The 56,064-nt window shown below is 62.7% G+C and carries 52 protein-coding genes, 1 tRNA gene and 1 pseudogene (1 of these 54 only partly in view); 21 read left to right on the top strand and 33 right to left on the bottom strand.

From position 1 onward, the window contains the following. The 4 genes from DBO85_RS06780 to DBO85_RS19410 all read right to left on the bottom strand — a co-directional run. A protein-coding gene (locus tag DBO85_RS06780) for a hypothetical protein (RefSeq protein WP_108106506.1) crosses the window boundary here: on the bottom strand, window positions 1-248 show its 5' portion. Its footprint begins 43 nt before the window's first position; 248 of the gene's 291 nt are visible here — the first part of the coding sequence; it begins with the start codon at window positions 246-248; the stop codon falls past the left edge of the window. Further along, window positions 233-496 (bottom strand): XRE family transcriptional regulator, encoded by a 264-nt coding sequence (locus tag DBO85_RS06775; protein WP_108106505.1) that lies wholly within the window; start codon window positions 494-496, stop codon window positions 233-235. The genes DBO85_RS06780 and DBO85_RS06775 overlap by 16 nt, the downstream gene beginning before the upstream one ends. 173 nt (window positions 497-669) lie before the next feature. Further along, the gene (gene trfA, locus DBO85_RS06770; protein WP_233356564.1) at window positions 670-1,578 is read right to left on the bottom strand and encodes a plasmid replication initiator TrfA; all 909 of its coding nucleotides are present in this window, start codon (window positions 1,576-1,578) and stop codon (window positions 670-672) included. A gap of 9 nt (window positions 1,579-1,587) precedes the next feature. Further along, a complete protein-coding gene (locus DBO85_RS19410) occupies window positions 1,588-1,806 on the bottom strand; it encodes a plasmid-related protein (RefSeq protein ID WP_108106503.1) in 219 nt (72 codons plus the stop codon). Between the two features lie 181 nt (window positions 1,807-1,987). Between DBO85_RS19410 and DBO85_RS06760 the strand changes: the two genes are divergently transcribed. Next, window positions 1,988-3,304, top strand: a complete 1,317-nt coding sequence (locus tag DBO85_RS06760) for an HTH domain-containing protein (protein WP_233356563.1) — start codon at window positions 1,988-1,990, stop codon at window positions 3,302-3,304. A 141-nt stretch (window positions 3,305-3,445) separates the two neighbouring features. Here the strand turns inward: DBO85_RS06760 and DBO85_RS19055 are convergent, their stop codons facing one another. From DBO85_RS19055 to rpsU, 6 genes are all read right to left on the bottom strand, one after another. Then, on the bottom strand, window positions 3,446-5,023 hold the full coding sequence (locus tag DBO85_RS19055; protein WP_146168175.1) for a hypothetical protein: 1,578 nt from the start codon (window positions 5,021-5,023) through the stop codon (window positions 3,446-3,448). Beyond that, window positions 4,965-6,050, bottom strand: coding sequence for a tyrosine-type recombinase/integrase (locus tag DBO85_RS06750; RefSeq protein WP_108106500.1), 1,086 nt, complete (start codon window positions 6,048-6,050; stop codon window positions 4,965-4,967). The genes DBO85_RS19055 and DBO85_RS06750 overlap by 59 nt, the downstream gene beginning before the upstream one ends. A 127-nt stretch (window positions 6,051-6,177) precedes the next feature. Next, a tRNA-Ile gene (locus tag DBO85_RS06745) sits at window positions 6,178-6,254 on the bottom strand. 93 nt (window positions 6,255-6,347) lie between these two features. Beyond that, window positions 6,348-8,192: an RNA polymerase sigma factor RpoD gene (rpoD, locus tag DBO85_RS06740; protein WP_108106499.1), complete on the bottom strand. Its 1,845-nt coding sequence runs from the start codon at window positions 8,190-8,192 to the stop codon at window positions 6,348-6,350. Window positions 8,193-8,259: 67 nt separating this feature from the next. Next, complete coding sequence (gene dnaG / locus DBO85_RS06735; protein ID WP_108106498.1) at window positions 8,260-10,218, bottom strand: DNA primase; 1,959 nt, start codon at window positions 10,216-10,218, stop codon at window positions 8,260-8,262. A gap of 183 nt (window positions 10,219-10,401) precedes the next feature. Then, the gene (gene rpsU / locus DBO85_RS06730) at window positions 10,402-10,617 is read right to left on the bottom strand and encodes a 30S ribosomal protein S21 (protein WP_002551877.1); all 216 of its coding nucleotides are present in this window, start codon (window positions 10,615-10,617) and stop codon (window positions 10,402-10,404) included. Window positions 10,618-10,817: 200 nt separating this feature from the next. On the opposite strand from rpsU, the gene tsaD reads away from it, so the two are divergent. Then, a complete protein-coding gene (gene tsaD, locus DBO85_RS06725) occupies window positions 10,818-11,855 on the top strand; it encodes a tRNA (adenosine(37)-N6)-threonylcarbamoyltransferase complex transferase subunit TsaD (protein ID WP_108106497.1) in 1,038 nt (345 codons plus the stop codon). A 30-nt stretch (window positions 11,856-11,885) separates the two neighbouring features. Here the strand turns inward: tsaD and plsY are convergent, their stop codons facing one another. After that, a complete protein-coding gene (gene plsY, locus DBO85_RS06720; protein ID WP_108106496.1) occupies window positions 11,886-12,455 on the bottom strand; it encodes a glycerol-3-phosphate 1-O-acyltransferase PlsY in 570 nt (189 codons plus the stop codon). A gap of 72 nt (window positions 12,456-12,527) precedes the next feature. On the opposite strand from plsY, the gene folB reads away from it, so the two are divergent. Both folB and folK read left to right on the top strand, forming a co-directional pair. After that, complete coding sequence (folB, locus tag DBO85_RS06715; protein WP_108106495.1) at window positions 12,528-12,875, top strand: dihydroneopterin aldolase; 348 nt, start codon at window positions 12,528-12,530, stop codon at window positions 12,873-12,875. Then, window positions 12,872-13,447: a 2-amino-4-hydroxy-6-hydroxymethyldihydropteridine diphosphokinase gene (gene folK / locus DBO85_RS06710; protein ID WP_108106494.1), complete on the top strand. Its 576-nt coding sequence runs from the start codon at window positions 12,872-12,874 to the stop codon at window positions 13,445-13,447. The genes folB and folK overlap by 4 nt, the downstream gene beginning before the upstream one ends. Here the strand turns inward: folK and DBO85_RS06705 are convergent. The 15 genes from DBO85_RS06705 to DBO85_RS06635 form a co-directional block, all read right to left on the bottom strand. After that, the gene (locus DBO85_RS06705; RefSeq protein ID WP_108106493.1) at window positions 13,383-14,684 is read right to left on the bottom strand and encodes a multifunctional CCA addition/repair protein; all 1,302 of its coding nucleotides are present in this window, start codon (window positions 14,682-14,684) and stop codon (window positions 13,383-13,385) included. The genes folK and DBO85_RS06705 overlap by 65 nt on opposite strands. A 41-nt stretch (window positions 14,685-14,725) precedes the next feature. After that, complete coding sequence (locus tag DBO85_RS06700; protein ID WP_108106492.1) at window positions 14,726-16,258, bottom strand: SpoVR family protein; 1,533 nt, start codon at window positions 16,256-16,258, stop codon at window positions 14,726-14,728. Continuing rightward, complete coding sequence (locus DBO85_RS06695; RefSeq protein ID WP_108106491.1) at window positions 16,255-17,526, bottom strand: YeaH/YhbH family protein; 1,272 nt, start codon at window positions 17,524-17,526, stop codon at window positions 16,255-16,257. The genes DBO85_RS06700 and DBO85_RS06695 overlap by 4 nt, the downstream gene beginning before the upstream one ends. Before the next feature lie 93 nt (window positions 17,527-17,619). After that, window positions 17,620-19,542 (bottom strand): PrkA family serine protein kinase, encoded by a 1,923-nt coding sequence (locus DBO85_RS06690; protein ID WP_108106490.1) that lies wholly within the window; start codon window positions 19,540-19,542, stop codon window positions 17,620-17,622. A 308-nt stretch (window positions 19,543-19,850) separates the two neighbouring features. Beyond that, entirely contained in the window at window positions 19,851-21,212 is a 1,362-nt protein-coding gene (locus tag DBO85_RS06685) for an ABC transporter permease (RefSeq protein WP_108106489.1), read from the bottom strand. Next, window positions 21,209-22,639 (bottom strand): ABC transporter permease, encoded by a 1,431-nt coding sequence (locus tag DBO85_RS06680; protein WP_108106488.1) that lies wholly within the window; start codon window positions 22,637-22,639, stop codon window positions 21,209-21,211. The genes DBO85_RS06685 and DBO85_RS06680 overlap by 4 nt, the downstream gene beginning before the upstream one ends. Next, complete coding sequence (locus tag DBO85_RS06675) at window positions 22,636-23,379, bottom strand: ABC transporter ATP-binding protein (protein WP_108106487.1); 744 nt, start codon at window positions 23,377-23,379, stop codon at window positions 22,636-22,638. Before DBO85_RS06675 ends, DBO85_RS06680 begins: the two co-directional genes overlap by 4 nt. Before the next feature lie 83 nt (window positions 23,380-23,462). Further along, the gene (locus DBO85_RS06670) at window positions 23,463-25,595 is read right to left on the bottom strand and encodes a TonB-dependent siderophore receptor (RefSeq protein ID WP_108106486.1); all 2,133 of its coding nucleotides are present in this window, start codon (window positions 25,593-25,595) and stop codon (window positions 23,463-23,465) included. A 334-nt stretch (window positions 25,596-25,929) separates the two neighbouring features. Beyond that, the gene (gene glpE, locus DBO85_RS06665) at window positions 25,930-26,250 is read right to left on the bottom strand and encodes a thiosulfate sulfurtransferase GlpE (protein ID WP_108106485.1); all 321 of its coding nucleotides are present in this window, start codon (window positions 26,248-26,250) and stop codon (window positions 25,930-25,932) included. A 16-nt stretch (window positions 26,251-26,266) separates the two neighbouring features. Then, complete coding sequence (locus tag DBO85_RS06660) at window positions 26,267-27,118, bottom strand: symmetrical bis(5'-nucleosyl)-tetraphosphatase (RefSeq protein ID WP_108106484.1); 852 nt, start codon at window positions 27,116-27,118, stop codon at window positions 26,267-26,269. Further along, window positions 27,118-27,498, bottom strand: a complete 381-nt coding sequence (apaG, locus tag DBO85_RS06655) for a Co2+/Mg2+ efflux protein ApaG (protein ID WP_108106629.1) — start codon at window positions 27,496-27,498, stop codon at window positions 27,118-27,120. Before apaG ends, DBO85_RS06660 begins: the two co-directional genes overlap by 1 nt. A gap of 31 nt (window positions 27,499-27,529) precedes the next feature. Beyond that, window positions 27,530-28,342: a 16S rRNA (adenine(1518)-N(6)/adenine(1519)-N(6))-dimethyltransferase RsmA gene (gene rsmA / locus DBO85_RS06650; protein ID WP_108106483.1), complete on the bottom strand. Its 813-nt coding sequence runs from the start codon at window positions 28,340-28,342 to the stop codon at window positions 27,530-27,532. A gap of 137 nt (window positions 28,343-28,479) precedes the next feature. Then, window positions 28,480-29,472 (bottom strand): 4-hydroxythreonine-4-phosphate dehydrogenase PdxA, encoded by a 993-nt coding sequence (gene pdxA / locus DBO85_RS06645; protein ID WP_108106482.1) that lies wholly within the window; start codon window positions 29,470-29,472, stop codon window positions 28,480-28,482. A gap of 97 nt (window positions 29,473-29,569) precedes the next feature. Continuing rightward, on the bottom strand, window positions 29,570-30,862 hold the full coding sequence (locus tag DBO85_RS06640) for a peptidylprolyl isomerase (protein WP_177429745.1): 1,293 nt from the start codon (window positions 30,860-30,862) through the stop codon (window positions 29,570-29,572). Next, the gene (locus DBO85_RS06635; protein WP_108106480.1) at window positions 30,843-33,557 is read right to left on the bottom strand and encodes an LPS-assembly protein LptD; all 2,715 of its coding nucleotides are present in this window, start codon (window positions 33,555-33,557) and stop codon (window positions 30,843-30,845) included. Before DBO85_RS06635 ends, DBO85_RS06640 begins: the two co-directional genes overlap by 20 nt. Before the next feature lie 129 nt (window positions 33,558-33,686). Between DBO85_RS06635 and DBO85_RS06630 the strand changes: the two genes are divergently transcribed. Genes DBO85_RS06630 through DBO85_RS06620 form a run of 3 tightly spaced genes read left to right on the top strand, consistent with a single transcriptional unit; the run spans window position 33,687 to window position 36,153 of the window. After that, complete coding sequence (locus DBO85_RS06630; protein WP_108106479.1) at window positions 33,687-34,712, top strand: aminoglycoside phosphotransferase family protein; 1,026 nt, start codon at window positions 33,687-33,689, stop codon at window positions 34,710-34,712. After that, window positions 34,709-35,380, top strand: coding sequence for an N-acetylmuramate alpha-1-phosphate uridylyltransferase MurU (gene murU, locus DBO85_RS06625; protein WP_108106478.1), 672 nt, complete (start codon window positions 34,709-34,711; stop codon window positions 35,378-35,380). The genes DBO85_RS06630 and murU overlap by 4 nt, the downstream gene beginning before the upstream one ends. Next, window positions 35,380-36,153, top strand: a complete 774-nt coding sequence (locus DBO85_RS06620; protein WP_108106477.1) for a TerB family tellurite resistance protein — start codon at window positions 35,380-35,382, stop codon at window positions 36,151-36,153. The genes murU and DBO85_RS06620 overlap by 1 nt, the downstream gene beginning before the upstream one ends. A gap of 7 nt (window positions 36,154-36,160) precedes the next feature. On the opposite strand, the gene DBO85_RS06615 is transcribed toward DBO85_RS06620, so the two are convergent. Continuing rightward, on the bottom strand, window positions 36,161-37,195 hold the full coding sequence (locus DBO85_RS06615) for an alpha/beta hydrolase family protein (RefSeq protein WP_108106476.1): 1,035 nt from the start codon (window positions 37,193-37,195) through the stop codon (window positions 36,161-36,163). A 131-nt stretch (window positions 37,196-37,326) separates the two neighbouring features. Here DBO85_RS06615 and rpe point away from each other — a divergent pair, with 131 nt between their 5' ends. The 6 genes and pseudogenes from rpe (at window position 37,327) to trpC (ending at window position 42,868) form a co-directional block, all read left to right on the top strand. Next, window positions 37,327-38,004 carry a ribulose-phosphate 3-epimerase gene (rpe, locus tag DBO85_RS06610; RefSeq protein ID WP_108106475.1) on the top strand — a complete coding sequence of 226 codons (678 nt, stop codon included), beginning with the start codon at window positions 37,327-37,329 and terminating at the stop codon, window positions 38,002-38,004. Further along, window positions 38,004-38,835: pseudogene (locus DBO85_RS06605) on the top strand (phosphoglycolate phosphatase). Before rpe ends, DBO85_RS06605 begins: the two are co-directional and overlap by 1 nt. A gap of 71 nt (window positions 38,836-38,906) precedes the next feature. Then, entirely contained in the window at window positions 38,907-40,394 is a 1,488-nt protein-coding gene (trpE, locus tag DBO85_RS06600) for an anthranilate synthase component I (RefSeq protein WP_108106473.1), read from the top strand. 1 nt (window position 40,395) lies between these two features. Beyond that, window positions 40,396-40,989, top strand: coding sequence for an aminodeoxychorismate/anthranilate synthase component II (locus DBO85_RS06595; RefSeq protein WP_108106472.1), 594 nt, complete (start codon window positions 40,396-40,398; stop codon window positions 40,987-40,989). Further along, window positions 40,989-42,035: an anthranilate phosphoribosyltransferase gene (gene trpD / locus DBO85_RS06590; RefSeq protein ID WP_108106471.1), complete on the top strand. Its 1,047-nt coding sequence runs from the start codon at window positions 40,989-40,991 to the stop codon at window positions 42,033-42,035. The genes DBO85_RS06595 and trpD overlap by 1 nt, the downstream gene beginning before the upstream one ends. Continuing rightward, window positions 42,032-42,868 (top strand): indole-3-glycerol phosphate synthase TrpC, encoded by an 837-nt coding sequence (trpC, locus tag DBO85_RS06585; protein ID WP_108106470.1) that lies wholly within the window; start codon window positions 42,032-42,034, stop codon window positions 42,866-42,868. The genes trpD and trpC overlap by 4 nt, the downstream gene beginning before the upstream one ends. A gap of 48 nt (window positions 42,869-42,916) precedes the next feature. Here the strand turns inward: trpC and crp are convergent, their stop codons facing one another. After that, window positions 42,917-43,561, bottom strand: a complete 645-nt coding sequence (gene crp, locus DBO85_RS06580) for a cAMP-activated global transcriptional regulator CRP (protein WP_108106469.1) — start codon at window positions 43,559-43,561, stop codon at window positions 42,917-42,919. Window positions 43,562-43,798: 237 nt separating this feature from the next. On the opposite strand from crp, the gene DBO85_RS06575 reads away from it, so the two are divergent. Further along, window positions 43,799-44,221, top strand: coding sequence for an OsmC family protein (locus DBO85_RS06575; protein WP_108106468.1), 423 nt, complete (start codon window positions 43,799-43,801; stop codon window positions 44,219-44,221). Between the two features lie 237 nt (window positions 44,222-44,458). Then, the gene (speD, locus tag DBO85_RS06570) at window positions 44,459-45,253 is read left to right on the top strand and encodes an adenosylmethionine decarboxylase (RefSeq protein WP_108106467.1); all 795 of its coding nucleotides are present in this window, start codon (window positions 44,459-44,461) and stop codon (window positions 45,251-45,253) included. A gap of 55 nt (window positions 45,254-45,308) precedes the next feature. Here the strand turns inward: speD and coq7 are convergent, their stop codons facing one another. After that, entirely contained in the window at window positions 45,309-45,956 is a 648-nt protein-coding gene (coq7, locus tag DBO85_RS06565; RefSeq protein WP_108106466.1) for a 2-polyprenyl-3-methyl-6-methoxy-1,4-benzoquinone monooxygenase, read from the bottom strand. A 290-nt stretch (window positions 45,957-46,246) separates the two neighbouring features. Here coq7 and DBO85_RS06560 point away from each other — a divergent pair, with 290 nt between their 5' ends. Beyond that, complete coding sequence (locus tag DBO85_RS06560) at window positions 46,247-47,725, top strand: AAA family ATPase (protein WP_108106465.1); 1,479 nt, start codon at window positions 46,247-46,249, stop codon at window positions 47,723-47,725. A gap of 63 nt (window positions 47,726-47,788) precedes the next feature. Here the strand turns inward: DBO85_RS06560 and DBO85_RS06555 are convergent, their stop codons facing one another. Next, window positions 47,789-48,712, bottom strand: coding sequence for a DUF805 domain-containing protein (locus tag DBO85_RS06555; protein ID WP_108106464.1), 924 nt, complete (start codon window positions 48,710-48,712; stop codon window positions 47,789-47,791). A 137-nt stretch (window positions 48,713-48,849) separates the two neighbouring features. Beyond that, window positions 48,850-49,275, bottom strand: a complete 426-nt coding sequence (gene hemJ / locus DBO85_RS06550; RefSeq protein WP_108106463.1) for a protoporphyrinogen oxidase HemJ — start codon at window positions 49,273-49,275, stop codon at window positions 48,850-48,852. A 140-nt stretch (window positions 49,276-49,415) separates the two neighbouring features. On the opposite strand from hemJ, the gene argC reads away from it, so the two are divergent. The 4 genes from argC to erpA all read left to right on the top strand — a co-directional run bounded on the left by argC (window position 49,416) and on the right by erpA (window position 51,982). Beyond that, window positions 49,416-50,450: an N-acetyl-gamma-glutamyl-phosphate reductase gene (gene argC, locus DBO85_RS06545; RefSeq protein WP_108106462.1), complete on the top strand. Its 1,035-nt coding sequence runs from the start codon at window positions 49,416-49,418 to the stop codon at window positions 50,448-50,450. Between the two features lie 56 nt (window positions 50,451-50,506). Continuing rightward, window positions 50,507-51,145 carry a DUF6776 family protein gene (locus DBO85_RS06540; RefSeq protein WP_108106461.1) on the top strand — a complete coding sequence of 213 codons (639 nt, stop codon included), beginning with the start codon at window positions 50,507-50,509 and terminating at the stop codon, window positions 51,143-51,145. Window positions 51,146-51,149: 4 nt separating this feature from the next. Beyond that, window positions 51,150-51,554 carry a bactofilin family protein gene (locus DBO85_RS06535; RefSeq protein ID WP_108106460.1) on the top strand — a complete coding sequence of 135 codons (405 nt, stop codon included), beginning with the start codon at window positions 51,150-51,152 and terminating at the stop codon, window positions 51,552-51,554. 77 nt (window positions 51,555-51,631) lie between these two features. Next, complete coding sequence (gene erpA / locus DBO85_RS06530) at window positions 51,632-51,982, top strand: iron-sulfur cluster insertion protein ErpA (RefSeq protein ID WP_108106459.1); 351 nt, start codon at window positions 51,632-51,634, stop codon at window positions 51,980-51,982. 50 nt (window positions 51,983-52,032) lie between these two features. Here erpA and DBO85_RS06525 read toward each other — a convergent pair whose 3' ends face one another. Beyond that, window positions 52,033-53,121, bottom strand: a complete 1,089-nt coding sequence (locus DBO85_RS06525) for an anhydro-N-acetylmuramic acid kinase (protein WP_108106457.1) — start codon at window positions 53,119-53,121, stop codon at window positions 52,033-52,035. A 1-nt stretch (window position 53,122) separates the two neighbouring features. Continuing rightward, the gene (locus tag DBO85_RS06520) at window positions 53,123-54,490 is read right to left on the bottom strand and encodes a peptidoglycan DD-metalloendopeptidase family protein (RefSeq protein ID WP_108106455.1); all 1,368 of its coding nucleotides are present in this window, start codon (window positions 54,488-54,490) and stop codon (window positions 53,123-53,125) included. Between the two features lie 187 nt (window positions 54,491-54,677). Here DBO85_RS06520 and tyrS point away from each other — a divergent pair, with 187 nt between their 5' ends. Further along, on the top strand, window positions 54,678-55,877 hold the full coding sequence (gene tyrS / locus DBO85_RS06515) for a tyrosine--tRNA ligase (protein ID WP_108106453.1): 1,200 nt from the start codon (window positions 54,678-54,680) through the stop codon (window positions 55,875-55,877). Window positions 55,878-56,064: the final 187 nt, after the last annotated feature.

Below are 56,064 nucleotides of genomic sequence, written 5' to 3'. Positions count from 1 at the left end.
AGCCACTCTTGCTCGGGCAGCTGTAGTTCTTCCAAGGCTGACAGCATGGCGTGCAGCTTACGCTGATGGCGCTGGTTGGCCTGATCAAGGCCCTCTCCTGGGAGCGTAATGAGTTCGCCTAGCTCCGAGTCATCGAAAAGGTTTCGCCACATCGCGAAGCCGAGGGAATTTGGATCGCCCCGGTTTATGAAATATTCCCGCCAGTAACCGGGCTGCTCAGCCTGGGGCACACTCACTTCTTCGTGCACTGATGAATCTCCATTTGCATGCGCCCTAGAGCGCTGAGCGTGTGATCCCGGAATTGACCGGACAGGATGGCCAGCAGTTCATCTCTGGATATGCCCGTCAGGCGGGCAGCGCTGTCGAGCGACAGCTGCTGGTCTTCTATGGCTTGGTGTATTGCGACCACTGTTTGGGCTTTTGCCTGCATGGTGTCCGCGTCAGTGTGCCCAAGGTCTGCGTAGAGATTACCGCTGCTCGCCTCGATCATGCCCATGCGGATCTCCTGCAGGATTAGAACGATTAGAAATGATTAGGGGTTCATGCGTCTGATGCAGAGGCCTTGTAATACGGGGTATGCAGCCGATTTTGCCTGTGGATAATTTAGCCGATAGTACGGCACTTCCTAGCCGGCAGTACGGCAGTTTTTAGTCGATGGTACGGCATGCCCTAGCCAACAGTACGGTATCCGGTTTTCGTTTTTTTCCGACCGTTTTTTCTCTCAAGATGGCGAGATTGACTGTTGCTCGGCGTTTTCCTGATGTGAACGATGCCGCTGAGAATCTCGTAGCTCAAAGGCTGCTTGTTCAGTTCGCAGGCATGCTGCAGGGCGTCTAGTGCTCTGCGAAGGTTTTGCTCTCGGCTGGATGCTGAGGCATCTAGACTGCCCGCCATCCGCATGATCGTGTCCACCGCCATGGGAATTGGTTCGGCATGGCTTGATAAGAAGCCGTGCAGCCACTGGGCAAGTGGTTTGGCATTTAGGCGGCGGCGAATTGGCCAATCTACATGCGTGAATTCATCGGGACCAAATAGCTTGCTGAGCTTTGGATCGAGGGTGAGGACAAGCTCATGCGTCAGCTCGTCACGCTCGAACGAAAAGATGAGTCCACCCGTGTAGGTAGACCGAGGTCTTTCGATCTCCAGTGTGGCGGCAGTTAGTCGGTGTAGACGCTTGTAGAGCGTTTTTCTGTTGTTACCGGCGTCAGTTTTTCCTTGCTGTTTCAATAGCTCGTAGGCACTGGTTTTGAAGGCGGTGCCCATCTTTCTTTGACGTGCGATGTGCAGCACCGTAATCCAGACATCCAGATCGCCCTGATCCAGTCGTGGCCCCGTGTACCTCATCCTCGTAGGCTTCTGACAGAAGATCTCGGCGCGCTGGAGATAGGTGTTGCTGGTGGAACGGCTCGAGCCGAATAGAGCCGAGCGGAGGGTGATGTTGGGTACGCCTCTGGCTTGATCAGGCCAGCTTTTCATTCGCAGGTCTGTGGACGGAATATCTTCGGATACTTCCGGCAGAGCCGATGACCGGCTGGATAACGACTCTCCAAGTCGCGCCAAGGCGGCCAGTGCCGACATGGGTTAGCCTCAGGCCTCGTCGATGAATTGTGCGACGCCGGCGACGCGAAAAAAGACGCGTCGGCCGATCTTGACCCTGCATGAGTTCAAGCTTCTTGCGATGTCATTATCTCTGGACAGAGTTATGCGCAGGCCCTCGGGACTACGGTGTAGGATCTCTGCTACCTGTGTCAGAGAGAGCAGGGGAGATCCACCAGTTCTGCTCAGGATCACTTCTTCAGTTGTCATGTGTTTCACCTGCATTGGGGAATGTAGGTGGAACACTACGGATAGCTACGCCTATTATAGAGCCTGTTTATTTGATTTTTAGGTTGACATGGCTCGCCTAGACTACGTCCTCTCTCGCCTCGGTGAATATGCCTGCGATCCCCGCTGCACGGGTCAGTTCGCGGCAGGCTATAGCGCTGTATTGTCAGGCCTGAACGAGTCATCGAGCCTGACATCTAGGCGCTATCCAATTTGGCCTCTGGTGCGGCTAAATCTCGACAGCGCGCTGACCAACTGTATTTCCGGCTACAGCGGAGCATGGGCCAAGGAGTTACTTAGCGGTTCCAGCCTCTCTGAGATGGCGCAGCATCCGCCTTCATTCTGCGCGATGCCCGTCGTCCAATCGTCCGGGTTGCTGACTTCCAAGGTCGTAACGAGTGAGTTCGTGACTGCCAAGCCAGAAGATATGCCCGAGATCGACTGGCAGCTGCTGAACATGGAGCGCTGGGATGCAAATCTGCGGTTCTCGATCCGTAGCCTCTTGGATTCAAAAGGGGAGCCACGCCAGGGTGCGGAAGCTCTATGTGGGGCGCTGGAGTCGGTACGTGAACTGTTTCGGTTGCTGCGCTGCTTCAGGCCCAAGCGCACTACTGCCTTGGTGAACTTCGACACGCTGCAGGATGAGCGGACGCGCCCTCAGGGAGACGCTTACTGTGAGCTCTGCTGGCGGCTGAGCATCAGATCCAGCAGATTGCAGGAGCTGGCCGCTCAAGAGAATCAGGAGGTCGGCGAGGTTGTGAGTGGCGGCCGCTTCACGGGGGGGATCTACGAAACGCGGTGGGCACAGGCCCTAATGCTGAAAGCTTGTCAGCATCTTCCCCGCTCATGCGCGCTGCTGTCGAAAGCTGAGGTCACAAAGCTCAGTGCCATATTCGATCGGTTCCGCGCTGAGAGAGTCGTGGTAGGAAACCTGAGCCGCAGATATTGCTCGGTGCATCAGCCGGGATCACCAAAGTACCACGCTGATTTGCGCTATCGGGTAGCGTTTCAACATCACCTTTCTGTGCTGACTGGCGCGGCCAGATCTGACTTTGCCTTCAACCTGCGATCACCTGACGCGGCTGATCTGCAGGAGATCAGAAAGGTTGCCTTTGACCAGGTGCACTCGGGGTTACATGCAATTGCGCCGAGCCACGGGAGCTCGCTCGGCTTGCGCGAGAAGGTCTGGTTGATGCATCAGGAAGGCTTGAGTCAGTCAGAGATGGCCAGGCGCTTGGGTATCTCGCGTCAGGCGATTTCCAAGGCCAAGAAGAGCCTGGAGTCGCTGATGAATGCTCATCGTGCAGGCAGTTACATCAACCCTCTGACCGGCGAAGCACAGGTACCAGATAGCGTCATCGCTTCCATCAAGGATGCCTTGGGGCGGGGGCTGTCGGTGGCGGCGATAGCTAAAGAGGCGGGGCTGACCAAAGGCACAGTGGATGGGTTGGCGCGCATGATGCGTGTGCCGCAGGAGTAAGGAACATTTGAGTAGAGGCGCTTTTCTTCCGGTGGATTCTCCGCCGGGAGAAAAGCGGCTGAGCTCTCTTTTCCCTGTGAGCAGGCTATGCCTCGTTGTCGCCTGCCGGGTGAGTTATGTCTCTCGGTTAATTGCTAATCCCTAGCTAAGCCCAAGAATTTCGCGAAGGTCTTGGTTCCAGTGTGTGTCATCCTTCACTTTAGTGCCCTGTTCTGTTCCAAGCAAAAGCCTCTCTGGGAGAATGTCGTCTGGTGTTAAGGAATAGGCTCTGTGGCGAGTTGTTTCCGCAAAATCATACTCGCCATCGGGGAATGTTCTGGACTGAAATGAGTGGCAAAATACACATGCAATGTCTTTATCACCAAAGTCAAAAGAGTTCAGGGTTTCAACAATTTTCTGATCTCGTGCCACTTCGACAATGGGGCCATTGAGAGTCTCGTATCCTATATGTACTACTGTGCGTGCATCATTTGGGGCTTGCTTGACGGCCTTTGCAAGGTGCTTAGTAACATCCTTGGCTTTCTTGTCGATAGACTCATCGGCTATGCACTCCCATTTTGCGGCGTAGACGCTGTCTACATCAGTTATAAACCAGCCGAATAATCCTGAGTGCGGCTCGGTAGAGCGAGATCTCTTACAAGACATCAAAAATGTGTAAGCAGCCTCAGGAGTCCATTGCTCATCTATAAGTGCATTCATCTGGGATGACGCATGTCGTACGCTCCATCTTTTTAGATGGTTATCTATTCTCTTTTTGTTGATATGCCTTGCACACAACTTGATGTCATCATTCTCAATGCACATCCCTTCTGCAATGGCCCCGCAAGTGGCCAGGTCTTTGAATGCTTTGGCTGGTAATCCTTGCGGGGTGGCATCGACCTCCTTCTTGAAGGTGACTTCAACAAACGATGGGATTCGATAGCGAAGCATTTCTTCTGACAATAGCTTCCATCTGCGGAGCCAGGCTTGACGCTCGCTTTCAGAGTAGTCGGTTACTTTCTGAAGTCGTTTGCATTCTACATAAAGTGTTGTGGAACCCTTTGTGACCTTGATATCGGGGGTTTTGTTATGTGTCTCTGGGATGAATTCCGCTTGCCATCCATTCTCTATGTAGCATACCGCTACGACTAACTCGAATAGTGCTGAATCTGTGTTGTTATTGTTGTCATAGAACATGTCATGGATCTTTCCCTCAATCCCATTAATGGCTTTAAGGCTTTCGATGCTTGCTCCGAGCTTGTTAAAAAAAGGGCGGATTCTAGCTGATTGAGATTCTTGGTCCGTGAAGGGGCGGTGGACTGTGCACTCTGCAAGATACATGTACCATGACATCCAATCTTCATGAAATGCGATTCTGCTTTCTTCAGCCGAAAGCGGGCTAGCCTCAGTAGGCTTTTCGATACCTTGAGCTAATCTTTCAAAGTACTTCATTACGCGTTCTCGGCGTATGTCCCACTCCCCTGGCTTTAAGAAAGAAAGGAAATACTCAAATGCGGTTTTTGTATTTAGTATTACAGGGTCTTTGTCTCGATCTTTTAGTCTTACTATGAAGCTCTTGTAATTTTGCAACGCCTCTTTTTTCTTGCTCGCATTTTTTTGCTGTGCTTTTTTGTGCTTTTTTTGACTCGCTTCATTGGCAATAGACTCGCAAGAAGGCTGATTATGGTTCTCTAGAAGGAGTTCTGGTGCTGCGTTGCAGGTTGTCCAGCTTGCCGACAAGGTCTTCGGCGCGCAGGTGCGTGTAGCGCTTGAGCATCTGCATCGACTTGTGCCCGCTGATGGCGGATACCTCTTGGTCGGATAGTCCGCCCTCGACCAATCGGCTTACCGCCTCATGGCGCAGATCGTGGAAGCGCAGGTCCGGCATACCTAGCTTGGTTTTGAGCAAGCCCCAGGTTTTGGTGAAGGCGTAGGGGCCGCGTTTGCCGTTTTTGCCTGGCTCGCCAAAGAACACCAGATCACAGTCAATCGGGCGTACAGGGTTGTTCAGCGCTGCCTGGAAGGTCTCTGTGGCCCATTTACTGAGTGGGACAGTGCGTGCGCTGTCGTTCTTGGTGTCTGAGAGGCGCACCACACGCTTTTTCATATCGACCTGATGCCTGCGCAGGGATGTGATCTCAGACGAGCGCATACCGGTTTCCAGGGCGATTCGGACGATCCAACCAAGCATGGGGTTGCTGTGATTGTTCACGGCGGTCAGCAGGCGGCGTTCTTCTTCTGCAGACAAGCGCCGGTCACGGCCTTCGCCGGGGCTGGGTTTGCGGATGTTCAGTACCGGGTTGAAGCTCAGGCCCAGGCCCCATTCCTGGATGGCCACGGTGAACAGGTGGCTGAGCAGGGCCAGCTCCAGGCGCACGGTGTTGTTGCTGGTGGGCTTGCCGCGATTGGTGATCGAGGCCAGGCGGGTGTCGCGGTAGCCGGCGATGATTTCAGCGGATAGGGCGGCCATGGAGTATTTGCCCAGGTGGCTGATCAGCTGTTGGGCTTTGGTGGCTTCGGCGCGCTGGGTGGTCGGCTTCTTGGTTGGGCTGATTTCGCTGAGGTAGCGTTTCAGTGCCATTTCCAAAGTCATGCGCTCGGAGCCGCTGCGTTGGATGTATACACCCCTAACCATTTCGTCTTCGGTGCGGCGTGCCCAGTCTTCGGCATCGCGCTTGGTGCGGAAGGTTTTGGTATTGGTCGGCCAACCGGTTTTGCGCACGAGGGCCTTCCAAGTGCCGGCTTCCGTTTTGACGATGGTAGCCATCTTTCCCTGCTCCAAAGGCGTGCCGCTGTACCGGCACTGTACTGAATTTGTACCTTTGGACTATAGGACTGGTCTAGCTGTTTTTCGACCAGGCATGAAAAAGCCGCGCAGTACGCGGCTTTGAAGGTGGTGGGCCCACACGGACTCGAACCGTGGACCAAAGGATTATGAGTCCTCTGCTCTAACCAACTGAGCTATAGGCCCCCAGAAGGAGGCGGGATTATAACGATGCGTGCGCTTATGCGCCATTCGCAGGGTGCAGAATGAGAAACCCCGGCGCTGGGCCGGGGTTCTTTTTCACTCGTCGAGGAAGGAGCGCAGATGCTCGCTTCTCGTTGGGTGGCGCAGCTTGCGCAGTGCCTTGGCTTCTATCTGGCGGATCCGCTCGCGGGTGACATCGAACTGCTTGCCGACTTCCTCGAGGGTGTGGTCGGTATTCATGTCGATGCCGAAGCGCATGCGCAGTACCTTGGCTTCCCTTGCGGTGAGGCCGGCCAGTACTTCGCGGGTGGCTTCCTTGAGGCTTTCCACGGTGGCCACGTCGATCGGCGACTGCATGGTGCTGTCCTCGATGAAGTCGCCCAGGTGCGAGTCTTCATCGTCGCCGATCGGAGTTTCCATCGAGATGGGTTCCTTGGCGATCTTGAGCACCTTGCGGATCTTGTCTTCGGGCATTTCCATGCGCTCGCCCAGCTCTTCCGGTGTGGGTTCGCGACCCATTTCCTGGAGCATCTGGCGGCTGATGCGGTTCAGCTTGTTGATGGTCTCGATCATGTGCACCGGGATACGGATGGTGCGCGCCTGGTCCGCGATGGAACGGGTGATCGCCTGGCGAATCCACCAGGTGGCGTAGGTCGAGAACTTGTAGCCGCGGCGGTATTCGAACTTGTCCACCGCCTTCATCAGGCCGATGTTGCCTTCCTGGATCAGGTCAAGGAACTGCAGGCCGCGGTTGGTGTACTTCTTGGCGATGGAGATGACCAGGCGCAGGTTGGCCTCGACCATTTCCTTCTTCGCCCGGCGGGCCTTGGCCTCGCCGATGGACATCCGGCGGTTGATGTCCTTGATCTCGGCGATGGTCAGCGAGGTCTCGTTCTGCAGATCGATCAGCTTCTGCTGGCAGGCCTTGATCTCTGCCTGCAGATTGCCGATCGCTTCCGCGTACTTGCCCTTGCCCTTGGCCAGCTCGGCAGTCCAGTCGGTGTCGGTTTCCTTGCCCGGGAACAGGCGCAGGAAGTCGGCACGCGGCATACGTGCATCACGCACGCAGAGTTGCATGATGGCGCGTTCCTGGCCGCGCAGACGCTCGAGAGCACCGCGCACATGGTTGACCAGCGCATCGTACTGCTTAGGTACCAGCTTGATCGGCATGAACAGCTCGGCCAGCAGCTTGAGCTCCGTGACGCCCTGCTTGCTGTGACGGCCATGCTTCTTCAGTGTCTTGCGAACCTTGTCCATCTGCTCGGCCACGGCGCCGAAGCGCTGGCGGGCGATTTCCGGATCGGGGCCGCCGTCACCTTCTTCCTCTTCGGTGTCGTCGCTCTCGGCTTCTTCCTCGGTCTCGTCGTCCTTGGTCGCGTCCTTGGGCACGACGGGCGCGGGCGGCTCGGCCGGCGCGGCAATGCCGTCGTCGGGATCGATATAGCCGCTGAGGACCTCGGCCAGACGGCCGCCCTCGGTGGTGACGCGATCGTATTCGGCGAGAATGCTGTCGACGGTTCCCGGGAAGTGGGCGATGGCGCCCATGACTTCGCGGATGCCTTCTTCGATACGCTTGGCGATTTCGATTTCGCCTTCGCGAGTCAGCAGCTCGACCGTGCCCATTTCACGCATGTACATGCGCACCGGGTCGGTCGTGCGGCCGATATCGGTTTCCACTGCAGCCAGGGCGGCGGCGGCTTCTTCGGCGGCGGCTTCATCGGTTTCGGCTTCGGCCAGGAGCAGGGCATCTGCATCCGGAGCTGTCTCGAATACGTTGATCCCCATGTCGTTGATCATGCGGATGATGTCTTCCACCTGTTCCGGGTCGGAAATATCCTCCGGCAGGTGGTCATTGACCTCCGCGTAAGTCAGGTAACCCTGCTCACGACCGCGGCTGATCAATTCTTTGAGGCGAGACTGCTGTTGCGCTTTTCCGGACATAACACCCTATCCATTGAAGGTCTTGGCGGGCAAAAAACAAGCCGAGGATTATACCTGAACTTGACGACTACGCGCCAGTTGAGGTCGGTTTGACTGAAGAGACGGAGCGATTCAGAAGTTCGAGGAGCTGGCTTTTTTCCTCGGCGCTGAGAGCGCCCTCGCGGGATTTGCTCAGTAGGTGTTCCAGGCTGCGCTCGCGTTGGCGGGCTGCAAGACTAGTTATAGTGTCGAAAAACTGTTGTTCAAGGTTGTCGGCCGAAATCAGCCATTCCTTTTCCGCTAGCGCGCGCAACAGGCGGCCCTGGTCGGTGCCGTGCCAGCGGGCGATCAGTTGCAGCGAGCGCAGCTTGGGATTCTTCTGTAGTGCGCCGAGCAGGGCGACCAGCAGCTGCGCGTAGGTGTCCTGTTCGGCGGCGAAATGCTCCACGGTCTCGACCTTCTGCGCCAGGTGCGGGTGGTGCAGCAGGGTACGCAGTGCGGTCAGGGTCGGCGACTCCACACTGACCGGCTTGCGTTTGGCCCGCGGCGCCTGATCCTTGCCGCGTTTCCAGTTGTCGTCCTTGTTCCAGCGCTTGCCTTCGCCCTTCTTCCAGCTGCGGCCGGTTTCGTTCTGTTCGGCCGGCGGTTCGATGTGGTTGGCGTAGTCGGCGACATCGGCGTAGTCGGGCTCGATGTCGTAATAGGCTTCCGCGGGGTAGTCGCTGGTGGCGGTCCGCGGGGCGCTCTGCGCCATGCTGTTGAGCGTCTCGCCGGTCAGACCGGTGATCTCGGCGAGACGCTGGCGCATCAGGGTGCGCAGGTTGGCGCCGGGAATCTTTTCGATCAGCGGGGCGGCCAGGGTGGCCAGGTGCGCCTTGCCTTCCAGCGAGCGTGGATCGGCTTCCAGGGTCAGTTGCTGGAAGAAGTAGTCGGCCAGCGGCAGCGACTGCTGCTGGATGCGGGCGAGAAAGGCATCGGTGCCTTCGGCGCGCACCAGGCTGTCCGGATCATCGCCTTCGGGTAGGAATAGAAAGCGCGCGCGGCGGCCATCCTGCAGGTTCGACAGTGTCGCCTCCAGTGCGCGCCAGGCCGCCTTGCGTCCGGCGGCATCGCCATCGAAGCAGAACAGCACGCTGGGCACGATGCGGAACAGACGCTTGAGGTGTTCCTCGCTGGTGGCGGTACCGAGGGTCGCGACCGCATTGCGCAGACCCTGTTGGGCCAGCGCGATGACATCCATATAGCCTTCCACGACCATGATCTCGTCGAGGTCGCGGTTGCTCTTGCGCGCCTCGAACAGGCCGTAGAGCTCCTGGCCCTTGTGGAATACCGGGGTTTCCGGCGAGTTCAGGTACTTGGGTTTGTCGTCGCCCAGTACGCGGCCGCCGAAGGCGATGACCCGGCCGCGGCTGTCGCGGATCGGGAAGATCACCCGGTCGCGGAAGCGGTCGTAGCGCTTGCCGGTCTCGGCGTTTTCGATCAGCAGGCCGGCGTCGATCATGGTTTTCTGCTGCAGGTTATCCGCGCCGAAATGCTTGAGCAGGTTGTCCCAGCCGGGCGGGGCGAAGCCTAAGGCAAAGTCGCGGGCAATCTCGCCGGACAGGCCGCGGCCTTTCAGGTAGTCGACGGCGGCGCGGCGGCTGGGATGACTCTTGAGCGCCTGGCGGTAGTAATCGGCGGCGGCTTCGAGCAGGGGGTAGAGCGGCGAGTCGCTCGACTGGCGCGGGCGCTGGCCGCGCACGCCTTCCTCGCGCGGCACTTCCATGCCGGCGGCGCGCGCCAGTTCCTCGATGGCCTGGGGGAATTCCAGGTTGTCGTGGTCCATGACGAAACCGAGCGCATTGCCGCCGGCGCCACAGCCGAAGCAGTAGTAGAACTGCTTGTCCGGGCTGACGGTGAAGGAGGGCGTCTTCTCCTTGTGGAACGGGCAGCAGGCGCTGTAGTTCTTGCCGGTCTTTTTCAGTTGCACGCGGCTGCTGACCACCTCGACGATGTCGGTGCGGTTGAGCAGGTCGTCGATGAAGGATTGCGGAATCAATCCTGCCATGGCGTTCTCGTGCGTGCGGGAGGGGTCAGCATGTCCGTCCCGTTGGGATTGGGATGGCAACTGTTGCCGGTTTGGCAAAACGCAAAAAACCCGAACGCATCGCTGCGGCGGGTCTCTTGAGGCGTGCTGTGTCTGCTTGCCTGCCCGACGTCAGGCCGGGCAAGGCAGTAGCAAGCGCGTCTATCAGTACAGGCGTACGGCGCGGCGCTGTTCGCGCTGCACTTTCTTGGCGTGACGCTTGACGGCTGCGGCGGCCTTGCGCTTGCGCTCGGAAGTCGGCTTCTCGTAGAACTCGCGGGAGCGGACTTCGGCCAGTACACCGGCCTTTTCGCAGGAGCGCTTGAAGCGACGCAGAGCTACGTCGAAGGGTTCGTTCTCTTTAACTTTGACGGCTGGCATCCAGGGCTTACCTTCACTAATGACCGGTGGTGAACGCCTCCTGGCAGATGGCTCGGGAGGGCGTCGGTTTTCAAGGGTTGCGGATGTTAACGCCTCGTCGCGCGGATTGCAAAGCCCCCGGGTGAAAAGCGCTGGTCGGCCTTCCGGTCGGCGCTTATCATTCGCCCCCTGTTTTTTGCTGCGCACCGAGGCGCACGGCCATGCTGGTACTGGGACTGGAAACCTCCTGCGATGAAACCGGAGTCGCGCTCTACGACAGCGAGCGCGGCCTGCTGGCGGACGCACTGTTCAGCCAGATCGACCTGCACCGCGTCTACGGCGGCGTGGTGCCCGAGCTGGCCTCGCGCGATCACGTCAAGCGCATGCTGCCGCTGATCCGCCAGGTGCTTGATGAAGCCGGCAAGGTCAAGACCGATATAGATGCCATCGCCTACACCGCCGGTCCCGGCCTGGTCGGTGCGCTGCTGGTGGGCGCTTCCTGCGCCCAGGCGCTGGCGTTCGCCTGGGGCATCCCGGCGCTCGGCGTGCACCATATGGAAGGTCATCTGCTGGCGCCGATGCTCGAGGAGCAGCCGCCGCGCTTTCCGTTCGTCGCCTTGCTGGTGTCGGGAGGTCACACGCAGCTGGTGCGGGTCGATGGCATCGGTCGCTATGAGCTGCTCGGCGAGTCGGTCGACGATGCTGCCGGCGAGGCTTTCGACAAGACCGCCAAGCTGATGGGGCTGAGTTATCCCGGTGGTCCGGAGATCGCGCGCCTGGCCCTGCAGGGCACGCCGGGGCGTTTCGTCTTCCCGCGGCCGATGACCGATCGCCCCGGACTGGATTTCAGTTTCAGCGGGCTGAAGACCTTCACCCTGAATACCTGGCAGCAGTGCCAGGCCGCCGGCGACAACGGTGAGCAGACCCGTTGCGATATCGCCCTGGCCTTCCAGCAGGCGGTGGTCGAAACCCTGGTCATCAAATGCAAGCGCGCGCTCAAGCAGACCGGGCTGAACAGCCTGGTGATCGCCGGTGGGGTGAGTGCCAATCAATCATTGCGTCTGGCACTGGAAAAGATGCTCGGGGAGCTGAAGGGGCAGGTGTTCTACGCCCGGCCGCGTTTCTGTACCGACAATGGCGCGATGATCGCCTATGCCGGTTGCCAGCGGCTGCTGGCCGGGCAGAGTGACGGCCCGGCCATTGCGGTTCAGGCACGCTGGCCGATGGACAGGCTGCCGAGCTGCGAGGTTGTCGGCTGAACGGCTTTTTCGCGTCCAGCTTGCGGCTACCTAGAAGTGTCTTTCCTTGCCGGCGAACAGATCGCGCAGATTGCTGCGGTGGCGCCAGACGATCAGGCAGGTGAGCACGCTCATCGGCAGCAGCGCGGCAGGTTGCTGCCAGGCCAGTAACGGTAGGGTCATGGGCGTGGCGATCAGCGCAGCCAGCGAGCTGGTGCGGGTCAGCAGGAAAGCCAGCAGCCAGGCGCCGATGGCCAGCAGCGCGGCCAATGGATAGAGGCTGAGCAGCATGCCGGCGGCAGTGGCGACGCCCTTGCCGCCGCGGAAACGGAAGTACAGCGGATAGAGGTGACCGATCACCGCCGCCAACCCGATCCAGGCCTGGTCCTGGATGGAGAAATCCAGTTGCTGGGCGACCACCACGGGCAGCAGGCCCTTGATGACATCGCCGAGCAGGGTGAGGATGGCCATTCGTCGACCGGCCACCCGCAGCATGTTGGTCGCCCCCGGGTTACCCGAGCCATTGGCGCGCGGGTCGGGGGCACCGACCAGTCTGCTCAACAGGATGGCGAAGGACAGGGAACCGAGCAGGTAGGCGAGGATCGCCAGCAGCCAAAACATGGTGTCCATTCCGGGCGGGTGGGCCTCGATTCTAAACGGGTGGCACCCCCTTGTCGTGTCGGGAGCTAGTGCGTGGACAACGTGTTCATCGAAGGCCTGGAAGTGGATACCGTCATCGGCGTCTACGACTGGGAACGCGAGATTCGCCAGTGCCTGCGGCTGGACCTGACGATGCGCTGGGACATCCGCCCGGCCGCCGCGCAGGACGATCTGGCGTACACGCTCGACTATGCGGCGGTGGCGGAGCGCGTTCAGGCATTCGCCGCCGAGTCGCGCTTCCAACTGGTGGAGACCTTTGCCGAGCGCCTGGCGCAGCTGCTGCAGGATGAGTTCGCGATTACCTGGCTGCGCCTGCGCGTCACCAAGCCGGGCGCAGTGCCGGCGGCGCGCGGGGTCGGCGTGGAGATCGAGCGGCCATGAGCCCCGTGCCCACCGCCGTACCTGCGGCCGTACCTACCTCCGTACCTGTCCTGCTCGGGCTCGGCAGTAATCTCGATCGCGAGCGGCACCTGTGTGCGGGACTTGATGCGTTGGCGGGCTTTCTGCAAAGGATGCGTTGCTCGCCGGTGTTCGAGAGCGACCCGGTGGGCATTCGCAGCGGGCCGTTTTTCAATCTGGTGGTGGCGGCGCAAACCGACCTGCCGCTGGGTGAGCTGGACCGCCGGCTGAAATTCATCGAGGCCGACAACGGCCGCTATGCGCTGGATCGCAAAGGCCTGCCGCTGGACATCGACGTGCTCGCCTATGGCGATCTGGTCGGCGATTTCGATGGCTTGCGCCTGCCGCGCGCAGAAATCCTCAGGAACGCCTTCGTGCTCTGGCCGCTGGCGCTGCTGGTGCCGGAGCAGCTGCATCCGGAAACCGGGCGCAGTTATGCGCAGCTGTGGGACGAAGCGCAGATCGATCAGCGCCTGTGGCCGGCGGCGTTCAGCTGGAACGCCCAGGCGCTGACGCCTGCGGCACTCCTTCAGGACTGGCCGGCGCCGGTCTGACGTCGGTGCCCTCGTCTGCGCGGGCCTTGTAGGTCTTGAGCGCGTCTCGTCGGGCATCCTCCAGCGCCTTGCCCAATGCTGCGCCCTGCAGACCTTTGTCCAGCAGCGGCTTGACCGCCACCGCCCGCGCCGCCTCGGCCGCGCCGAGCAGGTAGTCACGCTGGGGATAATCGCGCTGCTCGAGGCCAAGACGGCCGCGGGCGTCCATCTCGCAGGCAGCGAGAAACTCGACGAAGCGCTGTGGCCGGCGGAACACATCGAAGCGCTGCATCATCTGCAGCAGGGTGTTGGGGCGCAGTTCGCGGGCGCGATGGCAATGAGTGTGGAACTCGCCGACCAGCAGCGCCAGTTCGGCGCAGTCGCGCGGCACCTTGCAGCGCGCGTTGACTGCCTCGATCAGCGCCAGTCCGCGGGTTTCGTGGGCGATATGTCGCGGCCAATCTTCCTCTGCAGTGCAGCCCTTGCCCAGGTCGTGCAGCAGGCAGGCCCAGCGCACCGTCAGTGGCTGGGCATGCTCGGCGCACTGGCGCAGGACCATGAGCAGGTGGATGCCGGTATCGATCTCGGGATGATGCTCGGCCGGTTGCGGTACGCCGAACAGCGCGTCGAGTTCGGGCAGCAGTCGCGCCAGGGCGCCGCAGTCGCGCAGGACCTGGATGAACACGTCCGGGCGCGGCTCCATCAGCGCACGGCTGATTTCCTTCCAGCTGCGCTCGGGCGTCAGTGCTTCGAGTTCGCCTTGCTCGGCCAGTTGGCGCATCAGGCCCAGGGTTTCCTTGGCGACGGTAAATTCCAGCGGCGCGAAACGCGCGGCGAAGCGGGCCACGCGCAGCACCCGCAGCGGGTCTTCGGCGAAGGCAGGCGCGACGTGGCGGAGGATCTTCGCTGCAAGATCGCGTTGGCCGCCGTAGGGGTCTACCAGGTTGCCGCTGTCGTCCTCGGCCATGGCGTTGATGGTCAGGTCGCGGCGGGCGAGATCTTCTTCCAGGGTGACCTCGGGGCTGGCGTGGAAGGTGAAGCCGCCATAGCCCTTGCCGGATTTGCGCTCGGTGCGCGCCAGCGCGTATTCCTCGCCGGTCTGCGGGTGCAGGAACACCGGGAAGTCGTCGCCGACCGGGCGAAAGCCCTGGGCGAGCATGTCCTCTGCGCTGGCGCCGACCACCACGTGGTCGACGTCATTCACCGGACGACCGAGCAGGCGATCACGTACCGCGCCGCCAACCTTGAATATCTGCATCTGAAGCCCTCCTGAAGGAGGACAGCTTCAGGCTTCAGGCTTCAGGCTTCAAGCGCCGGTTCGCCTCCGCCCGGTACATGCTGCACGTCCACCACCTGGTCGCCCTGCAGGACCTCCAGGTGAATATCGAAGCCCCACAGCCGATGCAGGTGCTTGAGCACCTCGGCGGTGGAGTCGCCCAGCGGCTTGCGGTCGTGCTGCTGGTGGCGCAGCGTCAGCGAGCGATCACCACGCCGGTCGACACTCCAGATCTGCACGTTGGGCTCGCGGTTGCCGAGGTTGTACTGCGCCGAGAGCATCTCGCGGATGGTCCGGTAGCCGGCTTCGTCGTGGATCGCCGGGACCAGCAGTTCCTCCTGCTCGTCATCGTCCAGAACGCTGAACAGCTTGAGGTCGCGGATGACCTTCGGCGAGAGGTACTGGAGGATGAAACTCTCGTCCTTGAAACTCTTCATGGCGAACTTGAGCGTCGACAGCCAGTCGCTGCCGGCGATTTCGGGGAACCAGCGACGGTCCTCCTCGGTCGGGTGCTCGCACATCCGGCGGATGTCACTGTAGATGGCAAAGCCCAGGGTGTAGGGGTTGATGCCGCTGTAGTAGGGGCTGTCGAACGAGGGCTGGTAGATCACGCTGGTGTGCGCCTGGAGGAACTCGAACATGAATCCGTCGGTGACCAGGCCCTCGTCGTAGAGATCGTTCATCAGCGTGTAGTGCCAGAAGGTCGCCCAGCCTTCGTTCATCACCTGGGTCTGGCGCTGCGGATAGAAGTACTGCGAGATCTTGCGCACGATGCGGATGATCTCGCGCTGCCAGGGCTCCAGCAGCGGCGCGTGCTTTTCCAGGAAGTAGAGAATGTTCTCCTGGGGTTCGGCCGGCCAGCGACGGCTGTCGTCCTCGCCGCCCTTGCCGCCGGCGCGCGGAGGAATGGTCCGCCATAGATCGTTGATCTGCCGTTGCAGGTGTTCCTCGCGATCCTTCTGCCGGCGCCGCTCCTCTTCGGCAGAGATAGGGTAGGGACGCTTGTAGCGATCCACGCCGTAGTTCATCAATGCGTGGCAGGAATCGAGCAGGTCTTCCACCGCATCGATGCCATGGCGTTCCTCGCACTTGGCGATGTACTGCTTGGCGAACACCAGGTAGTCGATGATCGAGCTGGCGTCGGTCCAGGTGCGGAACAGGTAGTTGCCCTTGAAGAAGCTGTTGTGGCCATAGCAGGCGTGTGCGATCACCAGTGCCTGCATGCACATGGTGTTCTCTTCCATCAGGTAAGCGATGCACGGATCGGAGTTGATCACGATCTCGTAGGCCAGGCCCATCTGGCCGCGCTTGTAGTGCTTTTCGGTGTGCAGGAAGTGCTTGCCGTAGGACCAGTGCTGGTAGCCAATGGGCATGCCGACCGAGGCGTAGGCGTCCATCATCTGTTCGGCGGTGATCACCTCGATCTGGTTCGGGTAGGTGTCCAGCGCGTAGCGCTCGGCCAGGCGGCCGATCTCGCGGTCGTAGGCCTGGACCAGTTCGAAGGTCCACTCCGAGCCGGTGGACAGCGGTTGTCTTTTCTCTGCGGTGGATTTCATGAGGAGACCCTGCGCTGGAAGAGCTCGCGAAACACCGGATAGATATCCGCGCTGGCGATCAGCTGCTGCTGGGCGAAGCTCTCGGGGAAGGCCTCGCGCACGCCCTCGTATTCATACCAGAGCGCCTGGTGTTCGCGGGGGGTGATCTCGACGTAGCTGAAATACTGGACGAACGGCATGATCTGGCGGATCAGGATGTCGCGGCAGACCGGCGAGTCGTCGTTCCAGTTGTCACCGTCGGAGGCCTGGGCCGCGTAGATGTTCCACTCCTGCGCCGGGTAGCGCTCGGCCATGACTTCCTGCATCAGCTTCAGCGCGCTGGAGACGATGGTCCCGCCGGTCTCGCGGGAATAGAAGAACTCCTCCTCGTCGACTTCCTTGGCGCTGGTGTGGTGGCGGATGAACACCACCTCGATCTTCTCGTAGCTGCGCTTGAGGAACAGGTAGAGCAGGATGAAGAAGCGCTTGGCGATGTCCTTGGTCGCCTGGGTCATCGAACCGGACACGTCCATCAGACAGAACATCACCGCCTTGGAGCTGGGGTCCGGCTTGCGGGTCAGCAGGTTGTACTTGAGGTCGAAAGTGTCGAGAAACGGGACGCGCTTGACCCGCGCCTGCAGGCGTTCGATTTCCTCCTGCAAGAGCCTGATGGCGGGCAGATCACCGGGTGAATCCAGCAACAGTTGTTCCAGCTCGGCACGCGCCTCGCGCAACCGCGCACGGCTGCTGCCGGTGAGGGCGATACGCCGTGCGTGGGCCGAGCGCAGGGTGCGCACGATATTGATGCGCGAGGGATTGCCGTCGTTGCTGATGCCCGCACGCACGGTCTTGAACAGGTCGGTCCCGGTCAGGTGGCGCTTGACCAGGTTGGGCAGCTCCAAGTCCTCGAACATGAAGTCGAGGAACTCCTCCTGGGTGATCTGGAAGACGAACTCGTCCATGCCTTCGCCAGAGTTGCCGGCCTTGCCGGCACCACTGCCGCCACCCCCGCCGGAGGGGCGCGGGATTCGCTCGCCGGCAATGAATTCCTTGTTGCCCGGGTGTACTTGGCCCTGGCTGCCGCCGCGGCCGTGATGCAGCACCGGCTCGTCGATATCGCGCGAGGGGATGCTGATCTGCTCGCCGTGCTCCATGTCGGTGATCGAACGCTTGCCGACGGCCTCCTCCACGGCCTTCTTGATGTGCTGCTTGTAGCGCCGCAGGAACCGCTGGCGGTTCACCGTGCTCTTGTTCTTGCCGTTCAGGCGTCGGTCGATGACGTAGCTCATGCAAGCCCTCCGGGCTGAGCTGGAAGACATAGGCTGGAAGCTGAAGCGTACGGCTTTTGTTGTCCGCCTCAGGCTTTCAGCTTCCAGCTGCTGTTACTGCGATTTGCGGACCCGCAGGTACCATTCCGAGAGCAGACGAACCTGCTTCTCGGTGTAGCCGCGCTCGACCATGCGCCGGACGAAGTCGTTGTGCTTCTGCTGGTCCTCCTTGCTGGCCTTGGCGTTGAAGCTGATGACCGGCAGCAGATCCTCGGTGTTGGAGAACATCTTCTTCTCGATCACCACGCGCAGCTTTTCATAGGACAGCCAGGTCGGGTTCTTGCCGTTGTTGTTGGCGCGTGCGCGCAGGACGAAGTTGACGATCTCGTTGCGGAAATCCTTCGGGTTGCTGATCCCGGCCGGCTTCTCGATCTTCTCCAGCTCCTCGTTCAATGCCACGCGGTTGAGGATCTCGCCGGTCTCCGGATCGCGGTATTCCTGATCCTGGATCCAGAAGTCGGCGTAGAGCACGTAGCGATCGAAGATGTTCTGCCCGTACTCGCTGTAGGACTCCAGGTAGGCGGTCTGGATTTCCTTGCCGATGAACTCGATGTAGCGCGGAGCCAGGTACTCCTTGATGTAGCGCAGGTAGCGCTCGCGCACCTCGGCGGGGAACTGCTCCTGTTCGATCTGCTGTTCGAGCACGTAGAGCAGGTGCACCGGGTTGGCGGCGATCTCGTGCGGGTCGAAGTTGAACACCTTGGAGAGGATCTTGAAGGCGAAGCGGGTCGACAGACCGTTCATGCCTTCGTCGACGCCCGCGGTGTCGCGGTATTCCTGGATCGACTTGGCCTTGGGATCGGTGTCCTTCAGGTTCTCGCCGTCGTAGACGCGCATCTTCGAGTAGACGTTGGAGTTTTCCGGCTCCTTCAGGCGCGACAGGACCGAGAACTGCGCCAGCATCTTCAGGGTGTCGGGCGCGCAATGGGCCTGGGCCAGCGAGCTGTTGACCAGCAGCTTCTCGTAGATGTGGATCTCGTCGGCGACGCGCAGGCAGTAGGGCACCTTGACGATGTAGATGCGGTCGATGAACGCCTCGTTGTTCTTGTTGTTGCGGAAGCTGTGCCACTCGGATTCGTTGGAGTGGGCGAGCAGGATGCCGTTGAACGGGATCGCGCCCAGGCCCTCGGTGCTGTTGTAGTTGCCTTCCTGGGTCGCGGTGAGCAGCGGATGCAGCACCTTGATCGGTGCCTTGAACATCTCGACGAACTCCATCAGGCCCTGGTTGGCCCGGCACAGCGCGCCCGAGTAACTGTAGGCATCGGCGTCGTTCTGCGGATATTCCTCGAGCTTGCGGATATCGACCTTGCCGACCAGCGCGGAGATGTCCTGGTTGTTCTCGTCACCCGGCTCGGTCTTGGCCACGGCGATCTGGTTGAGGATCGAGGGGTACAGCTTGACCACGCGGAACTGGCTGATGTCGCCGCCGAACTCCTGCAGCCGCTTGGTGGCCCAGGGCGACATGATGGTCGACAGGTAGCGCTGCGGGATGCCGTAGTCCTCTTCGAGGATGGTGCCGTCCTCGGTAGCGTTGAACAGCCCGAGCGGCGACTCGAACACCGGCGAGCCCTTGATGGCGTAGAAGGGCACCTTCTCCATCAGTTGCTTGAGCTTCTCCGCCAGCGACGACTTGCCGCCGCCGACCGGGCCGAGCAGGTAAAGGATCTGCTTCTTCTCCTCCAGGCCCTGCGCGGCATGGCGGAAGTAGGAGACGATCTGGTCGATGCACTCTTCCATGCCGTGGAAGTCGGCAAAGGCCGGGTAACGACGGATCACCTTGTTGGAGAAGATTCGCGACAGCCGCGAATCGGTGGAGGTATCGACCAGTTCGGGCTCGCCAATCGCCATGAGCAGACGCTCGGACGCGGTGGCATAGGTGCTGCGGTCGCTCTTGCACAGCTCCAGGTATTCCTGCAGCGAATACTCCTCCTGACGTGTTGCTTCGAAGCGCTGCTGGAAGTGGCTGAAAATACTCATTGCTTCACCTCGCTCGATGCTCTGGACCAGTACGGCCTGAACTTGCGGGTGCTAGCGCCCGGTCAGCGTGTCGCTCGACGAGAGTCCCCCGAACCGCAAAAGGCCGCTAGCCACCCGGAAGCCGGTGTACCGGCTCTCCCGCGTTTTGGATGGCTTGTCCAGAAGGATAGTTCGGAATTGGCAAGAGAAGGGCGCGCATACGTCATTCAGCCCCCAGGCGGTTGCCCGGGCGGACCGTCAGTCGGGTCAAACGCAGCGCCGCCCGCGGGCGCGCTCCGTCCGTCGCGGCGCGACCCTTCAGCGCGACGCTACTGCTGGTTCGGGCGTAGCTGGGCCAGTTGCCAGCCCCCCAACATGAACAGCAGCCAGGCCAGCGCCAGCCCTCCCCACGCGCTGGGCTGGAAGGCGTAGGCGCTGGGCTCGCGCGGCGTGAACTGCGGTTGGCTGGCGTAATCCTGCCGACCGAACGGCTGTTCGTTGAACAGGTACGGGTAGTAGAAATCGCGCAGCTGCTGGTGAAACACGCCGATCCGGTCCTGGTAGGCGAGCTGCGCCTGCAGATCGGTGTCGGCCAGGCGATGTAGGATGGCCTGTGCGCCAACCCCCGGCAGTGCCCAGCCCAGGCGATCGCTCCAGACCTGGCGTTGCAGCAGACCGGCACGATAGGCGCGCACCTGATCGGCCACGCTCTCGTCACCGACCTGGTGGAAGGCGAAATACCATTTCCAGTGGAAGGTCGGCGGCAGAGCGGCGCTGTCCTGCCACTGCGGGTGGTTCGCGTAGAAGCGCTGCATGGTTTCTTGCCGCGGGATTTCCCAGGCGCCGTGAACCGCCTGACGCTGCGCGAGCATCAGATCCACGCCCTGGTGCACCGGAATGCTGCGGTTGAGCATCACGTTGGCCAGGGTCGGCACCACCAGCGTCAGCACCACCCAGGCGGACATCAGCACGGTGGCGGTGGCGCTGGAGCGCCAGCCGCGCGCGGTGACCAGCAGCGACAGGCCGAACCAGAACGCCAGGGAGCTGGCGATCACCGCCAGCGTCATGGCCAGCGCGCCGGCTGCCATACCGGCGATCAGGGCTCCGACCAGCGCAGGCAGACCCAGACAGATCAGCAGCAGACCGTAGCGCAGGGCCACGCGCCGGCGCCACAGGCGTTTGCCGTCGGACATCGCCAGCAGCAGGCGCAGACGCCCGGACTGGCGCTCGCCCGATACCAGGTCGTGGAGCAGGGCGATGACGAAAAGCGGCGCCAGGTAGATGAGTACGAAGGCGAAATCGAAGCGACCCGGCAGTGCAAGTTCAGCGTTGAACGTCTCGCCTTCATAAAGCTGCGCCTGCAGGCCCAGCGCACGGATGCGCAGCATGTAGGGCGCCACGTCGCGCATCCCCAGCGCCAGGAAGGCCGCGTTCGAGGGTGGGTCCCAGGTGTTGTGGAAGCTGTAGTAGGCCGGATAGCCGCCATTCGCATCCTGTGGATAGCGCGTCTCCACCGAGGCGAGATCCTGCTTGTTGAGCGGCGCCACGCGGGCGAGGGTTTCGTGTTGGCTGGCTACCTCGCGCAACCCCGAGAGAACGGCCAGAGCGGCGAGCATGAAGAGCAGAAGCAGGGAGGCGACCGACAGGCGTGAGCGCAGGATCAGTCGCAGTTCGCAGAGAATTCCCTTCATTGCCGGGTTGTCCCCAGGCGGGCGCCCATCAGCGAGGTCAGGGCCATCAGCAGCCCGGCCCAGACCAGCAGGACCAGGCTGGCCGGTGCGGTCTGGCGGTAGGTGTCGGCAAGCGGCTGCGGCTGATAGTCGAACCTGGGAAATGTCTGCCAGTGTTCGTGGGAGATCCGGTTCTCGCGGTTCGGGTTGCTGTCGTCGGCGTAGCGGAGCTTCTCGCTCTGCAGCCGGTTCAGCCGCTGTACCAGCTCGTAGCGATAGGTTTCGCCCTGCTCGAGAAAATGTCGGAAGCTGGTCAGGTCCGTACCGACCGCCGTCATCGACAGGCGCCGAATCGCCAGCGTGGGACTGAGCCAGGCGGAGTGGTCGACCAGCCGGTTCTGCTCGGCCTGACGCTCGAAGGTGGCGGTCGCATAGCGCTCGAACAGCTCGGTGGAGAGGCGTTCGCCTTCGAAACCGACCAGGCCCTTGAAATTTACCGGCAGGTCTTCGATGCGGGTCACCCCGTACTCCTTGAGGATGCTTTCGCGGAATGCGGCGAATGTCGGGTCGTTGGGATCGTGGGCATTACCCAGCGCGAGGTATTCGCGCTGGACGTGGATTGCATTCTCGAAGCGGCTCGGCAGGGGCAGTGCGCTGCTGACCATGTCCGGCACCAGGCGCGGCAGCAGGATCACTCCGATCGTCCAGACTGCCAGCAATGCCAGCAGGGCGTCACGACTGCGCGCGAGCAGGCCCGACAGCAGCACGACCATCAGCGACCAGAGCAGCAGCCAGAGTACGTAGCCGGCAGCGAGCAGCAGCGACGGTTGCCATGCGGCCTGGCCGCTGGCGACCAGGCCAGCGAGCATCAGCAGGGCAGGCAGCAGCATCAGCAGGGCAAACCCCGACAGCGCCAGCAGCTTGCCCAGCACCAGCTGGCGACCCGTTATGCCCTGGGCGAGCAGAATGCGCAGGGTGCCGGATTCTCGCTCCCGCGCCAGCGCCGCATGGCCGACGAAGATCAGCAGCAGCGGCGCCAGGACCTGCAGGACGAAGGCCGGAGACAGCTGGCCGAAGCGCAGCAGCAGGGAGGACTGGCGTACGTCGCCGAAGTTGGCGCTGTTCTGCCGGTGTGCCTCGATAAACAGGGTATTGCCGGTGTAGGGGTCGATGCCCGGATCGAAGGCCGCCAGCGGATTGAGCGGGCGGAACAGGAAGTGCCCGTAGTGCGCTACCCGGTGCGGGTGGCGATCGGGCTGCATCTCGAACTCGTGGTTTGCCTGCGCCTGATAGCGCGCGCGCTCGGCATTGGCGTTGCGCTGGTGCTCCCATGCATTGAGGGCGGCCACCAGCATCAGCAGGGTCAGCAGCGCCAGACCGACCACGGCCACCCGGTCGCGGAACAGCGCGCGCCATTCCTCGCGAGCGATGCGCGTGATCACGCTCATGCGCCCAGCTCCGTATAACGCCGATGGAGGGTGCGCACATCGAAGCGATCGTCACCACTGGCCGCGACTTCCTCGACCAGCTGCCCGGCGTTGAGAAAGCCGATGCGGTCGGCAACGTCCGCAGCGCTGAGCAGGTCGTGGGTCACCATGAGGATGGCGACGCCCTGCTCGCGCAGCAGATTCAGCAGCCGGTTGAATTCGGCGGTAGCCTGCGGATCCAGACCCGAAGTGGGTTCATCCAGCAGCAGTACCGGCACCTGGCGGGCCAGCGCAAGCGCGATGGCCACCTTCTGCCGCATGCCCTTGGAAAACCCGGCCAGACGTCGGTCGAAGGCCTCCGGCTGCAGGCCGGCCGCGCTCAGGGCGCCGTCGATGCTCCGTGAGTCGGCATGCTGCCGAGCCAGATCGAGCAGGTAGGCCAGGTTCTCGCGCGCGCTCAGGTGTTCATAGAGCGCCACGTTCTCCGGGATGTAGGCCAGCTGGCGGCGCGCATCGGCCGGCGCGCCGAAGGGGTCCACGCCATTGACCAGGACCGTTCCGGCACTCGGTTTGAGGAACCCGAGAAACAGGCTGAGCGTGGTGGTCTTGCCGGCGCCATTGGCGCCCAGCAGGGCGTAGATCTCGCCACGTCTGACGTGCAGATTGAGCCCGCGAAGAATGGTCTTGCCGGCGTAACCCGCCTCGACGTCCCGGGCATCGAGCACGGTCGTGGCTGCGCTGGTGTTGGGGCTGGACTGCATGTCGGTGGTCCTTGCTGTGCGTGGAAGGCTGCAGGCAAACGACGGATGTGGCGCCCCCTCGCATGAGCAGAGGGGGCGCCCGGTCAGAAGCGGTACTGGGCGCCGACGGTCAGGGTGCGAGGCGCGCCCGGGGTGATCCAGTAGATGTCGTAGGAGCTGGCGTAGTAGGTCCTGTCGAACAGGTTGTCGATTTCCAGTGACAAGCGCAGCTCGTCACTGGGCTGCCAGTGGCCCATCAGCCGGGCGGTGGTGTAGCCGGGCAGGGAGAAGGTGTCGGCGGCATTGCCGCCGCGCTGGCCGACGTAGTTCAGGCCGCCACCCAGGCCACCGCGTCCGCCGGCGAAGTCGTCCTCGTACATCAGCAGAACCGCGCCGCTGTGACGGGGCGAGTTGACCAGTCGCGCACCGACCAGTGCGGCATTGTTGTCCTCGGTGATCCTGGCATCGGTATAGGCGTAGTTGGCTATCGCGCGCAGCTGCTCGGTCAGCTGTCCGGACAGATCGATCTCGGCACCGCGGCTTCGGGCCTCGCCGGCCGCGATGGAGAAGCCGGGCGTCACGGGGTCGTTGGTCAGCACGTTCTGCTTCTCGATCTCGAAGACGGCCAGGGTTGCGCCGTAGCGCTTGTCGCTGCTCTCGTACTTGACGCCGATTTCCTTGGAGCGCCCCTCTTCCGGATCGAAGGTCGCGCCGGAGGCGGACGCGCCACTGTTGGGGCGGAACGACTCGCTGGCGAGGGTGTAGAGCGAGACGTTCGGCGACACCAGCCAGGTCAGGCCGATGCGCGGCGTGGTGACGCCATCTTCCTGGCTGATCCGCACGCCGGTGCGGCGATTCTCGAACTGCTTGCGGAAGTTCTCGTGGCGCAGACCGAGCAGCAGGCGCCAGTCGCTGGACAGGCTGATCTGATCCTGGACGAACAGCCCGGTGCTGCGCTGGACCTCGCGGCTGTTGGTATGCGGGTTGGAGGTCGCCGGCAGCGGCTGACCGTAGACCGGCTGGTAGATGTCGATGGCGTAGTCCAACGGTCGCACGCTGGTGGTGACGAATTCGTCGAGGGTGAAGCGGTAGCTGTCCAGCCCGGTGACGACTTCATGGGCGATGTCGCCGGTAAGGAAGGTGCCGCGCAGCTCGCCCTGAAAGGCGATGTCGTCGGAGCTGTAGTCGCGGTAGCGGCGTTCGCGCCTGACCTCGGTGGAGCCTGCGGGGACGAATACCATGGGGTTGCTCGGCCAGACCTGGGTCGAGTCTCCTTCCAGGCTGGTGGTGCGATACGACAGGCCGACCCGGCCGCTCCAGTTGTCGGATAGCTCGTGCTGCAAGGTCAGCTGGTGGGTCAGGTTCTCGATCACCGTATCGCCATCGCCCGGCTCGCCGAGGAAACGGCTGCGTGGCAGCGCGCCGACCCGGCCGTTTAAGGCCAGTACGCCACGGTCCATCGGCGCCTCGTGGCGGAGGAATTCGGCGTCGTAGTCCAGCACCGTGCCGGGAGCTATCTGCCAGGTGAAGGAGGGCGCCAGCAGTACGCGTTCGCTGTCGATGTGATCGCGAAAGCTGCCCTTGTCCTCGTAGGCGATGTTCATCCGGTAGGCCAGGCTGTCGCTCAGCGGCGCGGTGGAATCCAGGGTGGTGCGGTAGCTGTCGTGACTACCCGCACTCGCCTCGACGGCATGAGCTGCGCTGAACTGCGGCTTCTTGGTGACGATGTTGAGAATGCCGCCGGGTTCGGCGCTACCGTAGAGCGCCGAGGCTGGGCCCTTGAGGAACTCCGCGCGCTCGACGTTGGCCAGGTCACGCGGAGCGTTGTAGCCGCGGTTGCCGGCAAAGCCGTTGCGCAGAACGTTCGGGCCGGTGTTGATGTGGCCGGAAAAGCCGCGTACCGAGAAGTTGTCCCAGAGACCACCGAAGTCGTTCTGCCGGCTCACGCCGCTGACGTAGTCGAACAGCGTGCTGAGGCGGGTCGCGCCGGTGTCATCGATGACCTGGCGCGAAATCACCTGGACGGCCTGGGGGACCTCGAACGAGGGGGTGTCGGAGCGCGCAACACTGCTCTGCGGCTGATAGTAGGCGCGCTCGCTGCCGGCGGCGCCGGTTACCTGCATCTCTTCGAGCTCATGAACGTTGGCCAGGGCCGGGGTGGTGCTCAGCAGGGTGGCGAATGCGAGCACTCCGGGGCGGACGGCCGGGAGTCTGGCGGACGGCTTCTGATACGACATGAGTGGGCCTTCGGGTCTGGTGCATCGGGTACCGCGAGTGTCGGGGGCCCGAGCGCTGTTGCTGAATGGTGGGCACTGCACGTGCGCTGCGCCGGCATATGCCGGTGCAGTCGGCACGCAGTGGTCGGCTTTCGAAATGATATATTATTTCATTATCAGGCTGGCAAGCAGTTGCACGCAGCTGGGGCGGCAGGAACGGCGGAAGTCAGCAACCCCGCTGCTCAGGGCGCGCAGCGGGGTTGGAGGAGAGGCGGGCTAATTCAAGAAAGCAGCGCTTCTGCGCGGGCAGGCGGGCGTGGGTCCGCTGCCCGAAAGGGCTTGCACGCGAGGGCTGTCAGCCCTCGACGGTGTCCTGCGGATAGAGGCTGCGCCAGAGCTCGAAGCCGCCGTCGAGACTGTAGACCTCGGAAAAGCCCTGATGCGCCAGGTAGGCGGCGGCGCTCTGGCTGGAGTTGCCGTGGTAGCAGCTGACGATCAGTGGTGCATCGAGATCGGCTTGGGCGATGAAGTCCGCCAGGGAATGGTTGTCCAGATGCAGCGAACCGCTGATATGACCGGCAGCGAAGCTCTGTGGATCACGGATATCGACCACTACCGCGCCTTCCTGGCGCAGTGACTGGGCATGTTGCGGGGCGATGCGCTTGAACTCTGACATGCTGGGGCTCTTGGTTTCAGGCGCTGGGCCTGGTGGGACTTTTTTCGGGCTTCTGGCTGGCGCAGTCACACTGCCAGCGCTGCCCGCTGTCGACGTTCAGCAGGGTCATGCGGTTGCCCCATACGCAACCGCTGTCGAGTGCCTGCACGCCCGGCTCGTCGCACTGCCCGCCCAGCGCAGCCCAGTGGCCGAAGATCAGTTTCTGGCCGCGCGTGCGCCGCTGCGGATGGCTGAACCAGGGGGCATAACCCGGCGGAGCGCTGTCCAGGCCTTCCTTGCTCTTGAGGTCGAGCTTGCCGTCGGCGGTGCAGAAGCGCATGCGGGTGAAATAGTTGGTGATCACTCGCAGCCGCGCGACGCCCTGCAGTTCGCGGTCCCATTTGGCCGGTTCGTTGCCGTACATGCCGTCGAGAAACAGGGCAATGCGGGTGTCGTCGCGCAGCACCTGCTCGACTTCTTCGGCGCGGCGCAGCGCCTTCTTCAGCGTCCACTGCGGTGGAATGCCGGCATGCACCATGACCAGGTCGCGCTCGGCGTCGTAGTGCAGCAGCTTCTGCATGCGTAGCCAGTCGAGCAGTTCGTCCCGGTCCGGGGCGTCGAGAATTTCCTGCAGGGTGTCGCCCTTCTTCATCCGCTCGATGTTGTGCGCCACCGCGAGCAGGTGCAGGTCATGGTTGCCGAGCACGCAGACCAGCGAATCGCGCATCGCGTAGAGAAAGCGCAGCGTTTCCAGCGATTGCGGGCCGCGATTGACCAGGTCGCCAACCAGCCAGAGACGATCCTCGAGCGGATCGAAGCCGACCTCGTGGAGCAGGCACTTCAGCGGTTCCAGACAACCCTGCAGATCGCCGACTGCGTACACCGCCATCAGTGCAGGGCTCCGGGCACCACCAGGCGGAAGGGTGCGATGGCGGCGTCGAACTCGTGGCCGTCCTCGGCGAGCATGTGGTAGCTGCCCTGCATGATGCCGACGCGGGTCGGCATCAGGGTACCGCTGCTGTAGGTGTGGCTGGCGCCGGGTGCAATGTGCGGTTGCTGGCCGATGACTCCCGGTCCGCGCACGTCCTGTCGCTCGCCGTTGCCGTCGGTGATGATCCAGTGCCGCGAGAGCAGCTGGGCAGGCAGGCTGCCGTGATTTTGAATGGTCACGGTGTAGGCGAAGGCGTAGCGCTCTTCGTCCGGGCGCGACTGCTCGGGCAGATAACGCGTGGTGACGCTGACTTCTATACGGTAGGACGGCTCGGACATGTTCGGGCTCTGCTGCAGCTGGCCAGGGGCGTCAGGAGGACGCGGCGGCATTGGGTGACTCTGCAAGTATGTCGGCCAGGCGCACGAAGGCAGCCAGGTCGAGCTGCTCGGGGCGCAGACTGCCATCAACCTCTGCAGCCGCTATCTGGTCTGTGGACAGCAGTCCCTTGAGAGTGTTGCGCAAGGTCTTGCGGCGCTGATTGAAGGCTTCGCGAACCACCCGTTCGAGTAGTTTGTGGTCCTTCGCCGCAAACGGCAGAACTTCATGCGGCACCAGGCGGACGATCGCCGAATCGACCTTGGGCGGCGGATTGAAAGCACCGGGGCCGACGTTGAACAGGTGCTCCACGCGGCAGTGGTACTGCACCATGATCGACAGCCGGCCCCAGTCGCCACCACCGGGCGCTGCGGCCATGCGTTCGACCACTTCCTTCTGCAGCATGAAGTGCATGTCGCGGATCAGCGCAGCGTTGTTCAGCAGGTGGAAGATCAGCGGCGTGGAGATGTTGTACGGCAGGTTGCCGACCACTCGCAGGCTGCGCGGTGCGGCGTCGAGGCGAGCGAAGTCGAACTTGAGCGCATCGCCCTGGTTCAGGCGAAAGTTCGGGTTGCTGCCGAACTTGTCCTGCAGGATGGGGATCAGGTCCAGATCGAGTTCGATCACGTCAAGCTGCGCGTCGCTGCCGAGCAGTCCCTCGGTCAGGGCGCCCTGGCCCGGACCGATTTCCAGCAGGTGCTCGCCCGGACGGGCATGAATGGCGCGCAGGATGCGGTCGATCACGCCGGCGTCGTGCAGGAAGTTCTGGCCGAAGCGCTTGCGCGCGCGGTGTTGATACTCGGACATCGGAGCTCCAAGGAGCAGCTTGAAGCTTGAAGCTTGAAGCTGAAAGCAAATTGAGGCGGGCATCTTAGCAGGCGGGCGGGGCAAATCGAGGACTCGAGCCGCGCGACTCGCGGTTGCGCGCGGCACAGGGGTGCCGCTTACGACTGGCTGTCCGCCATCTCGTATGCCGTTTCCAGCGCCACCTTCAGGCTGCCGGTGTCGATCCGGCCGCTGCCGGCGAGATCGAGTGCCGTACCGTGGTCGACCGAGGTACGGATGATCGGCAGACCGAGGGTCACGTTGACCGCCGCGCCAAAGCCCTTGTACTTGAGCACCGGCAAGCCCTGATCGTGGTACATCGCCAGTACCGCATCGCAGCTATCCAGGTGCTTGGGGGTGAACAGGGTGTCGGCCGGCAGCGGACCGATCAGGTCGATGCCCTCGTCGCGCAGCCGCTCCAGTGTCGGCTCGATGACCTCGATCTCCTCGCGTCCGAGATGACCACCCTCGCCGGCATGCGGATTGAGTCCGCATACCAGGATGCGCGGCCGGGCGATGCCGAACTTGTCGCGCAGGTCGGCGTGCAGGATGCGGCTGACGCGCTGCAAGCGCTGCGCAGTGATCGCGCCGGCAACATCCTTGAGCGGCAGATGAGTGGTCACCAGGGCGACGCGCAGGCCGCGGGTGGCAAGCATCATCACCACCTGTTCGGTGGCGGTGAGCTCGGCGAGAAATTCGGTATGTCCGGAGAAGGTGATGCCGGCTTCGTTGATCACGCCCTTGTGTACCGGCGCGGTGATCATTCCGGCGAAGTCGCGGTCGAGGCAGCCCTGCCCTGCGCGGCGCAGGGTTTCCAGGACATAGGCCGCATTGGCCTTGTCGAGCACGCCAGGGCGCACCGGGCTGGATAGCGGCGTGTCCCAGACGTAAAGACTGCCTGCGGCGGCTGGTTGCGTCGGCCAGGCGGCGGGTGTCACTTCGATGATGCTGCAGCTCAGGCCAAGCAGCGTAGCCCGTTCGCGCAGCATCTGTGCGTTGGCGATGGCGATCAGGATCTGCGCCTGCTGCTGGTTCGCCAGCAGCAGGCAGAGGTCCGGGCCTATGCCGGCCGGCTCTCCGGGGGTCAGCGCAAAAAGCAGGGGAGCGGACATGCCAGTTCTCCAGAGCGGCGGGGCGCTACAGTCTACAGGGCTGGACGACAGCCATTAAAAAGCCCGGCCGGAGCCGGGCTTGTTGTCAGAAGATGACTCAGAGCTTGATTTCGACGTAGGCCTCGTCGCGAATCTGCCGCAGCCAGGTCTGCAGTTCTTCCTCGTACTTGCGGTTACGCAGCATGCTCGCTGCCTGCTGCTCGCGCATCTGCGCGCTGGTGTCGGTCGCCCGGCGGCCCAGTACTTCGAGAACGTGCCAGCCGTAGGGGGTCTTGAACGGACGCGACAACTGGCCGCTGGCGGTATCCGCCATTACCTGACGGAACTCGGGGACCAGGGCGTTCGGATCGATCCAGTTGAGGTCGCCGCCGTTGAGCGCGGAACCCGGATCTTCGGAGAACTTCTTCGCCAGCTCGTCGAATGCTTCGCCGCCGCGAATGCGCTCATAGAGGCGTTCGGCCAGGCGTTGGGCTTCCGCTTCGCTGCGAATCTCGCTCGGCTTGATCAGGATGTGGCGAACGTGGACCTGCTCGCTGACCTGGGTGTTGCCGCCGCGCTTTTCCTGCAGCTTGAGGATGACGACGCCGCCGGGCGTGCGAATCGGCTCGGTGACTTCGCCTGGCGCAAGCGCGCGAATCATCGAGTCGAACGGCGGGGGTAACTGAGCGGCCTTGCGCCAGCCCATCTCGCCGCCCTCTAGGGCGTTCTCGCTGGCGGAGTGGCTCATCGCCAGGCTGGCGAAGTCGGCGCCTTTGCGCAGTTGCTCGTAGAGGTCCGCAGCCTTGCGCAGGGTCTGCTCGATCTCGGCACTGGAGGCGCCTTCGGGCAGCGGTAGCAGAATGTTGGCCAGGCGGAACTCTTCGGAAAGCTGCAGTCGGCCCAGGTCGGAGGCAAGGAAGTTCTGCAGCTCCTGGTCGGTGATCTGGATGCGTTCGGCGATGCGCCGCTGGCGCACGCGGTTGATCAGCAGCTCGCGGCGGATCTGTTCGCGCGCCTCGCTGAAGGACAGACCATCCTGCTGCAATGCCGCACGGAATTGCTCGACGCTCATGCCGTTGCGCTCGGCGATGCCGGCAACGGCATGGTTCAGCTCCTCATCCGTGATGCGAATGCCGGAGCGCTCGGCGATCTGCAGCTGCAGGCTTTCGACGATCAGGCGCTCGAGCACCTGCTGGGTCAGGATGTCCTGAGGCGGCGCTTCGGCACCGCGCTTGGCCATGGTCTGGCGAACTTCGCGCAGGCGGTTTTCCAGCTGGCTCTGCATGACCACGTCGTTGTCGACGATGGCCGCTACGCGGTCCAGAGGCTGCACTGCGGCGAAGGCCTGCTGGCCCAGAAGAAGCGCGCCCAGGGAGAGGGCGCGGAGGGTATCAGAAAGCTTGATCTTCACGTTCACGGTAACCTTGGATTCCATCATCGAGGAAGCTGTCGACCTTGCTGCCGGTCACGCTGCCGAGACCTTTGAGCACGATCTGCAGGAAGATGCCGCGGTCTGCGGACTCGTCGCGGATCAGACTGAATTCGTCGTATTCGACCCAGTAGCGGTTGATCAGGCGCAGCTTCCAGCAGCAGTTGTCGTACTCGAAGCCGCCGAAGGCTTCCAGCGTGCGGCTCTGGTGGAAGTCGAACTGCCAGCGCGCGATCGCGCTCCACTGCGGCACGATCGGCCAGATGACCGAGAAGTCGGACTGGTCGATCTTGTACTCGTCGCCACCGTACTCGAAACGGCCGAGCAGCGGGTTGAAGCGGCGGGTGTCGTTGCGATAGCGGTAGCCGGCGTTGACCACCTTGCCCGGCTCTGCTTCCGGCTGGAAGTGGAACATCACGCTGCCGGAGCTGGTTTCGCCCCGATCCGGGTCCCAGTTGAGTGTCGAGCTCAGGCGCCAGTCACGGTCGAAGCGGTACTGACCGAGCATGGCAATGGGCGAAATCGACGCCTCCTCCTTTTCGTCGATGCCTGGTAGCTGTACTCGGCGATCTTCGAAATGGTAGGCCTGGCCGATGGCGACACGGGCGCGTTCGAAGCCGTTGGCCTCGACGAAGCGCGAAGTCACGCCCAGCGACAGGCGATTCTCGTCGCCGATGCGATCCTTGCCGGAGAAACGGTTTTCGCGCCACAGCGAGCTGTAGCTGAAAGTGTTCTCGCCGGTGTCGAAGACCGGGATGTCGCTCTGGTCGCGATAGGCAACGTTGAGATAGTAGGCGCGCGGCTCGAGGGTCTGGCGCAGCGCCTTGCCGAACAGGCTGGTGTCACGGTCGAAGTACAGGCCGCTGTCCAGGCTGAACAGCGGAATGCCGCGGTCCTGGCTGCTCTTGAAACGCTCGCCGGCACCGAGGGTAGCGCGGCCACGCTGGTCGAGATCCAGGTCGTAATCGGTGTACAGGTACTTGATGGTCGGCTTGACGTAGCCCCAGCTCCAATCAAGCGGCAGGCTGACGCCCGGCTCCAGGTGCAGACGCTGACCTTCGGTACGGGTCAGGCCGCGCAGGCGTGCGTCCGGACTCCAGAGGCCGGCGTAGAAATACTCGTCGAGGTTGCGCTCGAAGTCGACGTACTCGGTGTTGTAGGTGAACTGCAGTCCGGCCGGGCGGAACGGCAGATAACCGTCCAACGTCAGTTGCGGCATGCGGTTGTAAGGCGTGACGTCGGTGACCGTGGCCAGCTCGTAGGCATGTGCATTGAGGCGCGCGGTGTAGGTTTCGCCGCGCCAGGTCAGGGTGCCGCGCTGGTTCACGTAGGTCTGGTTGCTGACGTCGAGGTCGGTTTCCAGATCCTGGAAATAGTAGGGGTCGCTGAGGTCGGTGAAGTCGACTTCGGTCAGCAGGCGCGAATCCAGGCCGCCGGTGTGCTGCCAGTTGACCATGTAGCGCTTGTCTTCGTACTTGGGCTCGCCCTTGCGCTCGTCATCCTGATCGTCCAGGTAGGCGGCGCCGACCTGGCCCTCGCTGCTCTTGGTCAGGTAGCGGAACTCGCCTTCCATCAACAGGCCGCGCTCGGTCATCAGATGCGGGTAGAGCGTGGCATCGTAGTTCGGCGCGATATTGAAGTAGTAGGGCGTGACGAGGGTCAGGCCGGCGTCGCTCGAGGTGCTGATGCTCGGCGGCAGGAAGCCGGACTGGCGACGATCATCGATCGGGAAATAGATGTAGGGGGTATAGAACACCGGAATGTTCTTCACCCGCAGGGTCACATTGGTTGCCGTGCCGAAGCCGGTGGCCGGGTTGAGCGTGACGTTGTTGCCTTTGAGGTGCCAGTCATTCTCGCCGGGTTCGCAGCGGGTGTAGGTACCATCCTTGAGGCGGATGATGGCGGTCTCTTCGCGCTTGGCGTAGAGCGCGCTGCCGCGCACATGGGACTGGTGCAGAACGTACTCGGCGTTCTCGATCTTGGCTTCGCCGTTGTCCAGCTGCAGCTCGCCGCGGTCACCCACGACCAGCATGCCGCGGTCGCGCAGGCGCACGTTGCCGACCAGCTCGCCACGGTTTTCCGCCTGGTACAGGCTGGCTTCGTCGGCCTCGACCTGCATGCCGGACTGACGCACGACGACATCGCCGGCAAGGGTGGCGATCTGCTCTTCCTGCTGGAAGCGCGAGGCCTTCGCCGAAACGAAGGTCGGTGCATCTTCGAGCGGCGTGGCGTCGTTCATGCCCGGACGGCGCGGCTCGATATAGGCGCCAGCGCAATAGGGGCCGGCTTCGGCCAGCTGGGCTGCGGTGAGTTTCTCCCGCGGGACCCAGTCGAGATGACTGAAGTCCGCGCTACGGGATGTCAGTGCACGTCCCTTGGTCTGGGTGACCAGGACCGGGCTTGATTGCTTTCCGGGGGCCGAGGTCGAAGCAGTTTGTTCGGTCGATGCGTTCGCCGGAGCACTACTGCTGATCGTTGCCGCGCTATGCTGCGGGCGGGCCGGCAATGCGGCATCACTAGGCTTGGGCGCACAGGCCCAGCCGCCGCTGGATGACGCCTGGCAGTCATACTGCTCGGCCGCATGGAGGGAATGGCTGGCGAAAGGCTGAAGGGCCAGAAGGCCGCCGGTCACCAGAAGAGGGAATTTTTTGCGAAACGCGGGATATCTGACTGCCATCTTATTGTGATCCGGGCTTCCTGCGCGCAATGGGCCCGTGGGGGCCGCACGCCTCTCGATGGGCTGAAAAAGATGCTGGATAATAAAGCATGACCCGCACAACGGCTAGCGCCGTCGGAGACCCCTGCAATGCCTGATGAAGACAAGCGTCTGCAACACCTGCGCGAATGGCTCGAACCTGCTCTGGAGCGGCTGTTTGCCGAGCGCGGTTGGGGGGCGGTGCCGGCGGCCGATCTGCAGCCCGCCAGCAGCGATGCCAGTTTTCGTCGCTATTTTCGCTGGCAGCACGAGGACCGCAGCCTGATCATCATGGACGCGCCGCCGCCTCAGGAAGACTGCCGGCCGTTCGTCAAGGTGGCGCAGATGCTGGCCGGTACCGGCCTCAATGTGCCGCAGATTCTCGCCGCCGATCTCGATCAGGGCTTTCTGCTGCTATCCGACCTGGGCCGGCAGACCTACCTGGATGTCATCGATCAGAGCAATGCCGAGGCGCTGTTCCGCGACGCCATGCAGGCGCTACTGGCGCTGCAGCAAGTGCCGCAGGACGCGGATATGCCGCGCTATGACGAGGCGCTGCTGCGCCGCGAATTGCAGCTGTTTCCCGAATGGTATCTGCAGCGCCACCTCGGCCTGAACCTGTCTGCCACGCAGCTCGAGCGCTGGGAGCAGACCTGCGCATTGCTCATCGACAGCGCGCTGGCCCAGCCGAGCGTGCTGGTGCATCGCGATTTCATGTCGCGCAACCTGATGCTCAGCGAGCCCAATCCGGGCGTGCTGGATTTTCAGGATGCGGTCTATGGGCCGGTTACCTACGACATCACCTGCCTGTTCAAGGATGCTTTCCTCAGTTGGCCGGAGGAGCGCGTGCAGGGCTGGCTGAGCGACTACTGGCAGCTCGCGCGGGAAGCTGGCGTGCCGGTGCAGGCGAGCCTTGAGCAGTTTCTGCGCGCCAGCGATCTGATGGGGGTCCAGCGACACCTGAAGGTGATCGGCATCTTCGCGCGCATCTGTCATCGCGACGGCAAGCCGCGCTATCTGGCGGACGTGCCGCGCTTCTTCGCCTATATCCAGGCCGTGCTGTCGCGGCGCCCCGAACTGGACGCGCTGGCGCAGCTGCTGGCGGAGCTGCCGGTGAGCGAGGCACTCCCACGATGAAGGCGATGATCCTTGCGGCCGGCAAGGGCGAGCGCATGCGTCCGCTGACCCTGCATACGCCCAAGCCGCTGGTGCGTGCGGCGGGGGTGCCGCTGATCGAGTATCACGTGCGTGCGCTGGCGGCGGCGGGGTTTCGCGAACTGGTGATCAACCACGCCTGGCTGGGCGAGCAGATCGAGGCGTATCTCGGTGACGGCTCGCGCTTCGGCGTGAGCATCGCCTGGTCGGCGGAGGGCGAGCCGCTGGAGACCGGTGGCGGCATCCAGCGTGCGTTGCCGCTGCTGGGCGATGGGCCCTTCCTGGTGGTCAATGCCGACATCTGGACCGACTATGACTTCGCCCTGCAGCGGGCGCCGCTTGCCGGCCTGGCGCGTTTGGTGCTGGTGGATAACCCCGAGCACAACCCCGGTGGCGACTTCAATCTGTGCGGCGGGCAAATAGAGGAAGCGCCTGTCGATTGTCCGCGTCTGACCTACAGTGGCATCGCGACGCTGAGCCCGGCGCTGTTCGCGGGCTGCCAGTCCGGAAGCTTCAAGCTGGCGCCACTGCTGCGCCAGGCCATGAGTGGCGGAGCATTGCACGGCGAGCATCACCACGGATACTGGATCGACGTCGGCACGCATGAGCGCCTGGCGCAAGTCGAGGCGCTTCTGGAGAGGAGGCGCTGATGTACTGGCCGGCGACGGTGGTCGGAGCGCTGGGCGGCTTTGCCCTGGCGAGCATTCCCGGTGCGTTGCTCGGCGGGCTGCTCGGCCAGGCGCTGGATCGGCGGCTGGGGCTGCAGACGCTGGATGACCTGCGCAGGTTGTTCGGTCGTCCGCCGGCGCCCACCGACGCCGAGCTTCTGTTCGTGCTGCTCGGACGACTGGCCAAGAGCGACGGGCCGGTGCTGGCACAGCATATCCAGTGTGCGCGAGACGAAATGCGCCGATTGGGGATGGATGAGCAGGCGCGCAAGCAGGCTATCGATGCGTTTTCCCGCGGCAAGGTCGGCCAGGTCTCCCTGCGTGGCCCGCTGCGTCGTCTGCGGCGGGAGCCGGAGCAGGCCGAGCGGCTGCTGCGCGCCTGCTGGCGCATGGCCTGGGCTGACGGGCGCGTGGGCAGCAGCGAGCGCGAACTGATCATGCTCTGGGGCCGCTGGCTGGCGCGCGATCTGGCTGAAGTCGAGCGGATGGGCAAGGAGCGCGCGTCCGCGCGCGGGGCTCCGGCGCCGGCGGCAGGTCGCGACTCCGCCTACAGCCAGGCGCTTGGTCTGCTCGGTGTCAGCGCCGACAGTGACGAGGCGAGCATCAAGCGTGCCTATCGCCGACTGCTCAGTCGCCATCATCCGGACAAGCTGGCCGGCGAAGGCGCGTCGGCGGTTCTGATCCGCGAGGCGTCCGATCGAACCGTGGCATTGCACGCGGCCTACAAGCTGATCCGCGACCGCCACGGTTTCTGAGCCAGGCTCAGCGGCTCGGCAGTTCGAGCCAGCCACGGGCGCGGCGATAGAGTTGTTCCTGTTCGGCCTCGTGGTTGCCGGGCAGTGCCTTCAATGCAGTCTGCCGATAGTTGGCCGCCTTCAGGCGCTTGCTCGCCTGCAGGCGGCGCAGGGCCGCGCTGCGTTCCGCTGCCTGATCCTTGTAGAAGAGATCGCCCACCGGCAGCGACAGCGTCGGTGCGAGCTCCTCGAGTGCGGGGGCGAAGCCTGCCGGAACCTGTGGTGACACCAGCAGCAGACCACTGACGCCGGGGGCGGGCTTTTCCTTGAGATAGCGCGCCGCCCAGTAACCGCCGCTACCGTGCCCCAGCAGAATGATCCGCGGCGCCTCGCGCTGATTGGCGAATACCACGGCGGCATCGATACGGGCGAACGTCCGCTCCGCGTGGGCCTGCATGGCTTCGTCGCGCAGCCGCTGGGCCTCGGCCGCGCTGGCGTCATCGGCCGGCGCCGGGGCTGGCGCGACCTCTGCGGTGTCGGCCGGGGTGGTTTCTTCGGTCACTGCCGGCGGTGTGTCGGCGCTCGGCTCTGCGGCGTGCGCATCTTCGGTCTGCGGCGCGTCGGCGACCGGTTGCGGCCGTGGCAGGGGGAGGTCGGACAATGGGTCCGGCAGGCTAAGGCTGAGGCTGTGCCAGCCGGCATCGGGCAGTTTGCGACGTAGTGGTGCGACGACCTCGGGTGCCGCGGCGTGCATGTTGTCGCCGGGCAGAATGATCACCATGCCGCTCGGCTCGCCGACGTTGGCCGGTAGCCAGAGTGCCAGGAAGCGTTCTTTCGGGGTCTCCAGTTGCTGTTGTTCGCTGTCGTCGAAGCGCTGCTGCAGAGCCGCTGCGTCCTGTTCACTGCGCTCCGGCAGATTGGGGCGTTCGATCGACTCGGCGGGCGTCTCTTCGCTGTCGTCCTGATTGACGGCTGGTGGCTCTTCGCTCGCTGGTTCCTCGGCAAGCGCTGGCCAGCAACCGAGTAGCAGTACGACGCAGAGCGGGCGGAGAAATCTGTGCATGGGGGCGGCTCCTGGGACAACGTGTTCTCAGACTAGCTGGTGCGCTCGGCATCTGTCAGGTCAGCGCTGCCGCCGGGTGCGCCCGGCTGATACACTGCGCGCCCTCATTTCCGCCGTTTTCGAGGTGCCCGATGCAGCCGTTCGCCATTGCCCCGTCGATTCTTTCCGCGGACTTCGCCCGCCTCGGCGAGGAGGTCGACAAGGTCCTCGCCGCCGGCGCCGACATCGTCCACTTCGACGTGATGGACAATCACTACGTGCCCAACCTGACCATCGGCCCGATGGTCTGCAGCGCGCTGCGCAAGTACGGCATCAGCGCGCCTATCGATGCGCACCTGATGGTCAAGCCGGTGGATCGCATCATCGGCGACTTCATCGAGGCGGGCGCCAGCTACATCACCTTTCACCCGGAAGCGTCGGAGCACGTCGATCGTTCCCTGCAGCTGATTCGCGACGGCGGCGCCAAGGCCGGTCTGGTGTTCAACCCGGCCACCTCGCTGGAGTGCCTGAAGTACGTGATGGACAAGGTCGACATGATCCTGTTGATGAGCGTCAACCCCGGTTTCGGCGGGCAGAAGTTCATCCCCGGCACCCTCGACAAGCTGCGCGAGGCGCGTGCGCTCATCGAGGCCTCCGGGCGCGAGATTCGCCTGGAGATCGACGGCGGGGTCAACGTGAAGAACATCCGCGAGATCGCCGCTGCCGGCGCCGACACCTTCGTCGCCGGTTCGGCGATCTTCAATGCGCCGGACTACGCCGAGGTGATCGCACAGATGCGCGCCGAGCTGGCGCTGGCCCACGCCTGCTGATGCAAAGGCTGTTCGGCGGCGCTCTGCCGCGCCTGGTGATGTTCGACCTCGACGGTACCCTGCTCGATTCGGTGCCGGACCTGTCTGCCGCGGTGGATAGCATGCTGTTGCAGCTCGACCGCCCCCCGGCCGGCGTTGCGCAGGTACGGCACTGGGTCGGCAACGGCGCGCCGGTGCTGGTGCGGCGGGCGCTGGCCGGCTCGGTCGAGCATGCGGCGGTGGACGACAACCTGGCGAGTCGCGCGCTGCAGTTGTTCCTCGCAGCCTATGCCGGCGAGCATCACCTGAGCCGCGTCTATCCGGGCGTGATCGAGACGCTCGCCTGGTTGCGCGATCAGTCCGTCGAGCTTGCGCTCATCACCAACAAGCCCGAGCGTTTTGTCGCGCCGCTGCTGGAGGAGAAGGGCCTTGACGGCTACTTTCGCTGGATCGTCGGCGGCGACACCCTGGTTCAGCAGAAGCCTGATCCTGCCGGACTGCTGCATGTGCTGGCGCAGGCAGATATTGCCCCGGCGCAGGCGCTGTTCATCGGCGACTCGCGCAACGATGTGCTCGCCGCGCGAGCGGCAGGCGTGGCCTGTGTCGCGGTGAGCTATGGCTACAACCACGGCCGGCCGGTGGCTGAAGAGGCGCCCGACCTGCTGGTGGACGATCTGCGCCAGTTGTTGCCTTGACTTGGCGCCATGCGCTAACGTGGCCGGGCCCTGCCGCGCAGGGCGTTCGACTCCCGCCGATAGAGATCCCGTCGTGGTGGTAACCCGCAAACGTGGCTTCACAGCCGCAGGAATGAAGGTCATCAAGGCTCTGGCCCGCTGGCGCTGGCGCGCCTGACGTCTTCCTGCGCCCGTTGCCGGCGCGTTTCGCCTTTTACCGTTTCACAGCTCACGACCACGAGGCTGATCATGACCCGCGATGAATTCCTGCGTTTGGCCGCCGAAGGCTACAACCGCATTCCGCTTGCCCTGGAAACCCTGGCCGACTTCGACACCCCGCTGTCGATCTATCTCAAGCTGGCCGATGCGCCCAACTCCTACCTGCTCGAGTCGGTGCAGGGCGGCGAGAAGTGGGGGCGCTACTCGATCATCGGCCTTCCGGCGCGTACTGTGCTGCGTGCCGACGGCCTCAAGATCAGCGTGAGCATCGATGGCGCGCTCAGCGAGAGCCATGAGGTCGAGGATCCGCTCGATTTCGTCGAGCAGTTCAAGGCGCGCTACCGCGTACCGACGCTCGACGGCCTGCCACGCTTCAACGGCGGTCTGGTCGGTTATTTCGCCTATGACAGCGTGCGTTATGTCGAGCAGAAACTGGCGCACTGCCCGAATCCCGATCCGCTGGGCACGCCGGACATCCTGCTGATGGTCTCCGATGCCGTGGTGGTGTTCGACAACCTGGCCGGCAAGATGCACGCCATCGTCCTGGTCGACCCGTCCCTGCCCGATGCCTATGAGCAGGGGCAGGCGCAGCTCGGGGAGTTGCTGAGCCGGTTGCGTCAGCCGATCACCCCGCGTCTGGGTGTCGATCTGAGCGTGCCCCAGGGCCGTGAGCCGGCGTTCCGCTCCAGCTTCAGTCGCGAGAGCTTCGAGGCTGCGGTGGCCGCGATCAAGGAGTACATCCTCGCCGGCGACTGCATGCAGGTGGTGATCTCCCAGCGCATGTCGATTCCTTTCCAGGCCGCGCCCATCGATCTGTACCGGGCGCTGCGCTGCATCAACCCGACGCCCTACATGTACTTCTTCAACTTCGGCGACTTCCATGTGGTCGGCAGTTCGCCCGAGGTGCTGGTGCGGGTGGAAGACAATCTGGTCACCGTGCGTCCCATCGCCGGTACCCGTCCGCGTGGCGCCAATGAGGCGGCGGACCTGGCACTGGAGCAGGACCTGCTGTCGGACGCCAAGGAGCTCGCCGAGCACCTGATGCTGATCGACCTGGGGCGTAATGACGTCGGCCGGGTCTCTGTCACCGGCTCGGTGCAGTTGACCGAGAAGATGGTCATCGAGCGCTACTCCAACGTCATGCACATCGTCTCCAACGTCACCGGTCAGCTCAATGAGGGCCTGAGTGCGATGGATGCACTACGCGCCATCCTGCCGGCCGGTACCCTCAGCGGCGCGCCCAAGGTCCGCGCGATGGAAATCATCGACGAGCTGGAACCGGTCAAACGCGGCGTCTACGGCGGTGCCGTCGGCTACTACGCGTGGAACGGCAACATGGATACCGCGATAGCCATCCGTACCGCTGTGATCAAGGATGGCGAGCTGCACGTGCAGGCAGGTGCCGGCATCGTCGCCGACTCGGTGCCTGCGCTGGAGTGGGAAGAAACCCTGAACAAGCGCCGTGCCATGTTCCGCGCGGTCGGCCTGGCCGAGCAGTCCATCGAGGGGAGCCACTGACATGCTGCTGATGATCGACAACTACGACTCCTTTACCTACAACGTGGTGCAGTACCTGGGTGAGCTGGGGGCTGAGGTCAAGGTGGTGCGCAACGATGAGCTGACGGTGGCGCAGATCGAGGCGCTGGCGCCCGAACGCATCGTCATCTCGCCCGGCCCCTGTACGCCCACCGAAGCCGGCGTGTCGCTGGCGGTGATCGAACATTTCGCCGGACGCCTGCCGATCCTCGGCGTCTGCCTGGGCCACCAGAGCATCGGCCAGGCCTTCGGTGGCGAGGTGGTGCGCGCGCGTCAGGTGATGCATGGCAAGACCAGTCCGGTGTTCCACGAAAACCTGGGTGTGTTCGCCGGTCTGAACAACCCGCTGACCGTCACCCGCTACCATTCCCTGGTGGTGCGTCGCGAGAGTTTGCCCGACTGTCTGGAAATCACCGCCTGGACCCGGCACGACGACGGCAGTGTCGACGAGATCATGGGTCTGCGGCACAGGACGTTGAACATCGAGGGTGTGCAGTTCCATCCCGAATCCATCCTTACCGAACAGGGCCACGAGCTGTTCGCCAATTTCCTCAAGCAGAGCGGAGGCGTGCGTTGATGGACATCAAGCAGGCACTGGCGCGAGTGGTCGAGCGCCTCGACCTCTCTACCGAAGAGATGCAGGCGGTGATGCGCCAGATCATGACCGGCCAGTGCACGGACGCGCAGATCGGCGCCTTCCTGGTGGCCATGCGCATGAAGAGCGAGAGCATCGACGAGATCGTCGGCGCGGTGCAGGTGATGCGCGAGCTGGCCGAGCCGGTGCATTTCGCCAGCGACCGCCTGGTCGATACCTGCGGCACCGGTGGCGACGGCATGAACATCTTCAACGTTTCCACCGCGGCGTCCTTCGTGGTCGCCGCCGCGGGCGGCAAGGTCGCCAAGCATGGCAACCGCGCGGTGTCTGGCAAGAGCGGCAGCGCCGACCTGCTGGAGGCGGCGGGAGTCTACCTGAACCTGACGCCGGAAGAGGTCGCGCGCAGCGTGGATACCGTCGGCGTCGGCTTCATGTTCGCTCCGGCGCACCATGGCGCCATGAAACACGCCGCCGGGCCGCGTCGCGAGCTGGGCTTGCGCACCCTGTTCAATATCCTCGGCCCGATGTCCAACCCGGCCGGTGTCAAACATCAGGTGCTCGGTGTGTTCAGTGCCGCGTTGTGCCGGCCGATGGCCGAAGTGCTGCGCCGTCTGGGTAGCCGGCATGTGCTGGTGGTGCATGCCCAGGACGGCCTGGATGAAATCAGTCTGGCCGCGCCGACGCTGGTGGCGGAGCTGCGGGATGGCGAGATCCGTGAGTATCGGATCCGCCCGGAGGACTTCGGCATCAGGAGCCAGAGCCTGATCGGTCTGAATGTTGAGGATGCCCAGGGCTCGCTGGCGCTGATCCGCGACGCGCTGGGCAAACGACGTACAGAGAACGGCCAGAAGGCCGCCGACATGATCGCGCTCAACGCTGGTGCGGCGCTCTATGCGGCCGATCATGCCGGCAGTCTCGCTGATGGCGTGCACATGGCTCAGGACGCGGTCCAGGGCGGGCTAGCCTGGGACAAGCTGGAAGAGCTGGTTTCCTTCACTGCGGTATTCCGCCAGGAGAACGCGCAATGAGCGTACCCACGGTTCTGGAAAAGATCATCGCGCGCAAACATGAGGAAGTGGCCGAGCGCAGTGCCCGGGTGTCACTGGCAGAGCTGGAAATCGCGGCTGCGGCTGCCGACCCGGTGCGCGGGTTTGCCGCCGCGTTGCAAGCGAAGGTTGCCGCGCGGCAGTCGGCGGTGATCGCCGAGGTGAAGAAGGCTTCGCCGAGCAAAGGCGTGCTTCGCGAGGTATTCGAGCCGGCCGAAATCGCCCGCAGCTACGAGACTGGCGGCGCGACCTGCCTGTCGGTACTGACCGATATCGACTTTTTCCAGGGCGCTGACGCCTATCTGCAGCAGGCGCGTGCTGCTTGCAGTCTGCCGGTGATTCGCAAGGATTTCCTGATCGACCCCTATCAGGTCGTAGAGGCTCGGGCGCTGGGTGCAGACTGCATCCTGTTGATCGTTTCCGCGCTGGACGATGCGCGCATGGCCGAGCTGGCTGCTGTTGCCAGGTTGCAGGGTCTGGATGTGCTGGTCGAGGTGCACGACGGCGATGAGCTGGAGCGCGCGCTGACGGTTCTGGATACCCCGTTGATCGGCATCAACAACCGCAATCTGCACAGCTTCGAGGTGAGCCTGGAAACCACCCTGGACCTGCTGCCACGGATTCCGCGTGATCGTCTGGTGGTGACCGAGAGCGGCATCCTCAATCGTGCCGATGTGGAGCTGATGGAAATCCACGAGGTATACGCCTTCCTCGTCGGCGAGGCGTTCATGCGTGCGGAGAACCCGGGCGTCGAGTTGCAGCGCCTGTTCCATCCGGACAAGCAGCGCCGCGTGCAGTCGGCCGATCCGGAATAGGCACCAACGAAAAGGGCCGGCATTTGCCGGCCCTTTTTGCACCCGCTGTCAGCGGGTGCCGAATACCACCATGGTCTTGCCCTTGACGTGGACCAGCCCCTGCTCTTCGAGGCTCTTGAGTACCCGTCCGACCATCTCGCGCGAGCAGCCGACGATGCGACCGATCTCCTGGCGGGTGATCTTGATCTGCATGCCGTCCGGATGGGTCATGGCATCCGGCTGCTTGCACAGGTCAAGCAGCGTGCGCGCGACACGTCCGGTCACGTCGAGGAAGGCCAGGTCGCCCACCTTGCGGGTGGTGTTGCGCAGGCGCTCGGCCATCTGACTGCCGAGGGCATAGAGGATGTCCGGGTCCTGCTGGGTGAGCTCGCGGAACTTGGCGTAGCTGAGTTCGGCAACCTCGCACTCGGTCTTGGCGCGAACCCAGGCACTGCGTTCCTTCTCCGTGCCGTCCTTTTCGAACAGGCCCATCTCGCCGAAGAAATCGCCGGAGTTGAGATAGGCAATGATCATCTCGCGACCGTCATCATCCTCGATCAGGATGGTGACCGAGCCTTTTACGATGAAAAACAGGGTTTCGCAGCGGTCGCCAGCGTAAATGATGGTGCTCTTCGCCGTGTAGCGGCGACGGTGGCAATGGGCGAGCAGCTTATCCAGATGCTTGATTTTCGGTGTAAGGGTAATAGCGACCATGCTTGGATCCCTAAATGAAAAGACAACAGGCGTAGATTTGTTCTTTTCTTTATCCCGGCGAGTGTGCCAGTAATCTGTCGCCAGCTTAACAGACGAGATTCGTCTGCAAAGCTTTTTGCGACAAAGCTAACAATTGGAGTTGAACTTCGAGTCAGCTTTTCGGTTGTCTGGCGACCACCGAGGCGTTTCCTGGCCTTGTGTTAAGCTTGCGCGCTTTTTCGATAGGAGCCTGCAGCGATGAAAGCACGCGTGCAATGGGCCGGTGAGGCCCTTTTTCTGGGTGAGTCCGGCAGTGGTCATGCGCTGGTGATGGATGGCCCGCCTGAGAGCGGCGGGCGCAACCTTGGCGTGCGGCCGATGGAGATGCTCCTGCTCGGCCTGGGCGGTTGCAGCAATTTCGATGTGGTCAGCATTCTCAGGAAGTCGCGTCAGGCGGTGGAAAGCTGTGAAGTCTTTCTCGAGGCCGAGCGTGCCGGCGAGGAGCCCAAGGTCTTCACGCGCATTCGCATGCACTTCGTGGTCAAGGGACGTGGTCTCAAGGAGGCCCAGGTCAAGCGTGCCGTGGATCTGTCCGCCGAGAAGTACTGCTCCGCGTCGATCATGCTCGAGCGTGCCGGCGTCGAGATCAGTCACGATTACGAGATCGTCGAGCTGGGCTGACAGCGCCGAGCGGAACTGTCATCCCCGCATCGCGTCCTCGTCGCAAAACCCGCACAGACTCTGGTACAGGGGTGCCTGCCTATGCATAATGGCGCCCCTTTTCGGAGCCTGGTCTCCGCGCACAACCATAATCGCGATCGCGAAGAGGTGTTAATCGTCCTACGCAGAAGCGCGCAGCGTCTCTGACGGGCATGCTCGATCACGCGGCCGCGCCGCAATCAGAAGAGAGTTCCAACGGTGAAAAGCAAACTCAAGCTCCACGGGTTCAACAACCTGACGAAGACCTTGAGCTTCAACATCTACGACATCTGCTACGCAGAGACGCCGGAAGATCAGCAAGCCTACGTCCAGTACATCAACGAAGAGTACGACGCAGCGCGTCTGACCCAGATACTCACCGAAGTGGTGAACATCATCGGCGCCAACATCCTGAACATCGCGCGTCAGGACTACGAGCCGCAGGGTGCCAGCGTCACCATTCTGATTTCGGAACAACCGGTCGAGCCAACCGAGAGTCAGATCGAAGAGTCGCCCGGCCCGCTGCCGGAGACCATCCTCGCGCATCTGGACAAGAGCCACATCACGGTGCACACCTACCCGGAAATCCATCCGGTCGAAGGTATCGCGACCTTCCGTGTGGACATAGACGTGTCCACCTGCGGCGTGATCTCGCCGCTGAAAGCGCTGAACTACCTGATCCACCAGTTCGATTCGGATATCGTCACCGTCGACTATCGCGTGCGCGGCTTTACCCGCGATATTGAAGGACAGAAGCACTTCATCGATCACGAGATCAATTCGATCCAGAACTACCTCTCCGACGACACCCAGGCGGCGTACCAGATGACCGACGTCAACGTGTATCAGGAGAACCTGTTCCACACCAAGATGCTGCTCAAGGACTTCGAGCTGGAGAACTACCTGTTCGGTGATGCCGCCAGCACGCTTTCCGGAGAGCAGCGCGAGCAGGTCACCGCGCGTCTCAAGCATGAAATGCTGGAGATCTTCTACGGCCGCAACATGCCGCGCTGAAGACTCTGCGTAACGACAAAGGGCGCCGATGGCGCCCTTTGTCGTTCATGTCTCGTCAGATCCGGTAGGTGGCCTTGGTCATGACTTTCGACAACAGGGTCATGCCGAACTTCACCGGGGCGGGAAAGCGCAATCCGCCCGCTTCAAGTGCTGCGGTGGAGTGCTGTTCTTCATCGATGCGCATCTGCTCGAGAATGGCGCGGGACTTCTCGTCTTCCGGCGGTAGTTGCGCCAGGTGCTCATCCAGGTGCTGACAGACCTGGTCTTCGGTGGCGGCCACGAAACCCAGGCTGATCCTGTCGCTGATCAGGCCGGCAGCGGCGCCCACGCCGAACGACAGTCCGTAAAACAGGGGGTTGAGCAGGCTCGGTCGTCCGCCAAGCTCGCGGATGCGTTGCTCGCACCAGGCCAGGTGGTCGATCTCTTCCTCCGCAGCGTGTTCCATCGCGCTGCGCACCTCTGGCAGGCGGGCGGTCAGTGCTTGACCCTGATAGAGCGCCTGGGCGCAGACCTCGCCGGTATGGTTGATGCGCATCAGGCCAGTCACGTGGCGGGTGTCATCTTCCCGAAGGGGTACGTCTGGATGCAGCAACGCGGGTGACACACGTTGCGGCTGGCCGGAGAACGGCAGCAGGGTGCGCAGCGCGGCGTCGGCCTGAAGGAGTACGCGGTCGAGTTTGGAGTAGTCGCGTTCGGTCGCCATGCGTTGAGCCTCGGCAGAAGGGGCAGGCGCCCAGTCTAGTGGGCTGCGTGGCTAATTCAACCGTCTATTTGCCGCAGTCTGTCGCCGACGGCCTTTGCCAGGGTGAGGCCTGGTTCGCGGGCTCGCCGTTGACGGCCGGCAAATCCGCATCGGGGCTTGCACGCGAGTCCGCCAGCGGCGAGGATCTTGCGCTCCACGCGTTCGACGAATCCTGCAATCGATCCGCTGATGCATTCGAACGTGCGACAGGGACTGAGCGGCCCGTGGGGCCTATGCGAAGGAGTGAGCCGTTGAAGAATGATATTCATGACCTCAGTCTGGTGCTGGAGTCCAAGGTCAAGCTGATCGTCATCGAATCCTGGGATGAGCCGCGGGTGCTCGAGACCTTGACCGGGCTGCTGATCAAGCGTGGTCTGGGCGGCTACACCTGGAGCGTGACCGAGGGGCTGCAGCGCCTGGGCGTGGCCCAGGGCCGTGAGGAGAGCGTGCCCAGCAGCGACCCGGAAGCGGCGCTGAAACTGATCAAGCATGATCCGCAGGCCAATCTGTACGTTCTCTGCGATTTCCATCCCTACCTGCACGAGAATCCCAAGCTGGTTCGCCTGCTCAAGGAAATCGCCATGGTGCAGGAGGTTCAGCGTCCGACCGTGGTGCTGGTTTCCCATGCGATCAAGCTGCCGGCCGAGGTACAGCGCTATTCGGCGCGCTTTTCGCTGTCGCTGCCGTCCGAGGAGGAGCTGCTGGCCATCGTGCGTGACGAGGCGACGCGCTGGAGCGAGCGCAACCGTGGGGCGCGGGTGCGTACCGACAACCGCACCTTGCAGCAGGTGGTGAAGAATCTGCGTGGTCTGAGCCACGCCGAGGCGCGCGCCATGGCGCGCAACGTGATCTGTGACGACGGCGCCATTACCCAGGAAGACATTCCGGAGCTGAACAAAACCAAGTTCCAGTTGCTCGATCTCGAGGGGGTGCTCAGCTTCGAGTACGAGACCTCGCGCTTTGCCGAAGTCGGCGGCCTGCCGAATCTCAAGCGCTGGTTGCGCGAGCGGCAGGAGATCTTTCTCGACGGCAAGGGCCGCGATCTGCCCAAGGGCGTGATGCTGGTGGGGGTGCAGGGCGGTGGCAAGAGCCTTGCCGCCAAGGCGGTTGCCGGTCTGTGGGGGTTGCCGCTGCTGCGACTGGATTTCGGCGCGCTGTACAACAAGTACTTCGGCGAGACCGAGCGCAACCTGCGCGAAGCGTTGCGGCTGGCTGAGCAGATGGCGCCCTGCGTGCTCTGGATGGACGAGATCGAGAAGGGTGTCGCCACCGGCGAGAACGACGGTGGCGTCAGCCAGCGCGTGCTCGGCACACTGCTGACCTGGATGTCGGAGCGCAAGGCGCCGGTATTCATGGTCGCCACGGCCAACTCCATCGACCGGCTGCCGCCTGAACTGGTGCGCAAGGGGCGGTTCGACGAGCTGTTCTTCGTCGACTTGCCGGACGCCGAGGTGCGTGCCGAGATATTCCGCATTCATCTGGCGCAGCGGGAGATCGATCCGGGGCTGCTGCAACTGGACGAGCTGGCGATGGCCAGCGATGGATTTTCCGGCGCGGAGATCGAGCAGGCGGTGGTCGCGTCTCTGTATGCCGCTCAGGCGCAGCAGAGCAGTATCGACCAATCGTTGCTGCTGCAGACCATCAGGGATACATCGCCCTTGTCGCGGGTAATGGCCGAACGGCTGGATGCGTTGCGCGAGTGGGCGGCAGGGAGAACCGTGCGGGCTTGATGCGAAGAAATCCGAACCTGCAAAAGAAAAGTGGCGCCCTTGCGGCGCCACTTTGCGTTTGGCTCAGGACGCCATCGCGAGCCCGACCATGACGGGAACGGCGATCGCGGCGAGGATGGACAGAATGATGACCCCCAGCATCAACCAGGCCAGCACCAGGACGGCGGTGCTGTTGGCTGGCGGCGGCGGGCCATAGTTGTTCTGCCCCTGGGTGCCCGGCATCACCAGCATCAGGATGGCAAAAACGGTGCCCACGAGCGGGACGAAAAGCAGCAGGTAAAGCCAGCCCGACCAGCCGATATCGTGCAGGCGCTGGACGCCAATCATGACGCTGAATACCAGTGCCGCAATCACCACCGCAAAAATCAGCACGCCACCCAGTGCTTCGGAGATGCCTAGCGTGACGCCAACGGCTATCCCGTATATCGGCAGCATCGCCAACCCGAGGACGAACGACCAAGCGATATAACGCAGTCGACCGATACGGCCCGCCACGCCGAACGGATTGAGCTCGCCAACTTCCGCGTAGGCGTCAGCAACTTGCGACTGAGGCGCGCTATAGGGCGAGACGGCGCTGGGCTGTGGCGCTTCCGCCAGCTGTGCCTGGCGGGCGAGGAATTTCTCGACGACGACGCCGCAGGCCTCGCAGTCGATGGCCTTGGGCTGCTCGTGGCCGCACTTGGGGCAGGTCATGCGCTCGGTGCTGGGCTTGGCGTCATGCTCTTCGGTTTCGACCAGGCTCAGGGTGCTGGCAAGCTCGGTTTCTGCGCGGACCTGGATGCCGGCGCGTTGCAGCACGTCAACGTACTTCTGTGCCTCGGCGTCGGCCAGGTCGCGCTTGAGTGCGACGGCGGAGCCGGTAAACAGCGCATCGATCTTGCTGCGATCGCTCTTGAACAGCGCGGCGAGATTGTCCTTGGTCGTGTCCAGATCGGCGCCGGGCACGAGTACGCCGTCGAAGACGACCTTGTAGCGGGTTTCGCTCATTTGGCTTCCCTGTCGGATGCGTGTTTATGAAGTGCGCAGGGTAATGGCCACGGGCCTTGGCGGACAATAGCTGCGACGCCACTCAGTCGGCAGATTCACCTTTTTCAGGCAAAGCCGGGCTTTCGATGACGCATGCCTCAGAACGGTTTCACTACCACAAGAATGACGATCGCCAGCAGGAAGAGCACCGGGACTTCGTTGAACCAGCGATAGAACACATGTCCGCGCGCGTTCTGGCCACGTGCGAACGCTTTCAGTTGCGCGCCGCACACATGGTGGTAGCCGATCAGTAGAAGAACCAGCGCCAGCTTCGCATGCATCCAGCCCATCTTCAGCAGGCCGGGGTGCAGATGCAGCATCCACAACCCGAACACCAGGGTGGCGATCATCGATGGGATCATGATGCCTCTATACAGCTTGCGCTCCATGATGCAGAAGCGTTCGCGGCTGGTCTGGTCGTCGCTCATGGCGTGATAGACGAACAGCCTCGGCAAGTAGAAGAGGCCGGCAAACCAGCAGACGATCGAGATGATGTGCAGCGCCTTGACCCACAGATAGAGCATCGCAATCGGACCTTCGAAGCGGTAGGAGGTCGGGATAGTAGTGGTTGCAGCGGCGCCTCGTCATCCTGTTGAGGTTGGCCGCGCGGCGCTGGCGTCTTATCATCCCCAGCTTTCCAGCGAACTGCCTCAAGGAGCGCGCAATGATCAAGGTCGGCATCGTCGGTGGCACCGGATACACCGGAGTGGAGTTGCTCCGTCTGCTGGCGCAGCACCCGGACGCCGAGGTAGCCGTGATCACCTCGCGCTCCGAATCCGGCGTCAGAGTGGCCGACATGTACCCCAACCTGCGCGGGCACTACGACCAGTTGGCGTTCAGCGTTCCGGATAGCGCGAGCCTCGGCGCTTGCGATGTGGTGTTTTTCGCCACGCCGCATGGCGTAGCTCATGCTCTGGCCGGCGAGTTGCTGGCGGCAGGTACCCGGGTCATCGATCTCTCTGCCGACTTTCGCCTGCAGGACGCCGATGAGTGGGCGCGCTGGTACGGCCAGGCGCACGGGGCTCCGGACCTGTTGCCGCAGGCGGTGTATGGTTTGCCGGAGGTCAATCGTGAGCAGATTCGCAGTGCTCGTTTGATTGCCGTCCCTGGTTGTTATCCGACGGCGACCCAGTTGGGTTTCCTGCCGCTGCTGGAGGCCGGGCTCGCAGACCCGACCAGGCTGATCGCCGACTGCAAGTCCGGGGTCAGTGGCGCCGGACGTGCGGCCAAGGTCGGTTCGCTGTTCTGTGAGGCCGGCGAAAGCCTGATGGCCTACTCCGTCAAGGGGCACCGCCATCTGCCGGAGATTTCCCAGGGGCTGCGTCGGGCCGTGGGCGGCGAAGTGGGGCTGACCTTCGTGCCGCACCTTACACCGATGATTCGCGGTATTCATTCGACCCTTTACGCCACGGTCGCAGATCGCGCCGTCGATCTGCAGGCGCTGTATGAGGAGCGTTATCGTGACGAGCCCTTCGTCGACGTGATGCCGGCGGGCAGTCATCCGGAGACGCGCAGCGTGCGAGGCGCCAACGTCTGCCGCATCGCCGTGCATCGGCCGCAGGGCGGCGATCTGGTGGTAGTGCTGGCGGTGATCGACAACCTGGTCAAGGGCGCGTCCGGGCAGGCTGTCCAGAACATGAACATTCTCTTCGGTCTGGATGAGCGGCTCGGTCTTTCCAGTCCTGCGATGTTGCCCTGATGGATGGTTGGGAAGTCCGCCCGCGCGATTGCCGACGCGACAGGCGGCGCCGCCGTGTGCTGCTCTGCCTGCTGCTTTGTCTGCCATTGGCGTTCTGGCTTGGTGGTCTCTGGCGTGGCGCGGTGATCTCTCGGGATATCAGTGCCGAGCTGGGCCAGCCGTTGCCCGAAGATTTCGAGCAGCGCCTGATGGTACTGGCCAGTGCGGAGCAGGTGGCTCGACAGGTCGACGAACACAATCGCCAGAGCATCAAGTCGCTTGAGGAACAGATATTCAAGTTGCAGCAGGACCTGGCGTTCTACAAGGGAGTGCTGGCGCCGGGTAGCCGGCGTGACGGTTTGCGGATCAGGTCGCTTGAGCTCCAATCGACCGACGCGCCAAGGGTATTTCGCTACAACATCATGTTGAGCCGGGTAGGTCAGGAAGATGCCAGCGTTGATGGTCAGCTGGAGGTGTTCATCGATGGTCGTCAGTCCGGCAAGAAGGTTCGGCTGGAGCTGGCGGAGCTCTCATCAGAGCATCCGCAGAAGGCCATTCCGTTCGAGTTCAAACATTTTCAGGCAATTCCGGCGACCGGCCGGTTTGCCGATCTGACGCTGCCGGAAGGCTTCGTCGCCGAAAAGATAGTGGTGCGCGCGACGGTCAAGGGGCAGGACCCCTTGGAGCGTACCTTCAACTGGCTCGACGTAGAGTGATGACATGTGGAAAAAGGCGAAAGGCGAGAGCCTGCAACGGTTCAGCGGCAAGACCAGCGTGATCGCAAGCGGCGCCGAACTGCTCGGTGATCTGCACTTCGAGGGTGCGGTACAGGTGGATGGCCGCGTGCGGGGCAACCTGCATACCAGCGATGGGGTGGTGCTGGTGAGCCAGGATGGTGAAGTGGTGGGCGAGATTCGTGCGCCTCGGGTCATTCTGCAGGGCGCGGTCAAGGGCGACGTGCATGCTGCGGAGCTGCTGGAGCTGGGCGCGAGCGCTCGAGTGAGCGGCAATCTCTATTACGGAGTCATGGAAATGGCCGCAGGCGCGCACATCGAGGGGCGGCTGTGCCGAAGCAACAGCCTGGAAGCACCGCTGGAGTTGCCGGCAGGCCTCGGGTCTGAATAGTTGACCGTTTTTCTTGGGTAAGCAGATAATGCTACCGACCTGCTTTGTTTGGCCTAAAGCGCCAGGAGTTTTACCCGATGACTGTTGAATCCTTTATCCCAACGCCGCTGCAATTTACCCATGGGGCGGCCAGCAAGGTTAAGAGCCTTGTGGATGAGGAAGGGAATCCGCGTCTCAAGCTTCGTGTGTTCGTGACTGGCGGCGGCTGTTCTGGCTTCCAGTACGGTTTCACCTTCGATGAGGATGTCGCCGAAGACGATACCCTGGTTGAGCGTGAAGGCGTCAGCCTAGTGGTCGACCCTATGAGCTTCCAGTATCTGGCGGGCGCCGAAGTGGATTACCAGGAAGGGTTGGAAGGGTCTCGTTTCGTGATCAAGAATCCGAACGCCGCTACCACCTGCGGTTGCGGCCAGTCCTTCTCGATCTGATTTTTCGCTTGGGATTGCGGGCCGCCACAGGGCGGCCTTTTTGTTGTTGCTCAGGCCGGGTGGATTGCGCCCAGCACCCGCAGGCCGCGCGCGCCTGTTACTGACGGTCGATTGGCGCAGATTCGTTCGAGGCAGCAGTGGGCGAGCCAGGCGAAGGCTGCTGCTTCCATCCAGTCGGGGGATATGCCCAGCGCGTCGGTTGTATCCACATCACAGTTGGGCAGCAGCGCCTCGATGCGTGCCATCAGCGCCTTGTTGTGTGCGCCGCCACCGCAGACGTAGAGCCTGCGCGTATCCGCCTGTGCCGTCACAAGAGCGTTGCTCACGCTAAGCGCGGTGACTTCCAGCAAGGTGGCCTGGACATCCTCGTCTGCGCAGCCGATCCCGTGCAGCCGGTCCTGCAGCCAACCGAGATTGAAGTGTTCGCGGCCCGTACTGCGTGGCCCGCTGATTGAAAAGTAGGGGTCGCTCAGCAGTCGTTCGAGCAGTTCCTCACAAATGACGCCGCTGCGCGCCCAGTCGCCATCATGATCGAACTCCTCGCCCTTGGACCGCTTTATCCAGGCGTCCAGCAGTACGTTGCCCGGGCCGCAGTCGAAGCCACGAACGTCGCTCTGGGGATGCAGCAGTGTCAGGTTGCTGAAGCCGCCGATATTGAGCAGTGCGGTGGGCTCTTGCGGATCTGCCAGCAGCATCTCGTGAAAAGCTGGCACCAGGGGTGCTCCCTGTCCGCCTGCGGCAACGTCTCTGCTGCGAAAGTCGGCAACCACGTCGATGCCGGTGAGCTCCGCCAATAGGGCAGGGCTGCCGATCTGCTTGGTGAATCCGCGCTGCGGCTCATGGCGAATCGTCTGGCCGTGGCTGCCTATCGCGCGAATGGCGCTCGCAGGAAGTTGCTGCTTGTGCAGGAGCGCTTCGATTCCTTCTGCCACAAGCGTCGCCCAGTGTTGCTCGGCTACTGCGGAGCGCGCTATCTCGTCTTCGCCAGGAGCGCACAGTGCAAGCAGGGATGTCTTCAGCTCGTCAGGCATGGGCACGCAGAGAGCGTCGATGAGTTGCGGTCGTTCGTCCTGACGGATCAGCGCAATGTCCAGTCCATCGAGGCTGGTGCCGGACATTACACCGATGTAGAGGGGCATCTCAGTGATTCATGGCCAGTGCAGTGGCTCGCTCGTCGTCCAGGCGTGCGACGAGAGGCTGGCTCAGCTGGAGGAAGCGCTGCTTCTCGTTGGCAGCGATGGGGTCGGCCATGGGTAGTTTCTGACTGAGAGGATCCACGTGTACGCCGTTGACCTGGAACTCGTAATGCAGATGCGGTCCGGTGGACAGGCCGGTGGTCCCGATGTAGCCAATGATCTGGCCTTGTTCGACGGTGCTGCCGTTGCGCACGCCCTTCGCAAAGCCCTGCATGTGGGCGTACAGGGTCCGATAGCTTTGCCCGTGCTGAATGATGACGGTATTGCCGTAGCCGCCCTTGCGTCCGGCAAGAATGACCCGGCCATCACCTGCGGCCTTGATTGGCGTGCCGTGCGGCGCTGCGTAGTCCACGCCGTTGTGGGCGCGGATCTTGTTCAGGATGGGATGTTTGCGCCCGGTCGAGAAGCGTGAGCTGATACGGGCGAAATCTACCGGAGTGCGGATGAAGGCCTTGCGCATGCTGGTGCCGTCCGCGTTGTAGAAACTGCTGACGCCCTGTTTGTTGGTATAGCGGACAGCGGTGAAGGTCTTGCCGCGATTGGTGAAGCGAGCCGCGAGGATATTGCCAGTGCCGACGGTGCGGCCGTCGATGACCTTCTCTTCGTAGACCAGCTCGAATTCGTCGCCGTCGCGGATGTCGAGCGCGAAGTCGATGTCGTAGCCGAAGACGTTTGCCAGATCCATCGTCAGCGAGTGTGAGAGCCCCGCGCGTTTGGCAGCCAGAAACAGTGAGCTGGAAATGACGCCTCTGGCATAGGTGGCGCGAACATCGGGTTTGATCACTTCCTTGGCGAAGACAAAGCCCTTGTCACCGCGGGTGACCGAAAGGGTTTCCAGTGGGCCTAGTCGCGTCTGGATCGAGCTCAGCTGTTCCTTGTCGTCGAACAGGAATTCGATCTCCTGGCCCACCTTCAAGCGAGTGAGCTGCTTGGCATCCTTCGAGCTGTTGAGCACCTCATGAAGCGTGCTAGCGGAAAGGCCGGCCGAGTTGAAGATCGTCGACAGTGTATCGCCGTTGGCGACCGTGACTACTTTGAGTTTGGGTTTCGGCACTGCTTCGCTGACGGCGCCAAGCTGGGCGGCAACAGCGAACGGAGAGGGGCCTTCCGCAGCGACATTGAGTTGAGGTTCCTGCCTGTCCACTGCTGTTTCGATCTGCTGGGTGAGATCCAGGCTTAGGTGGGACTTCTTGGCTTCCACTTCGCGGGAGGGGAACACCAGGAGAGACAGGCTGAGCAGCGCGGCGACACCGCTGGCCGCCAGAATATGGCTTCGCGGGTAGGGCCTGGCTTTCGCTTGAGTATCGGTCATGAGTTCATGGTGTTTCTTGGAAATAGGGACTAACTGTGTAAATTATAATCAAAATTGCCAGCAGGCAACCCTGCTTCGTCGCTTCCGCCAAATTGCGGGTCTGCCTGGGGGCGCGGGCCTGGCTTGTATTTGGTGAATGATCTTGTATGGTTGGGACCCTTTTTTTCACGCACGTGCGAGACGGAAGATGAAGTCGGTAGAAGAGCAGCTGGCACTGATCAGGCGGGGTGCGGAGGAGATTCTCGTTGAGGCGGAGCTGATCGAGAAGCTGAAGCGAGGGCAGCCGTTGCGGATTAAGGCGGGCTTCGATCCCACTGCCCCGGATCTTCATCTCGGGCACACGGTGCTTATAAATAAGCTGCGGCAGTTCCAGGATCTTGGTCACCAGGTGATCTTCTTGATTGGTGACTTCACTGGAATGATTGGCGACCCGAGCGGCAAGAGCGCCACGCGGCCTCCTCTCACTCGTGAGCAGGTGCTCGATAATGCGGAGACCTACAAGGCGCAGGTGTTCAAGATTCTTGATCCTGCCAAAACCGAAGTGGCTTTCAATTCGACATGGATGGATCAGCTCAAACCGTCGGACTTCATTCGTCTCGCATCGCAATACACGGTTGCGCGGATGCTCGAGCGTGACGACTTCAGCAAGCGTTATGGCAGCAACCAGCCCATCGCCATCCATGAGTTTTTGTACCCGCTGGTTCAGGGGTATGACTCCGTAGCTTTGCGCGCTGATGTCGAGCTGGGTGGGACCGATCAGAAGTTCAATCTGCTGATGGGGCGCGAGCTGCAGCGCGCGTATGGACAGCCGTCACAGTGCGTGGTGACCATGCCGCTTCTGGAAGGGCTAGACGGCGTTAAGAAGATGTCCAAGTCGCTCGGCAACTATATAGGTATCCAGGAAGCGCCCGGGGTGATGTACGGAAAGATCGTCTCCATGCCGGATGCCTTGATGTGGCGCTACTTCGAGTTGTTGAGTTTCAGGTCTCTGGAAGAGATTGCGCAGTTCAAAGCTGATGTCGGCGCTGGCGCAAACCCTCGCGATATCAAGATCAAGCTCGCTGAGGAGATAGTGGCGCGCTTCCATGGTGAGGAGGCGGCTGCGAGTGCGCACCGAGCCGCGGGTAATCGCATGCGGGACGGGGAGCTGCCTGAAGATCTGCCTGAAATCGAGCTTCGCTCATCTGAAGCCATGCCCATTGCTTCTGTGCTTAATAAGGCGGGTCTGGTGAAGAACGCGGCCGTTGCGCGAGACCTGTTGGGCTCCGGCGGGGTGCGAGTCGATGGTCAGGCCGTGGATCGCGGCTTTGTATTTGAGCTCGGCGCGACCCATGTCTGTCAGGCTGGCAAGAAAGCATTCGCCCGTATCGCGTTGATCCCTGAATAAAACTGAAAATAGCTGTTGACGCTGAGAATCGCAGGCCTATAATGCGCACCACTTCCAGCGTGACTTGTTCGGAAAAGCCCTTGTAAAACAAGAGCTTAGAAGAAAATAAAGGTTGCGCTGGTGGCGGATTCAATTAGAATGCGCCGGGCTTCAGGAGGTGGTTTGATCCTGAGGTTGTCTCGGAGTC

The sequence above is a fragment of the Pseudomonas mangrovi genome (assembly GCF_003052585.1).
Classification (GTDB): domain Bacteria; phylum Pseudomonadota; class Gammaproteobacteria; order Pseudomonadales; family Pseudomonadaceae; genus Aquipseudomonas; species Aquipseudomonas mangrovi.
The sequence above is the reverse complement of the archived record's forward strand: the minus strand, read 5'-3'. Positions and strand labels throughout refer to the sequence as shown.

Coding starts and splice junctions, on each gene's coding strand:
- DBO85_RS06775 (WP_108106505.1), bottom strand. CDS start 496: ATGGGCATGATCGAGGCGAGCAGCGGTAATCTCTACGCAGACCTTGGG.
- trfA (WP_233356564.1), bottom strand. CDS start 1,578: ATGTCGGCACTGGCCGCCTTGGCGCGACTTGGAGAGTCGTTATCCAGC.
- DBO85_RS19410 (WP_108106503.1), bottom strand. CDS start 1,806: ATGACAACTGAAGAAGTGATCCTGAGCAGAACTGGTGGATCTCCCCTG.
- DBO85_RS06750 (WP_108106500.1), bottom strand. CDS start 6,050: ATGGCTACCATCGTCAAAACGGAAGCCGGCACTTGGAAGGCCCTCGTG.
- rpoD (WP_108106499.1), bottom strand. CDS start 8,192: ATGTCCGGAAAAGCGCAACAGCAGTCTCGCCTCAAAGAATTGATCAGC.
- dnaG (WP_108106498.1), bottom strand. CDS start 10,218: ATGGCAGGATTGATTCCGCAATCCTTCATCGACGACCTGCTCAACCGC.
- rpsU (WP_002551877.1), bottom strand. CDS start 10,617: ATGCCAGCCGTCAAAGTTAAAGAGAACGAACCCTTCGACGTAGCTCTG.
- tsaD (WP_108106497.1), top strand. CDS start 10,818: ATGCTGGTACTGGGACTGGAAACCTCCTGCGATGAAACCGGAGTCGCG.
- plsY (WP_108106496.1), bottom strand. CDS start 12,455: ATGTTTTGGCTGCTGGCGATCCTCGCCTACCTGCTCGGTTCCCTGTCC.
- folK (WP_108106494.1), top strand. CDS start 12,872: ATGAGCCCCGTGCCCACCGCCGTACCTGCGGCCGTACCTACCTCCGTA.
- DBO85_RS06705 (WP_108106493.1), bottom strand. CDS start 14,684: ATGCAGATATTCAAGGTTGGCGGCGCGGTACGTGATCGCCTGCTCGGT.
- DBO85_RS06700 (WP_108106492.1), bottom strand. CDS start 16,258: ATGAAATCCACCGCAGAGAAAAGACAACCGCTGTCCACCGGCTCGGAG.
- DBO85_RS06695 (WP_108106491.1), bottom strand. CDS start 17,526: ATGAGCTACGTCATCGACCGACGCCTGAACGGCAAGAACAAGAGCACG.
- DBO85_RS06690 (WP_108106490.1), bottom strand. CDS start 19,542: ATGAGTATTTTCAGCCACTTCCAGCAGCGCTTCGAAGCAACACGTCAG.
- DBO85_RS06685 (WP_108106489.1), bottom strand. CDS start 21,212: ATGAAGGGAATTCTCTGCGAACTGCGACTGATCCTGCGCTCACGCCTG.
- DBO85_RS06680 (WP_108106488.1), bottom strand. CDS start 22,639: ATGAGCGTGATCACGCGCATCGCTCGCGAGGAATGGCGCGCGCTGTTC.
- DBO85_RS06675 (WP_108106487.1), bottom strand. CDS start 23,379: ATGCAGTCCAGCCCCAACACCAGCGCAGCCACGACCGTGCTCGATGCC.
- DBO85_RS06670 (WP_108106486.1), bottom strand. CDS start 25,595: ATGTCGTATCAGAAGCCGTCCGCCAGACTCCCGGCCGTCCGCCCCGGA.
- glpE (WP_108106485.1), bottom strand. CDS start 26,250: ATGTCAGAGTTCAAGCGCATCGCCCCGCAACATGCCCAGTCACTGCGC.
- DBO85_RS06660 (WP_108106484.1), bottom strand. CDS start 27,118: ATGGCGGTGTACGCAGTCGGCGATCTGCAGGGTTGTCTGGAACCGCTG.
- apaG (WP_108106629.1), bottom strand. CDS start 27,498: ATGTCCGAGCCGTCCTACCGTATAGAAGTCAGCGTCACCACGCGTTAT.
- rsmA (WP_108106483.1), bottom strand. CDS start 28,342: ATGTCCGAGTATCAACACCGCGCGCGCAAGCGCTTCGGCCAGAACTTC.
- pdxA (WP_108106482.1), bottom strand. CDS start 29,472: ATGTCCGCTCCCCTGCTTTTTGCGCTGACCCCCGGAGAGCCGGCCGGC.
- DBO85_RS06635 (WP_108106480.1), bottom strand. CDS start 33,557: ATGGCAGTCAGATATCCCGCGTTTCGCAAAAAATTCCCTCTTCTGGTG.
- DBO85_RS06630 (WP_108106479.1), top strand. CDS start 33,687: ATGCCTGATGAAGACAAGCGTCTGCAACACCTGCGCGAATGGCTCGAA.
- murU (WP_108106478.1), top strand. CDS start 34,709: ATGAAGGCGATGATCCTTGCGGCCGGCAAGGGCGAGCGCATGCGTCCG.
- DBO85_RS06620 (WP_108106477.1), top strand. CDS start 35,380: ATGTACTGGCCGGCGACGGTGGTCGGAGCGCTGGGCGGCTTTGCCCTG.
- DBO85_RS06615 (WP_108106476.1), bottom strand. CDS start 37,195: ATGCACAGATTTCTCCGCCCGCTCTGCGTCGTACTGCTACTCGGTTGC.
- rpe (WP_108106475.1), top strand. CDS start 37,327: ATGCAGCCGTTCGCCATTGCCCCGTCGATTCTTTCCGCGGACTTCGCC.
- trpE (WP_108106473.1), top strand. CDS start 38,907: ATGACCCGCGATGAATTCCTGCGTTTGGCCGCCGAAGGCTACAACCGC.
- DBO85_RS06595 (WP_108106472.1), top strand. CDS start 40,396: ATGCTGCTGATGATCGACAACTACGACTCCTTTACCTACAACGTGGTG.
- trpD (WP_108106471.1), top strand. CDS start 40,989: ATGGACATCAAGCAGGCACTGGCGCGAGTGGTCGAGCGCCTCGACCTC.
- trpC (WP_108106470.1), top strand. CDS start 42,032: ATGAGCGTACCCACGGTTCTGGAAAAGATCATCGCGCGCAAACATGAG.
- crp (WP_108106469.1), bottom strand. CDS start 43,561: ATGGTCGCTATTACCCTTACACCGAAAATCAAGCATCTGGATAAGCTG.
- DBO85_RS06575 (WP_108106468.1), top strand. CDS start 43,799: ATGAAAGCACGCGTGCAATGGGCCGGTGAGGCCCTTTTTCTGGGTGAG.
- coq7 (WP_108106466.1), bottom strand. CDS start 45,956: ATGGCGACCGAACGCGACTACTCCAAACTCGACCGCGTACTCCTTCAG.
- DBO85_RS06555 (WP_108106464.1), bottom strand. CDS start 48,712: ATGAGCGAAACCCGCTACAAGGTCGTCTTCGACGGCGTACTCGTGCCC.
- hemJ (WP_108106463.1), bottom strand. CDS start 49,275: ATGCTCTATCTGTGGGTCAAGGCGCTGCACATCATCTCGATCGTCTGC.
- argC (WP_108106462.1), top strand. CDS start 49,416: ATGATCAAGGTCGGCATCGTCGGTGGCACCGGATACACCGGAGTGGAG.
- DBO85_RS06535 (WP_108106460.1), top strand. CDS start 51,150: ATGTGGAAAAAGGCGAAAGGCGAGAGCCTGCAACGGTTCAGCGGCAAG.
- erpA (WP_108106459.1), top strand. CDS start 51,632: ATGACTGTTGAATCCTTTATCCCAACGCCGCTGCAATTTACCCATGGG.
- DBO85_RS06525 (WP_108106457.1), bottom strand. CDS start 53,121: ATGCCCCTCTACATCGGTGTAATGTCCGGCACCAGCCTCGATGGACTG.
- DBO85_RS06520 (WP_108106455.1), bottom strand. CDS start 54,490: ATGACCGATACTCAAGCGAAAGCCAGGCCCTACCCGCGAAGCCATATT.
- tyrS (WP_108106453.1), top strand. CDS start 54,678: ATGAAGTCGGTAGAAGAGCAGCTGGCACTGATCAGGCGGGGTGCGGAG.